Genomic DNA, 57671 nt, shown 5'->3' on the forward strand with positions numbered 1-57671 from the left:
CCCTGAAAAGTCTGTGTCATAAGTCAGCCGAAGGGCAAAACAGGCGCATCACGGTCAATCATCGGCTCAATGAGCTTCGGGCGCAGGCAAGAACATTACTTAACAGCCCCGAAGGCAAAGCCCACCGAAGTAAGCACCCCATAGAAGTAGAAGCCGTATTTGGTCAGTTGAAACGCAACAACGGTTTTACCCGATTCAGTATGCGGGGATTGGAAAAGGTGCGCCTGGAATTCCTGCTCATGGCACTTGGGCACAACCTGCGCAAAATGGTGGCAAAGGCCCGCCGTTTTTTTTATCATTTTTTAGCCCTATATCGCGCCTTGCGGAGGCTAACAACCCTGTTTTACAAGCCATGCTTGCCCATAAAGCACAACCAAACTCTGTTATTGGCTAGTACTTAATGAAAAAGGCCGCCCCTTTTCGGACGGCCTCTTTAAAATAACTGTTTTTCAATAATTTACATCACATGCCGCTTATACTTTTACATAATTACGACTAAGTCCGCGAGTATTACGCCAAGAGCACTGAGTGTTTTTATGATGAATCTTTTCTTTGTGTACACTGCGGTCAAACCTTTGCGCACTACACGGTAAAAAAGAACGTGTTAATCTGCTCACCTGCTTATTTCAGCATGTTGAAAAGCAGGGTCAGTTTGGTTTTGAGTTGCCTTCTGTCCACAATAAAATCAAGGAAGCCATGCTCTAACAGGAATTCGGCTGTTTGGAAGCCTTTGGGAAGGTCTTTACCGATTGTTTCGCGAATGACACGCGGCCCTGCAAAGCCAATTAATGCTCCCGGCTCGGCAATATTAAAGTCGCCCAGCATGGCAAAAGACGCAGAAACGCCGCCTGTGGTAGGGTCTGTCATCAGCGATACATAGGGCACACCCGCTTCGTGCAACAAGGCAAGTTTAGCGGAGGTTTTTGCCATTTGCATCAACGAAAATCCCGCTTCCATCATACGCGCACCGCCCGAACGGGAAATGACCACCAATGGCCACCTGTTTTCTAATGCCACATCGATGGCGCGGGCGATTTTTTCGCCTACTACCGAACCCATGGAGCCGCCAATGAATTCAAAATCCATACAGGCGACAACAATATTGACTCCGTTCATTTTGCCGTAGGCAGAGCGTGCGGCATCGTTAAGGCCGGTTTTGGCGCGGCTGTCTTGCAGACGTGAAACGTAGGACTTGGTGTCGGAGAAATTGAGCGGGTCGCCCGCAATCAGTTCCGGAGCAATTTCGGTGAACTCATTCCCGTCAAACAGGATTTCAAAATACTCACGCGAACCGATTTTAACATGATAACCGTCCTCGGGGCTGACATAACAGTTGTTTTTCAACTCTTTCATGTGGATAATTTTACCCGTAGGTGTTTTAAACCACAAACCGTTGGGCGCATCTTTCTTTTCTGCCGTAGGGGTTGTTATGTTTTTTTCGGAACGTTTAAACCAACTCATTTCTCTTCTCTGCTTGCTTTGTCTAAAAAATTAAATGGGGAATGGGATAAAAAACCTGTGGAGATGAAGCAACATCTCCACAGGCAAAATATTGTTAGGCAACAGTAATTTCAGGGGACAGATATACGTCCTGAACCGTATGCAACAGTTCCACACCTTCCGCAAACGGTCGCTGGAAGGCTTTGCGGCCCAAAATAAGCCCCATGCCGCCGGCGCGTTTGTTAATAACCGCCGTGCGTACAGATTCGGCCAAGTCGCTTGCACCGGCCGACTCGCCGCCGGAGTTAATCAAACCTGCACGACCCATGAAGCAGTTAGCCACCTGATAGCGACACAAGTCAATCGGATGGTCGGTGGTCAGCTCTGAGTACATTTTCGGATGCGATTTGCCGAAATTGAGCGCTTTAAAGCCGCCGTTATTCACAGGCAATTTTTGCTTGATGATGTCTGCCTGAATGGTAGCACCGATATGAGTAGCTTGCGAAGAAACGTCGGTGGCGTTATGATAATCCACGCCGTCTTTTTTGAATGCATTATTGCGAGTGTAGCACCACAAAATGGTAGCCATGCCGAGCTCATGAGCCATCTCGAAGGCTTCTGCCACTTCTACCAACTGACGGTTAGACTCTTCCGAGCCAAAATAGATGGTAGCGCCGACTGCCACAGCACCCAGATTCCATGCCTCTTTTACGCTGCCGAACATAATTTGGTCAAACTTATTAGGGTAGGTCAGTAATTCATTGTGATTAATTTTTACAATGAATGGGATTTTATGCGCATACTTGCGCGACATCATACCCAATACGCCAAAGGTTGTAGCCACACCGTTGCAACCCGCTTCAATTGCCAAGCGAATAATATTTTCGGGGTCAAAATAAATCGGGTTGGGGGCAAACGATGCACCGGCCGTATGCTCAATGCCTTGGTCTACCGGAAAGATGGAAAGGTAGCCGGTATTTGCCAATCGACCTGCGCCGAAAAGTTGGCCAAGGCTGCGCAAAACCTGCGGCGAACGGTTTGACTGACCAAAAACCTTATCTACAAACTGCGGATTAGGAAGTTGCAGATGTTCTTTGCTGATAGTTTTGCTTTCGTGGTTCAGCAATGAATCGGCTTCAGAGCCAAGCAGCGATACAAGTTTGTTGTAAGATGACATAGTTGATAGTGCGTGATGAAATCGTGCAAATTTATAGTTATTTTACACATATCCCGAAACTTTTGGACAAGTATTCACATCAACATTTTGCCGACAGCATAGATAGTAGTCGGATTTATCTGTACAAAAAGCCATATGAGCTTGCGGCTGTCAAAGGCACGGTTGGCGCCCATGTCGAGGATCACATAAGACCTGTCAAAAATTTTATTCAATTGGAAAAGTGCCTGTTTAATATCGCGATGATAGTAGCGGCGATGCGTTTCCAGAAAGTTATTGCCAATAACTGTTTTTGTTTTTGAATGTCGTATCAAAGAAGGGTTGGCATAAATCACCTCAAAAGTTTTTGACTGAATAATGGCAAAAAAATTTTCCGCATCATCAAAAAATGCGCGGATTTGCCAATCGTTTTCTTTGTTCACCTGCACCTCGCTGATGGCCAGCCAAAATGCGGCGTTCTTGCCTGCAACGGGTGGTAAAGGTCTGTAATAGCAGGCCACCGGCATCGGTTTGCCGTTGCGATGACTGAACATAATAAAATCCTTAACCTCCCGATTATCAAGCAGTTGTTGTTCGGTTGCTTTGTAGCGAAGCATCTGCGCCTCATAGGATATCCAACCTCTGTTTTGCCGCGATGCCATATTGAACTGTTCCATCGTATAACCCAAAGCAGCGGTAAAGGTAGGAGATACCCACTCCATAATGTAGTGCGTGCCGTGCATGTAACCTTTGCAGACAATAGTGGTCATAAAAACTTCCGTAATCTGATAGCGGGCTATCTCTTCGCTGAGTTTTTGTTGTGTGCGGATATAGGCCGTTACATCCCTGATAATGCCTATGCCGCCAACGATGCGGTCTTCTTCATCGTGTAATGGCCTGATATACAACTCGTTCCAATAATACTCTTTGTCGGGATAAATATATGTTTTGGCCGGAAACGAAAAGGAATCTCCTGCCAGAACGCGGTTTTTGTAAGAAGCATCGCGCTCAATATCAATCAAATGGGATATTTTATCAAAAATTTCGCTTGGCGTTTTGCCTATGCAAACATCCGCAGGAACGCCGGTGATTTGCTCCATCTTAGGATTCCATAAGATGTATTGCAGTTGTCTGTTAAATGCAAATATTCCATCCTGATGGCTGTCAATCAGGCTGCCCAACAGTAAATTTTTAATTGCCGGATGGCTGTTTTTGCTGCTGCCGTAGGCAATTGACAAAGGTTTTTGCGCATTATCGGGGCTTTCGGCAGCCTGCATTTGCAAACTTGCATTTTGCTCTTGGCGCAGTTCTGCCAATTTTTTTATTTTTTGCTGCAAGGCTGTATTTCTACCCCCGCGTTCGCCTTTTAAAACATGACGAACTTGCCTTTTGGTGCATCCGACAACATTTGCTATCATTTCAATATCTGATGCAGTAAGTTCTATCTGCATAAGCCATTCATTTGTTCCTATTTTGGGAACAAATAAAAAAAAGAAAAGGGGTTTAGAAAAATTTTTGCTCAAAATATTGCTCAAAATGTAAAATCATCTCAACTTAGTATCAAGAATGACGCTCATAAACCCCCAAATCCATGATTAATTTAGCAAACAACATCAAGTTCCTGAGAGACTTGAATAATTTGAGCCAATACGGCTTTGCCAAGTTGTTTAATCTGACAAGAGGTAAAGTTGCTTCTTACGAAGTCGGCACCGAACCTGCGTTGAAAACACTGGTGGCAATGGCTAAACATTTCAACCTAACTTTGGATGAGTTGATTACGGCAGACCTGAGCACAATGGCTCCGCGCCCAAGCGAAGCGCAACTCGCTCAGGAAAGACTGGCAGAAGAAACCAAGTGGGAACGTGTTACAGCCGAGCTCGAGTTGCTGCGCAAGGAAAATGCAGAACTCAAAAAAGACAAGGCGCATTTGCAGGCTTGGTTAGACCAAATTATGAAACGCGGTCTATAACCACTCCCAAGCACTTTTGTAGTAAGATTTCTCAATTGTAAAGTCAATTAACGACTGGTAGTAAGGATGATAGCTCAAAGTTGCGCTGTCGCCGATGATTACCAGTCGTTTTTTCGCGCGGGTGATGGCCACGTTGCTTCGCCTGAGGTCGTTTAAAAAGCCGATTTGCCCTTCGGCATTGGAGCGAACCAAGCTGATGTAAACCACCTCGCGCTCCTGCCCCTGAAAACTGTCAATTGTATTGACTTCTATGTTCGGATAATTGCTGCATTTATCGCGCAGCAGTTTTACCTGTGCCTGATACGGGCTGATAACCGCTACCGGACGCTGCAATAATTCTTGCTCCTGTAAAATAATTCTTAACAGCAAATCGGCTTCGGCTTCGTTGGATGTGCTGCCTGTGGCCTCATCGGTGTATTCCTCAAAACAGCAACCTGCCGTATCTATAAAAGTAAGCGGAGGCAGTTGCGGGTCTAACCACTCGCTGCCAATGCTATCGGCTGCCTGCAACTCGTTGTGATAGAACCAGCGCGAAGGGAACGCCATAATATCGGGATGCATACGGTATTGAACGGTAAGCATAACGCTCATCCGTTCCCCGTAATGACCGTTCATGCAGCGCTCCATCAGGCTGACAGCCAAGCCCTTACGCACAGCCTCTTCCGATTTGACGACTGCGGGCAGTTGGCAATGGTCGCCCGCCATCACTACGCGGTCGGCTTTGGCAATCGCTATCCATGCAGCGGGCTCGAGCGCCTGCGCGGCTTCGTCTATAAAAACTGTTTTAAAATGGTATTGCCTCAGCGAAGCGTGTGCAGCACCCGTAACCGTACTTACGACTGCCTGTGCTTTGGCAAATATGTCATTGATGATGTAATCCTCGGTTTTATTGGCCAGTTGCAAATAATCTTTGGCTTCGGCGCGCAGCAATTTGCGTTCTTCGCGAGCTTGCAGGTCAAAGTTGCGCTTAAATTTACCTGCCTGCAAAAACAGTTGCATAGCCGTGCGTCGCCATTGCAGCATCTGTTTATAGTCGGGGTGGCGTTCTATTTGCCCGTCGAGAGTAAGCGTCTGCAACTCCTCTCCTACCCTTGCAGGATTGCCTATCCGCACTACTCTCATGCCTTTGTGTGCCAATTTTTCTGCCAACAAGTCAGCGGCGGCATTGCTTGGCGCTGTTACCAACACGCGCTTTTCATGGGCAACGGTTTGGTGAATAATTTCTACCAGAGTGGTGGTTTTGCCCGTGCCCGGCGGCCCGTGCACAATGGCCACATCCTGCGCCCGATGTACTAACGCAAGCGCATCTAACTGCCGTTGGTTGAGCGACTGCGGTGCCGTTATGTGTTCGTTGGTTGTAAACGAAGGCGCGCTGTTACCTGCCAATATTTCGCGCAGCTCTGCCAAGCGGTTGCCGCGGGCTTCAATCACTGCCTGCAAGGCTTTTGTCATTTCCTGATATGTAGTTGCATCGTACATTAGGGTGATGCCCAACGATGTGCCCTCTGCCCATTCGGGGAGTTCCTCCTCGTCTAACACAACGGTTAGTTTATCCTGTGCGGCTTTGGTTACTACGCCGCGGGTGCGTTCGGTTATTTTGCCGTTTTCCCAAACGGCCAGTACTACCGCCGCATTGGGCTGAAATACCTGCGGCGCATCGGTAGCGGTGGTGCGGGCAACTTCTAACCGCAGGCGATTGCCCGTAGTTGTGTCGCTGCTTAGGATTTGCAGCGGATGCCATGTATAACCGCTTTTTCGCTGTTCGCCCAAGGGCACTTCCTCTATGCGCTGCTTAAATAATTGCTCTTCTGCCCTTTGCTCTAAGCCAATGAGGGCAAGCATCTGCTGCAAATGTGTCAGAGATTCGGACATACAGGGTGGAAATATTGTGCAATGTTACGCTTAATTCGGATGGAATTTAGCGCAAAATCATTTCCCGAGTTACCCATACCTGATTGATTGTAATTAATCGGTAACTTTGTAGTAAAATACGGTGCATCATGCCAACCATTCTTGATATAAAGCCTCTTTATCACAAAGCTGTTCAGGCGCTTTCCAATGTTGCCAACAGCACCTCACCTGATTTCAGGTTTGAGCAGGCAGAATACGACGAAAAGAAAAAGTTTTGGAAAATTGTTGTTTCATATTTGGAGCCAAATACAAATGTAAGCACTCAACCGCCGCACATGACTCCTTGGTACGATTTGCCCTATGAAAGAGTATATCGCGAGGTCTGGATAAATGACAAAGAAGAAATTGTCAAAGTTAAAATTTTCAATGCGCAGCGATGAAGTGGAAAATTCCTGATACCAATGCACTGGTTATCATGATAGTCGCTATGGTAGAACCTGGTTTAGTTAAATCGCACAAACGAACGGCATCGTATTTCCTTGAACAGGATGATGCTGAAAAACTAATTAAACGAGTAGAACTTGATAAACTTTTGCTTCTGCCCAATATTTTAACAGAGGTTGATAATCTTTTATGCGGCACATTCCATGACAAGTATCAACCAAAGTATTTGAGCATTTTGGAAATACTCACTCAAAAAGCAAAGGAAGAATACATTCCGTCTAAGCAGGCAGTCAAAGCCGGATGGGTATTTAGCAAACTTGGTATCACAGATACGCTTATTATCAATTTAGCCTTACACTATCGGAAGGGAAAACTGTTAGATTATGTGATTACAGGTGATTCAAAATTGTCAGATTATCTCAGAGGGTACAATATTCCCACTTACGATATTAAAGCAGAGCTCAACAAAAAGCTGTAAACAACGAAATATTTCATGCCAACACCACCACCCGATTTTGATAAAAGCAATGGCCTGCTGCCTGCAATTGTGCAAGATGCTGTAACGGGCAAAGTACTGATGCTGGGCTACATGAATGCCGAAGCCTACCAGAAAACAATCTCCGAACGAGTTGTAACTTTTTTCAGCCGTTCCAAAAATCGTCTTTGGACAAAAGGCGAAACTTCCGGTCATTTTTTACATGTTACCGATGTGCTGGTTGATTGCGACCGCGATACGGTGCTTGTCAAAGCACGTCCACAGGGGCCTACCTGCCATACAGGTGCAGATACCTGCTTTGACGAAAGCAACGCAAGCAACGTACTCTTTATTGAACACTTGAAGCAGGTGATCAAAAGTCGCAAAAACGCCTCGCCCGAAAGTTCTTATACGGCCAAACTTTTTGCCAAAGGAATTAACAAAATTGCGCAGAAAGTAGGCGAAGAGGCCGTAGAGTTAGTCATTGAAGCAAAAGACGATAACAAAGAACTGTTTTTAGGAGAAGCCGCTGACCTGCTGTTCCATTATTTAGTACTACTGGAAGCAAAATCTATTGACCTGAATGAGGTGATAGACGTACTCCGCCGGAGACACAAGTAACATTTGTGCGTTTTCATAGCAACCATTGTCCGCCGATGAACAGGCTCATCGGTGGATTTTTATTTTTAACCAATACAAAGTATTGAAAATCAATAACTTGCTAAACATGGCATCTCGTTGGCACAAGCAGAGGTATCAAGTTAATCATCGTATTTAAACTTAAACTTTGTTTCAGCCATGAAAAAATCGTTCATAAAATCCGCTTTTGTTGCGATTGCCGCAACTTTTGTTGCCACCGCCTCTTTTGCTGTCGAGCCTCCTTCGGTGAAGGCACTCGAAAAGTTTGCTTACAGTGCCTATGTGCCTCAGGGACAGAAAAAAATCCGCATGGCATTTGAAAACAGCACGGGTGAAGCCATCAGCGTGCGAATCTATGACCAAAGCAATCAATTGGTGTACTCCGAAAAACTGAAAAACATTCAGCAGATGCGCCGCGACTACGTCTTTGCGGATGACCTTGCCGCTGGGGTTTACCGCGTGGACTTGCGTGCAGGAGAATTTAGCGGCAGCAGTACGCTGGGGGTAGGCACAGCTGCCTATAAAAAGTTTTCGGCCTACGTATCACCGCAAATTATCAACGGCACGGTTAAGATTGCTTACGAAGGCAACAGCGAAGGCGTATATCTGAGCATTACCGATGCTAACAGCGCTGTGATTTATTCGGAACAAACAGGCAACCAAAGCAACTTTGCTCGTCGCTACAACCTGAGCCAATTGCCCAAAGGTAAGTACAAGTTGCTGGTTTTACACGGCAACGAAAGTATTGAGCAAACCTACGAAGTAAAGTAATCGGTATTTATAAGGGTAAAAATCAGCCGCTCGCTCCTCAACGGAAGAGCGGCTGTTGTATTTCCGCGACTACTATTTCTTTATTTCGGGTTTCAGGTCGCGGAAAGAGGATGTTACCAATTTGGCCAGTCCTTTGCCCTTTTCGCCAAATGCCACTACGCCACGGCTTTTTTCGGACGGAAAAACAACGTTGCTGATGGTATAACGCCCGTCTTGGGCAAACACCTCTACGGTATTGCGGTCAAACAATACGCGCAATTTGAGGTTTTCGCCGTTCGTATCAATCGCCACACTGTCCAAAACAGTAAACTTCGGGCTGAATGATACATCGCCCGACTTGCTGCGGTCTAAATAGAGCATCCTACGGGCTGCATCGTAGCGAATCACCGTTTCTTCCGTATCGCTTTTGAAAATTTTAAAACCGAAAACCGCATCGTTGGCAAATTCAAAAGTACCTTCAATGTCGTAGAGGTCTCCGCCTTTGTCCTGATTGCCGACTACCAACTCGCCTGCGCGTTGGAGTTCAATATTCAGATGGCGCGTGCTTGACTTGGCCATGTCATTAACCATTTCCACGGGTTGTTGCAGCAAACGGTAGCCTTCCGGTTCTTTGCGCAAATACAACATGCGCGGAATAGCCATTCCGTTACGCCAAGGGTGCGTAGGCACCTGATTGGCATATGCCCAGTTGCTTATCCAACCCAACAATACGCGGCGGTCGTTAGGTATATGGTTGAACGTAACGGCAGCAAAATAATCGCGGCCATAGTCTAAATACAGTGGCTTGTTGGCAGGGTTATCGTTCTTGAATCGCTTGCCGTCAAACTCACCGATGAAGTATTGCATCCCCTGAAAGCCGGGATAAGGCCCTTCGGCAGAAATAAGCAGTACCCATTTTTGCTTGCCGGGCTCGTTTTCCACAGGCAAAGAGAACAGGTCGGGGCACTCCCAAGGGATGGCCACATTCCCTTCCGGGCCAAACTCGCTCAGCAACTCCCAGTTTTTCAGGTTGGCAGAGCCGTAAAACTGCGTTTTGTGTTCATTGGGCAGATTGACCGCCATAATCCATTTTTTGCTTTCCTCGTGCCAGAAAACCTTGGGGTCGCGAAAATCTTTTTTGCCTAAATCTATGACAGGATTTTTGTCATACTTTGTCCATGTCCGCCCTTTGTCGGTGCTGTATGCCATGTGCTGCGTTTGCAGATACACATCGGGGTTTTTAGGGTCTAAAATGCGGTGAGCGGTGTAAAATGCCACAAAAGCATTTTCGCCAAATCCCGCAGTGTTGTTTTTATCTACAACGGCACTGCCGGAGAAAATCATGGCAGTATCCTCTGCAATTGCGATGGGCAGTTCTTCCCAATGCAGCAGATCGCGGCTGACGGCATGACCCCAGTGCATATGCCCCCATACTTTATCAAAAGGATTGTGCTGGAAGAAAAGATGAAATTCGCCGTCGTGGTACAATAGCCCGTTAGGGTCGTTTGTCCAGAATTTCCGCGGCGTAAAATGGAATTGCGGACGCAAATGCACCGTTATACTGTCAGTAAGTTGGCTGATTTGCTTCCCTTCTTTGGCGGCAGGATTGCAGGCTGCCACCGCTGCAAGGGTCAATAGGCCAAGCAAATGTGATTTTATCTTCATTGTGCAGTGGTTGAGTTAATTTTCGTGCGTAAAAGTACCCAATTGCCTACTTTTTTGCCTTGTTCGGCGCTTCGCTTGAGCGTGTTCCGGTAGTGAATCCCGCCGTACAGTCGGCTGATGGAGCACTCCTCGGCGGCCTGCCTGAATGAGCTGAAACTTCTTACCGAACGGCCATAAGGCACTTCCGTACTGTCATTGAAGGCAAAATTATCACCGTAAAGGGCGGTCATCACTTCGGCAGAGGCAGAGGAAATTACGCTGTGCCCGCTGGTATATTCGGGGAAAGGAGGGGTTTGCAAAAACGGCTCCCATGTTTCGTCTATGTATTTGTTGATGACGGCAATCGGGCGCGGCATATTGCTGTAAAACTTTTCTTCCCAGCAGGAAATAAAACCATCAAACAAAGCAATGCTGACCATGGCGAAACTTTGAGCAGTGCGGGCAGCATCGGCGTTGGTATTGCGGGCTATTTGCGAAGCAATCATCATCCAGTGCCCGCCGGGGGTCATTTTCTTGGAATTGAAAACTACATGCCCTTTGTGGTGCGATACAAAAGGGTTGTCATCCCAAAAGAAGGCAATTTCCTGCTGTTCTTTGGTCAGTTGCCTGTTCACATCAAATACATCCTGCACTTCTTTGAAGTACGGGCTGTCTTTTTTGTTGGAATAAGGAATCGGGCGCGGCGGTTTGAACTGTGCGGCAGAGTCCAGCGCCAACGTTGCAATGGTGCGCCAATAAGGCTCCAAAGCATCGGCGTAATCGGGCGGCGTAGGATTCCACACATCTTCCCGACGAGTTACATTGTATCGCTCATAGCCCCGCGACTCTTTGTAGTTGTCTTTGGCGGCGCGGGCAAGAACAGCTTTACCCACAGCCTCGCCAAATTCGGTCGCCTTTGCAATGGTTTCCTTGGGCATACCGCTTTTTTCTACAGCAGCCATCACTTCCTTTTCGCAGCGGTTGAGCGAATCGTGAGAAAACGTAACTTTTCTTGCCACGGTAAACATGGCTTTGAAACCTGCCAATGCTGCCGCCTTGCTGATGTCGGTTGAAGGAACGGGCATGGGGTCAAACCCGCGCAGACGGGCAGTAAGCGAAGGATATTTTGCCGTATCTGCCCAACGGGTGGCTTCATAGGCTGCCAGTGCGGTATAAGCATATATCCGACTGGCGACCGGCGGCGAAAAGATGTCGTAAATAACCACATCGGTAACTTCCTGCAAACCTTTGTGCAGTAACACGGGTGAATCGGCAGCAATGGGTTGCACATTGGCAGAGGATGCCTCCTGCGTGTCTTTCTGTGTGCTGCTACATGCTTGCAAACCTGCCAACAGCCCCGACAGGCTGCACAGGAGTAAACAGAAACGAAGAGAAATTGTCATTGTTGTTGCGGTAAAAAGTTGATTTTTTTCACAGATGCACCTTGCCACACAGAGCGGCTGCTTTGCGAAAGAAACGACGAGCCGATGTACAATTCATGGCGACGGGTTTTGCCGTTAGCAAGCGTCAGCAAAGCCGCATGGGCGCGGGCAGGCGGCACCTCCTTGCGGCGATTGACACGGCTGCGGAAGGTGAGCAGGGTATTGCGGTTGCGGCTTGCCACATACAGCGGCTGGCCGTTTGCCCCGCTGATTTGTACCAATGCCTTCGCATCTTCGGGAACGAACCAGCCGCTCTGCGCGAAATTGGCGGCTTCAAATTCCCCGTTGCCTTTGCCTTTCAACAGCAAGCCGTAAGAAGCATCCTGTCTGCCTGTCATCACCTCGGTGCCATAATCATTGCCTACAAGTAAAACATCCAAATTGCCGTCGTCGTCCACATCATCGGCTAATATGCCGAAAACAGGGCTGTACTGGGCTTCCAACGGCAGTTGCCTGGTTTCAAACTGCCCGTTGCCTTTATTTTCAACATAGGCCGATGCCAAAAAGTTGGCCGTATGTACGGTTGCCATTTTCAGCGTATCTGCACCCAACGACTCGGCCATGCCTGCCGAAGCAAAGGCTTTGTAGCTGGTAAATCGGGCTTTGATGGAAATCATTTGTTTCATCATGTCGTCTCGGCCAAAAAACGGAAACTCGCGAAGCACACCGGCATCGTCGGGAAAATAGGCGGTCGGAATGGCATCGTAGCTGCCGTTTTTGTCAAAATCGGCGGAGTAGAGCCGCACGGGGCGCTCGGCAGTAGGACGAAACAGGCTGTTCAACCCGAAATTACCCGCGATGTAGTCAATATCGCCGTCGTTGTCAAAGTCAGCACCTGCAAGACTGTTCCACCAGCCTGTGAGTTGGTCTAAGCCGTTGCCGCTTTGTCGGGTCAGTTTGCCCTTGTCGTTGCGGAACAGTGTCAGCGGCATCCACTCGCCCGCCAGCAACAAGTCATGGTCGCCGTCATTGTCAAAATCTGTCCACAGCGCATCGCAAATCATGCCTATGTCTATCAGTTCGGGGGCTGCTTGGGCAGTAACATCGGTGAATTTTACCACACCGCTTTGCGTGTCGTTGCGGAGCAAAAAACTGCTCACCGGTTTGGGATAAAACTGCGGGAAGTTGCGTCCGCCGACAAATAAGTCAAGGTCGCCGTCGCTGTCAAAATCAGCAGCCTTCACGCATGATTTGCTGACCAGCAATTCGGGAATGGCCTGTGGCTGCAAAATAAACCTGCCTTTTTCGTTCAGATAGAATCGGTCGCGGTAAGCACCTGTTCCCTGCGGTTGCTCATTGCTGCCGCTGGCGATGTAAAGGTCATCGTCGCCGTCGCTGTCGGCATCAAAAAAGAGTACGCCCATATCTTCGTAAATTTTAGCGCTGCTGTCCGCATCGGCAATCAGGTCTTGCATCTGAAATTTGCCGTCAGGTTTTTGTATAAAAAATCGTCCTTTGCGCTGATTACTGCCGCCAATGAAGAGGTCTTCCAAACCGTCGCCGTTTGCATCGGCAACTGCCAGTGCGGGGCCGTATTGCGACAACTTGTGCGGCAATAGTTTTTGCAAATTGAAGTCCACATAATCCAGTTCATCGTGGCGGTATTGGATGGCCTCATCGCCGCCGAGTGCCTGAAACAAGGGCTGTTCAACCGCTGTATCGGCAGGTGCAATCGGTGCACCTGCTTTGGCGTATTCTGCCATAATCACCTGATTAACAGATACATATTTCAAAATTTCGGTTTTGCCGTCCGGCCAGATGATGCGCACCTCATCCACCTTTTGCGCAGCCCCCAAACCGAAATGGGCCACATTTTCCATAGTAGAGAGATAGCCGCGATACAGGCTGTTTTCATGTATTTGCTTTTCGCCGTTGCCATAGCGCAACTCAACAATGGTTCCCACACCCATCGGATTTCTATCCGTGCCTTTAAAGCGGATGCGGAGATAATTGCGGTCGGTGCGTTTCTGCTCGGTCAGGTTATTGCGGTACACATGGGCAGAATCATCAATATTATTGACAATGTAATCCAAATCGCCGTCGTTGTCCAAGTCGGCATAGGCTGCACCGTTGGAAAAGCTCGGCTGCTCTATTCCCCACTCTTCCATCACTTTTTCAAACAGGCCGTTGCCTTTATTGCGGAAAGCATAGTTTTTCAGTTTCACGCGCGGAATTTCTTCCAGCAACATGTCTTTGGGCGCATAAATGGCCATTGCTGCGCGGTAGGCGGCAAAGTCGCGGTCGGTGATGTCTTTCGGGAAACCGTTGGTAACTATTAGGTCGCGGAGGCCGTCGCCGTCAAAATCTGCCACCAACGGCGTCCAACTCCAATCGGTTTCCGCAATGCCCGCCAGCATGGAGATATCAGAGAAAACGGGCAGCGAGGTACCCGGCCTGTTGCCGCGATTCAGTTGCAGCGTATTGCGCACAAACTGGTACTGATAGCCGAATTGGTCATTGTTGATGTAGTGATAATAATTGGCAGGCGCAAGCATCTGCTTTTTTCGCCGGTTGTCTTCGGGCAGCATATCCAGCGCAACAATATCGGCAAGACCGTCATTGTTCATGTCGGCCACTTCGTTGCCCATGGCCGAGTAGCAGGTGTGCATAAACATTTCGGGTGCATGGTCGGTAAACGTACCGTTGCGGTTGTTGATGTAAAAAATGTCGTTGGTCAGGTAGTCGTTGGTGATGTAAATATCCTTCCAGCCGTCGCGGTTGATGTCGCAAATATTGACACCCAAGCCAAAACCCTCAATGGTAATGCCTGCCTGTTTGGATACATCGGTGAAGCGGGCATGGCCGAGCGCACTGTCGTAGTCGTTGCGGTAGAGCCGGTCGGTAATAGCAGCGCTGCCGTCGGTAATTTTTTTGCGGTACTTGTTGGGGTAAGTGGTTTGCGACATCTCATTGACCAGAATATACAGGTCTAAATCACCATCGTTATCGTAATCAAAAAAAGCAGCGTTGGTAGTATGTGTGGTATCAGCAATACCATATTCGGCAGCCATTTCCCTGAAAACGGGTACGCCGTCTTTAATGCCTTGATTTACAAACAGTTGATTAGCTCTCTTGGCAGGTTCGGGGTGTGCGGTTGCGCATACGTACAAATCGGGCAGTCCATCGGTGTTGATATCTACCACAGCCACACCCGATGACCAGCGGTCGGCAGCCGCTACGCCCGCGCGGTCGGTGATGTCTTCAAACTGCCATTCGCCTTTGTTCAGGTACAACTGATTGGCCACCATATTGCCCGTAAAGTACACATCCTGCAAACCGTCGTTGTTGAAATCGGCAATGGCAACGCCGCCGCCGTTGTAGATGTATTCAAAGTCCAGGATGTTCATGGTGTCGGTTTCCGTAATTCGGTTGGAAAAACGGATGCCCGAATCTCCCGCAGGAACAGCCGTAAACTGTTTGTCGTAGCGGTTGCAAGCCGTCAATACCCATATAAGAGCGGCATAAGCCGACCATCTGTAAATCAGGTTCATAGGCAATCAAGTGTCTTCATTTGGCGGTAAAATAGAAAAATTTTTGTCATCTGCAAGAATGGCCGAAAGGAGTAAGGTTTTATACTGGCAGATAACCGGCCTTACTCAAAAACTTTCAGTCTTTCTTTCCGTGGAAATTAAAGTTAGTAATCCAAATGATTTGAGCAAGGTTTAAGAACCTGAGGTCTTTGTGGCGGTTTCGCACCAAAGTTTGCAACATGTAGCCCAATTCTATGCGCCCCATTTTACCTGTCTCATAGCCTAATCCTGCATAAGCCCAATCTTCACTGTACGCAGCAATTTTTGCCCCTGTCAGACTAAGAAAAAATTCATTGTATGCAATCAGATAAAATTCATGTTTATCCAAATTGCGCCCTTGCAGCGGCAAATTAAAGCCTATTTGGTATCTGGTACGAGTAGAAAAAGGATATAAGCCTGTCTGCTTGTCTTCTGTAAACCTCTCTTCTAATCGCAATCTATTGGTTATTCTGCTTTTTGAGGCAGGCAGAGAAAAAAATACTTGTTGCCAAAGCCGATGTTCATTCACAAAATTTTCATTGAAAGGATTATTGCGTTGATAGGTATAGCTTCCCGCAAGTTGTACGTTAGACGATAATAAGTAAACAATGCTCGGCTGTATATAGAGTTGTAAATCGGTAGCAGGATATTCAACACCACCTATATTTTCGTAAAAGGCATCAATTGTTGTTGAAGCAAAAAAATTGTAATTCCATTTTGGACATATCCTGCCTGTTTGGTTGATGGTAGGAAGAAAGCCATAGAAAGTAAGATTTTGAGCGTAGGCGATACGATACATTATCAGCAACCCAACTACCAATATCGTTCTGACTCTCATAGGAGATACACAAAGATTTTGCCTTACCAAACGTGCCGTTACATATTGGATAATACGACAAATGCGGGCAAAACGATATGTTAAAAAATGTTTGGCAGTTTTTTGAATAGTTACGTTGCGGATAAACAATTGAGCCAATAAAAATCGGCACGTATGATATTGATTGGCTACTTTCAAAACAAACGCCGACTCATAATTTTAAACCGACAACAAAAGAGAACAAAGGCAAGCTACTGAAAAGCCTGTTATCGCAGTTCATAATATCTCTTTCGCTTTAATTAGTCGGCTTTTTTGCTTTGTAGCATAGACATTATCTCAAAAATTCCGCAAAAAAACCCGTAATTAACAGCCGGATTGAAATGTTACACGCAAATGAAAACACTACATTACTACCTGAGGCTGCTCATGCTTCTGCTGATAGCAGGCGGCAGCTTGAATGTTTGGGCACAGCGCAGCAACCGTTCCGCAGAAGCGGCAACAACAGCCGCCGGCTACTCTCTGCCCGAAAAATTTGTTTACTGGCGCAGTATCGGGCCTTTTCGCGGTGGGCGCTCCTGCGCCGTAACGGGTGTAAACGGCCAGCCGAATTTGTTTTACATGGGTGCTACCGGCGGCGGCGTATGGAAAACCACTGACGGCGGCAACAGTTGGACAAACATTTCCGACGGATTTTTTGGCGGCTCTATCGGTGCTATTGCGGTGGCAGAATCTGACCCGAACGTGATTTACGTAGGCGGTGGCGAAAAAACCGTGCGCGGCAACGTATCTCACGGCTACGGCATGTGGAAAAGCATGGACGCAGGCAAAACATGGCAGTCCATCGGCTTGGAAGACAGCCGACACATCGGGCGAATCCGCGTACATCCTAAAAACCCCGATTTGGTGTATGTGGCAGTGATGGGGCATCTGTTCGGCCCGCATGAGCAGCGCGGCGTTTACCGCAGCAAAGACGGCGGCAAAACGTGGGAGCGCATCCTGTTTGCCAACAATCAGGCAGGCGCGGTGGACTTGATTTTAGACCCTAACAATCCGCGAGTGATTTACGCCAGCACATGGCGCGTAATCCGCACACCTTACAGCTTAGAAAGCGGCGGCGAAGGCTCTGCCCTCTGGAAAAGCACTGACGGCGGCGATACTTGGAAAAATATTTCGGGCAGTAAAGGCCTGCCCAAAGGCACACTGGGCATTATCGGGGTTACGGTTTCTCCGAAAAACTCCAACCGCGTATGGGCGCTCATAGAGGCAGCCGACGGTGGTGTTTTCCGCTCCGACGACGGCGGCGAAACATGGATGAAAACCAATGAAGACCGTGCCCTGCGCCAGCGTGCATGGTACTATACCCGCATTTATGCCGATACGCAAAACGAAGACATGGTATATGTGCTGAACGTGAGCTATCACCGCAGCAAAGACGGCGGACGCACCTTCCAATCGTTCAACGCTCCCCACGGCGACCACCACGACCTCTGGATTTCATCTGTCAATAACCAAAGCATGATTATTGGCGATGATGGCGGCGCACAGGTGAGCCAAGACGGCGGCACCAACTGGACGACCTACCACAACCAACCGACTGCACAGTTCTACCGCGTTGTAACCGATAACCACTTCCCTTACCGCATCTATGTTGCACAGCAGGACAACTCTACGCTGCGCATTGCGCATCGCAGCTTTGGCAACGGCGGCATCACCGAAAAAGACTGGGAAGAAACCGCAGGCGGCGAAAGCGGACACATTGCCGTTAATCCGCAAAACAATGACATCGTGTTTGGCGGCTCTTATGGCGGCTTTTTGGAGCGCTTAGACCACAGCACGGGCGAATCGCGCAATGTGAACGTGTACCCCGAAAACCCCATGGGCAGCGGCGCAGAAGGCATGAAATACCGCTTCCAGTGGAACTTCCCGATTTTCTACTCCCCGCATGACCCCAATACGCTCTATGCGGCAGGCAACCACCTGTTCAAAACCACTAACGAAGGTCAAAGTTGGCAGATGATTAGTCCTGACCTGACACGCAACGTAGCCGACCGAATGAAGGCATCAGGCGGGCCTATCACCAAAGACAACACAGGCGTAGAATACTACTGCACCATCTTTGCCGCCTGTGAGTCGCCTTATGAAAAAGACCTGCTCTGGGCAGGCAGCGACGACGGCCTGATTCACCTCAGCCGCGACGGTGGCAAAAACTGGGAAAACGTAACGCCCCCCGCCTCCATTATGCCCGAATGGATGATGATTAATAGCATTGAGCCGCACCCTTTTGTGAAAGGCGGTGCTTATGTGGCAGGCACGCGCTACAAAATGGATGACTTTCAGCCCTACCTGTTCGTAACCACCGACTACGGTAAAACCTGGAAAAAAATTACCAACGGCATCAAAAAAGACCACTTCACCCGCGTGCTGCGTGCCGACCCCGTGCGCAAGGGCTTGCTCTTTGCCGGAACGGAAAGCGGCATCTACATTTCTTTTGATGACGGCGCCAACTGGCAAAGTCTGCAATTCAACCTGCCCATCGTACCCATTACCGACCTGACCATCAAAGACGGCGACCTGATTGCAGCTACGCAAGGCCGCAGCCTCTGGCTCATTGACGACCTGACACCACTCCGCAACTGGCAACCTGCCACTGCCCAAAAATCGTTTGAGTTGTATCAGCCGCGCCCTGCCTACCGCGTAGGTGGCGGCAACGGCGGCAGAGACCCCAAACTGCACGGCGAAAACCTGAACAGCGGCGTCATGGTGCAGTTTTTCCTGAAAAATGCGCCCGATTCGGCCAATGTGGTAACGCTGGAATTTATGGACAAAGACCAAAAACTGATTAAGCGCTATGCAAGCAATGCCAAAGAACGCCGCGAGCAATTAGAGGCACAAGCAGGCGGCAACCGTTTCTTCTGGAACATGCGCTACCCCGATGCCGAAGGTTTTGACGGGCTGATTTTGTGGGGTGGCGGCTTGCAAGGGCCGCTGGCTGTCCCCGGCAACTACTTTGTCAAACTGAAAGTCGGTAAAGATTCTGCCGTGCAGGCGTTTGAAATCCGCAAAGACCCGCGCTCCAAAGCCACACAGGAAGATTTGCAGGCACAGTTTACTTTCCTCACCGAAGTGCGCGACAAACTGACCGAAACGCACAAAGCCATTAAGAACATCCGCGCCATGCGTGAGCAACTCAATGCCTACACCAAACGCTTAGACAGAACCAAAGACAAAGATTTGCTTGACCAAATCGGCCGCACACAGAAGCAAATGACCGAAATAGAGGAAGCTCTTTATCAAACCAAAAACCGCAGCGGACAAGACCCGCTCAACTTCCCGATTCGCCTCAATAACAAACTGAGCGATTTGGCAGGGGTAGTAGGTTCGGGCAACTTCCGCCCCACCGACCAAGCGATAACGGTTAAAAATGACATCACAGCCAAAATTGATGCGGAACTGGCAAAACTGAAAGCCATTTTCAGCAATGAGTTGCCTAAGCTCAATGAGGCCATCAAAGCGAAAAATCTGGATGCCATTGTGCTGCCGTAACAGGCACGCAGAAGAGAAGTACCCCCCCTGACAGGCTTTGAAAACTGTCAGGGGGTTTGTATATCAATTCATCCTATTCCCTACACATACTTGCGCACATCATCTGCCGTAATTTCTGTGCCGCTCATAATTACCAAGCGTTCAATCACGTTGCGCAATTCGCGGATGTTGCCCGTCCATTCGTAGCTTTTAAGAACTTCCATTGCTTCGGGAGTGATGGTCTTTTTGGCTGCGCCGTAGTCATCGGCGATGTCCTGCAAAAAGTGCTCGGCCAGCAAGGGGATGTCCTCCTTGCGGTCTTTCAGCGGCGGCACGTGAATCACAATTACGCTGAGGCGATGGTACAAGTCTTCACGGAAACGCCCCTGTTTAATTTCCTCTTTCAAATCTTTGTTGGTTGCGGCCAGCACCCGCACGTTCACTTTGATTTCCTTGTCGCCACCGACACGGGATATTTTGTTTTCCTGCAAAGCGCGCAGCACTTTTGCCTGTGCCGAAAGGCTCATATCGCCGATTTCGTCAAGGAACAGCGTGCCGCCGTTGGCCAATTCAAACTTGCCGATGCGTTGCTTCACGGCAGAAGTAAAAGAGCCTTTTTCGTGGCCAAACAACTCACTTTCAATCAGTTCTGATGGAATGGCGGCGCAGTTTACCTCTACCAGCGGGCCTTCGGCGCGGTTGCTGAGGGCATGTATGGCCTTTGCAACCAATTCTTTGCCCGAACCGTTGGAGCCTGTAATCAGTACGCGGGCATCGGTAGGTGCTACTTTGGCAATCATCTCTTTCACATGGCGCAGCGCCTCCGACTCTCCAATCATCTGGCTGCCTTTATTGATAATTTTTTTGCGCAATACGCGGGTTTCCTCTACCAGCGAAGATTTATCCAACGCATTGCGGAGCGTTACCAACAGACGGTTCAAATCGGGCGGTTTGGAAATAAAATCGTAAGCACCTTTTTTGGTAGCCTCCACGGCGGTTTCAATAGAGCCGTGTGCCGAAATCATGATAAATTGTGTATTCTTGCCTAATTCCATTGCTTTTTCCAGCACCTCAATACCATCCATTTTAGGCATTTTTATATCGCAAAGGCAGATGTCAAAATCTTGGGCTTTGAGCTTTTCCAGCCCTTCTTCACCGTCTTTGGCTTCATCTACCTCATATTTTTCATATTCCAGAATCTCCCGCAGCGAATAGCGGATGCTTTTTTCATCGTCAATAATCAGAACCTTTGGCATATCGGAGTGGTTGTTAGTGTACTTGCTGCATTAAAACAGAAATTTGCGGCGATTTTATGAATTTTGCAAACAAGCAACCGTTTGTTCTTATGGAGATAACAAGCCCTTCAAACGATATTATCATCAACCGCGTAGCCAACAGCGGCCTGATTACCATAGATTTAGAAGATTTCTACCACCCGGGCGAGCGCGTTGTATATGACCTAAAGCAGAATCTGTTTGAGGAGTTGCTGCTGCGCGAAAAAGACTTTCGCGAGTTCCTGAAAACGCACGACTGGACGCAATATGCGGGCAAAAATGTAGCCGTAACCTGTACGGCAGATGCCATCGTACCCTCGTGGGCTTACATGCTGCTGGCGGTACACTTGGCACCACATGCGCACATGGTGGTTTTTGGAACACTTGATGACTTAGAAGATGCGCTTTTCCGCGATGCACTGGCAGCCATCAACCCCGAGGACTACCGCGAGGCCAAAGTAGTGGTGAAAGGATGCAGCAAATATCCCGTGCCGCTTTCCGCCTATGTAGAAATTAGCCGCAAGTTGCAGCCCGTTGTTGCCTCATTGATGTACGGCGAACCATGCAGCACCGTGCCCATCTACAAACGCAAAAAATCGTAAAGTAAACACATCAGGGCGTCCCATCCGAAATGCAGGTTTTCGGGCTCACTTATCTCCCGCAGGATTTTCAGCCGAGCGGAAAATCAGCACATAGCCTTCGGGGTCGGTTATCACAAACTCCTGCGCACCGAAAAAAGTAACGGTTAAGTTGCTGATAACTTCTGCCCGCCCTTTTATCCGTTCGTAAAACCGATTGATGGCGGATGTTTCTATGATGAGCGCCGAACCTTTGCCGGCTTTCCACGCTTTGAGTTGCGGATATTTGTCTTTCAGGTAACTTTCCAACTGAAATGCCAGCAATACACTCCCCGATTTGAGCAAAACGTAGGAGAGCTCGTCGCTTTGCCGTACCGATTGCAGCACCTCAAATCCCAATACTCGGCTGTAAAAATCAACTGTTTGTGCCAAATTTTTGACCGTCAGTTGAGGTATCATACCGCTTGCCACAGGCGCGGGCGCATCGCAACAAACGCTTTTTTCCTGCCCCATTGCGTCAAAAAAAGTTAAAAAACACAGGATAAGTATGCTGATTGACTGCTTCATCGCTCTACATGCTTCATGTACAAGTGGCAATGTAGTAGATTTACCCTGAAATCAATCCTTCACACCATGAAAAACACAGTTGTATTTTTCTTTCTGTGCCTGCTGATGAGCTTTGCTGCTCAGGCACAAGACAAGCAACCTGCAAGCCCTGCGGCTTCGGTATCCGAAAAAGTCGGCAATGCAATAATTACGATTAATTATTCTCAGCCTTCCGTGAAAGGTCGCAAAATTTGGGGCGGACTCGTGCCATACGGGCAAGTGTGGCGCACGGGAGCCAACAAGGCCACAACCTTTGAAGTAAGCCAAGACGTTACCATTGAAGGTAAGAAATTAGCCAAAGGCAAGTATGCCCTGTTTACCATCCCCGGCGAAAATGAGTGGACAATCATTTTCAACAGCAAACACGACCAATGGGGTGCTTACGACTACAAAGAAGCCGAAGACGTGCTGCGCGTAAAAGTAAAACCTGCCACTGCCGATGAGCATTTTGAGGCCATGACTTTTGACATTAATAAAGACGGCGTTGTCAGCCTGTTGTGGGAAAAAATGCGGGTAAGTTTTCAGGTAAAATAAGCCTTTGCCGATTGCTTAAAAACGGGCACTGCCGATATGTTCGCAGTGTCCGTTTTAATTTTCAAGGGAATTGGTTGCATCAACAATTTTGTGGATAATTTTATCTAACTCTTGCGCCGCAACGTTCAGATAATTGACATACAGCCGTTTGTCTGCTTCTGTTTGATTGGGGTAGTTGTTCAGCAAGTCGCATAGCCCCAAAATATTGGCAACGGGGCGGCGCAAATCGTGCGACTGTTGCCAAGCGATGTCTTGCAGGATTTTGTTCTGTTGAATAATGGTATCCTGATGTTGTTTCTGCTCGGTTACGTCTTGTAAAATCACAATGGCATATCGCCGATTATTGGAGGTGAAAGAGTTCAGGCTTGCATCAATCACGATTTCTCGGCCGTCTTTGGTGAGCGCTGCCAAAAATCTGCCCATGCGGATGGATTTGCCGCCTTCTTCCATGTACCTCCTGTGCAACTGATTGTGGCCGCTCCTGAACCTTTCGGGAATCAGGAAATCAATGGCTCTGTCCAGCACTTCGTCTGCCTCGTAGCCGAAAACTTTTTCAAATTCGCTGTTTACATATTGGATAGTAATGTTTTCATCCACAATCAGCAGCGGATGAGGAATGGCCTCAATGGTTTTTTGCAGTTGTTGGCGACTTTCTGCCAAATTACACTCCCGTTCTTTCCGCTCGGTAACATCCTGTACGTTATGCGCAATGCCTATGACATGCCGTTGCTCATCATAAACAGGCAGCAGAGAAAATCGCCACCACTTAGGCCCGTCCGTTCGTTCCAGCACGATACTTTCGCCCTGCAATACGCGGTGGTAAAAGTTTTTGAACTCCTCTCTGTATTCGGGCAATACATAGTCCAGCGAATAATCACCTGCTTGGGCAGCTTTGCCGAAAACCTCTTGGGTAACTTGTTGTGCCACATGGTTATTGTAGCGAATCGTTAGTTCGGTATCAATAAAAGTACTTGCTTCGGTAGTGCTGTTGTAGATTGCCCGCAGCATAAACTCCTGCTGCTCCAATTGGCGAATGTTTTTCTTTTCCTGCGTAATATCCCTGAAAAATACGGTCAAACCTTCGGTAGAAGGGTAAACAATGGCACTGAACCACTTGTCTAAATCGGGACGGTAATCCTCAAAAGTGGTGCTGATACCGTCTTGCATGGCTTTGCGAAACTGTGTGGGATAGTTGTAATCGGGGGTATCGGGAAACAAATCCCACAAGCATTTGCCCAGTAACTTTTCGCGCGGTATGCCCAAGATTTTTTCAGCCACTTTGTTGATGCGTGTAAATCGCCATTGATTGTCTAACTGATAGAAGCCGTCCGTGATTTCTTCAATAATGGTATCTACTTTTTGTGCAAATGCTTTGGCCTGTCGGCTTGCTCTTTCGGTTTCGGTGATGTCATAGCCTAAACAGAGGATGCCTACGGGCACATTCTCTTTGTTTCTAAAAACGGAAAATTCCCACGATGTCCAATAAAAATCGGTCTGCGAAGTATCGGGCTTGCGCAAATCTACCTTGACAATTTTTTCGGGATTAGCCAAGCATTGCTCTACGGCTTTGGCACAAACAGCGTGGTCTTCGGGATAGATGGCAATAAAAGCAGGCTTCCCGATAAAATTTTCTGTGATAAACGAAAAACGCTTCCTGAAAACCTCGTTCACAAAAATATAATTCCCCTCTAAGTCTGTGATAATCAGGGAGTAAGTTTCCGAACTTTTCAAACAGTGCGGCAACAGTGCGGCTATATCATCCTCGCTCATGAGGCCAAAAAGTTAAGCAGGTTGTATAAGGGTTGATAGCTTCTGTTCAAATGTACTTATTTTCGGCAAAAAGAAACAACAGGCAATCGCATTTTTACTTGCGAAGACTGCCTGTTGTAATGGTTGAATCGGTGAGTGAGCAGATTTAAATACAAAAGCGCGTTGCACGAGCTGCGTATTATGGCGGATAACACGAATGAACGCCAATTTAGATATTTTTACAAGCAAAAATATACAAATTGCGTCATCCGTGCTCAAAAAAAACAACATCAAGTATTATTTACTTACAACACGCTGTCGCGCAGCAGCGGCATACTCATACAGTGCGAACCGCCGCGGGCGCGGGACAGCTCGGCCGAAGGCAGCATAATCAGCGTATCGGTGATGGTTTCGGGCGACAGTGTGCCGCTTTCAAATTGTTGCAACAAATCGGCAGCCTTGATGATGCGGAAACCGTGCTTGGCAAAGGCCTCGGCGGTTTTGTCGTTGCGGTCGTAGCCAATAACAACCCCGTCTTTCAGTGCCAGCAGGTTGCAGGAGTCTGTCCACTGCTCGCGCAGGCTGTACGGAAACTCATAATCGCCCGAATAGATAAATTGCGTAGGCTCGGTGGCGTGCAAATCGTTGCGGCTGATGTCGTCCAGCAGGTCTTCCATGTTGTCAAACTCATGCGGGTGTGTGCTGTCTTTTACGTACTGCACGATTTTCAGCTTATTTTCATCGCCTTTTTTGTAAAATTTTTCCAATAAATCCTTTTCTTCCAGATTCCGCTTGGAAAATTTGCCGTACAGCACCCACATGTTGCGTTTCACCTGCGTGAAAACCGTATCAATGTGCATAAAATCGCGTTTGGCAGGTATGCGAATAACAGTAACTTTCTGCAACACATTGCGACTGAACAGCGCCTGAATAATTTTATTGACAGCGTGTGCGCTTGTCCTCTCGCTGATACCGACCAGCAGATGGTTCGGGGCAACCATCATAATATCGCCGCCTTCCAGCGTAACCTGACGATTTTCGCGCTCTATGCCGTCCAGCAGGAAAAATTGCTCATCATCAGGGATTTCAATAATGTTTTTGCGGATGCTTTCAAATGCCGGATGGTAGTAAAACACATAGCGGGCAATGAACGACTCGCGGCGGCGGGCTTCTTTGGCCGGACGGTTCAGCAAAATATGGTTGTTAATGGTGATGCCGATATCGCGCGTGAAGATAAAATTAGGAACAGGCGCAAAAATCATTTTTTCGTTGGGCAACGCACCCGAAATAATGGTTTTTGCCAACAATCGCGGCTCTAATTGCAGCAGTTCGTTTTGCAAAGCAAAAGAACATTGTTCTAACGCGGCAATAGATGCGACCAACTCGCGTCGGATATCTGCATCCGCCAGAATATCGCCCAGCAGGTATTCAATGTCCATCACCTTGTCGGAGGCGTGAAAATGCGGGTCGTCGGGTTTATAAAATGCACGATGTTTACGCGGGTCGTCAATTTCAGCCAACTTGCCGCGCACCTTTTCGGGGTCTAAAAAGTACAACAGCGTTTTCACATAGTAGTCATACTCATCGCGGCGCATGGTTTTCAGGTGAACGATGTCTTCAAAAAGCCAATCCTGTGCTTTTGAAGGAACGACCTTTCCCAAACCACTGTCGGGGCTGTGGATAATGAGTCGGCGCAGTGTGCCGATTTCAGAGTTTACATGAATCATAAATCAAACATCTTCATTTCAGCGGCAATTTGGCAAATCACAACTAATATTTCTACATTTGCCGCACCAATTCCAATAAATCAACAGTTGTTATGGCTAATCAATCGCAGTACATAGAGCCTGCACCGATTAAGGACAAAGAGAATCCGTTTGAATCCATGATGTCCCGCTTCAACGATGCGGCCAACATTCTTGGGTTAGATGATGAAACGTATGAGGTTTTGAAACGTCCGCACCGTCAGGTAATTGTTTCATTGCCTGTAACGATGGACAACGGCAAAATAAAAGTTTTTGAAGGCTATCGCGTAATTCACTCCAATATCCTTGGCCCTGCCAAAGGCGGTATCCGCTACGATTTAGGGGTAAACTTAGACGAGGTAAAAGCCCTTGCCGCATGGATGACTTGGAAATGCGCCGTTGTGGATATTCCTTACGGCGGTGGTAAAGGCGGTATCATCTGCGACCCGCGCAGCATGTCGGCCGGCGAACTGGAACGCCTCACCCGTGCCTATACTTCTGCACTGGTAGATGTTTTCGGGCCTGATAAAGACATCCCTGCACCGGACATGGGCACAGGCCAGCGCGAAATGGCTTGGTTAATGGACGAATACTCTAAGGCACAAGGCAAAACCGAACCTGCCGTGGTAACAGGCAAACCCTTGGTTTTGGGCGGTTCGTTGGGACGCACCGAAGCTACGGGACGCGGCGTAATGGTAACAGCACTTGCTGCCATGGAAAAACTGAAACTGAACCCTGCCAAATCTACCTGTGCCGTGCAAGGCTTCGGTAACGTAGGCTCACACGCCGCCATTCTGATGGAAGAGCGCGGCTCAAAAATCTGTGGCATCAGCGACCACACAGCCGCTTACTGGAACGACAAAGGCATTGATATTCAAAAAGCCATTGAGTATAAAAACAAAAACAACGGCATCCTGCAAGGCTTTGACGGCGGCGACCTGATTACCAACGCCGAGTTGTTGGAAGCAAAAGTGGATGTACTGATTCCCGCCGCCAAGGAAGACGTTATCACACAGGAAAACGCGGCAAAAATCCGCGCAAAACTGATTGTAGAAGGCGCTAACGGCCCAACTTCTGCCAAAGCAGACAGCACCTTATACAACAACGATGTTTCCGTTGTGCCCGATATTTTGGCAAATGCCGGCGGTGTAACGGTTTCTTACTTTGAATGGGTACAAAACCGCATCGGTTACAAGTGGCCGCTTGACCGCATCAACCGCCGTACTGACCGTGCCATGAAAGACGCTTTTGAGCGCGTTTACAAAACCGCACAGAAGCACAATATTTCACTGCGTTTGGCAGCTTACGTGGTGGCTATTGCCAAAGTAGCCGAAACTTACAAATACCGCGGCGGTTATTAAGATGCTATGCAATAGTGGCACAGCCTTTTGCAGGCTGGCTAAAAAACCCTAAAAGCCTGAAAACTTTTAGGGTTTTTTCCGTTAATCAGCATATGCTCAACCCTTGTTGCCCAAAGCATTGAAAAAAATATTGCTCATAGAAGACGACTTTACGCTCAGCAGAAACATCAAGGATGCCCTTACCGATGCCGAATGGCAGGTAGAGGTAGCCTATCAGGGGGCTATTGCCGAAAAACTGCTGCAAAGGGAAATTTACGACTGTATCATATTAGACATCAACCTGCCCGATAAAAACGGCTACGACATCTGCCGAAATTTTCGGCGTTACAACCAGTCCACCCCCGTGCTGATGCTGACAGCCTTCGGCGAATTGGAAGACAAAGTGCAGGGCTTTGAATGCGGCGCCGATGACTACTTAACTAAACCGTTTTACATCCGGGAACTGCTCTTGCGGATACAATCGCTGTTGAAACGCAGTGAAAAAACACCGGCGTTTGCCAAAATACTGGCATCAGGCGATATTTTGATTGACCTTGCGGCAAAAACCGTGAGCAGGCAAGGCACAAGCATAGAGCTCACCCCCCGCGAATTTCAAATATTGGTTAAATTGGCTGAAAATCAGGGCGAAATCATCTCCAAAAAAGAACTCATTGAGGCAATTTGGGGGCACGCCGTAGATGTAAACACCAACACGGTGGAAGTCTATATCAACTTTTTGCGAAATAAAATTGACAAACCCTTTGGCAAAAACTCCATCCGCACCAAACCCGGCTACGGCTACTATTTAAGTAATTAATGTGTCAAATTAACACATTCCTTTTTACCGCAGAGTTCGCAAAGAAAATAATCGTCAGAAGAACGCCTAGCGCGCTTGGCATAATGCTTAGCAGTAAAAGATTTAAAAGCGCGTTTTAAATTAGACATGCAATGAACATCCGCAATAAAATACAGTTGTATGTTTCTTCTTCCGTTACCTTGCTTGCCGGGGCAGTGCTGTTTTTTATCTATCAACTTTTTGCCAACTATCGCGAAGAAGAGTTTCAGCAGCGACAAAAGGAACGAATAACCACTACCTTGCGCTTTATCACCGAAATAGAAAAAGCCGACAACGAACTTATTGAAACATTAGACCAACTCACCATTCACCAATTGTACGACGAAAAGTTGCTGATTTTCAACAAGAACAAAGAACTGATTTACACCAGCATTGACGATACGCCGATTCCGTACCCGGAAAGAATCTTGCAGCAGCTCTCCGCCGAGCAAACATGGGTAGAACAAAAAGACGGCAAATACGATGTCATCGGCATCTACATTGAAAAAGACAAAAAAGCCTATTACGGCATCAGCAAAGCCTACGACCGATTCGGTTATTCAAAGCTCAACTACCTGCGCAATGTGCTGATAAGTGCTTTTTTTGTCATTATTGCCGTTCTGTTGGCAACAACCTATTGGATTGCCCGCAGCATTACGCGCCCGCTGACTGCCATTACCCAACAGGTCGCCGCTTATTCCATTGGTCAGTCGGCGCCGGAACAATCTGCACTGCCGGGAAACGACGAAATCGCCATTTTAGCAAATAAGTTTGCACTTTTGATGCAGCGCACCAATGAGGCTTTTTTGTTTCAAAAGCACTTCATCCACCACCTTTCACACGAATTAAAAACGCCCATCAGCATTTTGGTTTCCAATTTTGAGCGGATGGAAAAAGAAACCTCCCCTGAAATGCTGCGCGCCATGCTGCAAGAGCAAAAGGAAAACACGAAGGTTTTGAGTGAAATCATAGATGCGTTGCTGGCTATCTCCAAGTCCGAAGCGGGGGGCAGTTTGCCTTCGGTAGAAACTTTGCGCATTGATGAGTTGCTTTTTGATGTTGCAGAAGAGGTCAAAGCCCTGTTTTCAAAGTTTTTGATGGCTGTAAACTATGCCCCCGACAGCGAAAACGTTTTGTCCGTTCGGGGAAGCAAGCGATTGTTGAGCATCGTTTTTCGCAACCTGCTCTACAACGCGGCACAGTACAGCCCCGAACAACAAGTAGGTGTAGAAATTGCCGCCGCCGACAGCAACCGCATTTCCCTCACCTTTCGGAATCAGGGGGCTGTCATTGCCGAAGGCGAGCAGCCTTTTTTGTTTCGGCATTTTTTCAGAGGTGCTAACAGTCGCGGCAAGCGCGGCTTGGGCTTGGGTTTGGTATTGGCACATAAAATCATCACCCTGCACGGCGGCACTATCAGCTATCGGATAGATGAGGCAGGCATGAACACGTTTCAGGTTTTGCTGCCTTTAAGCTAAACTTTAACGGCTTTAAGGCATTTTTAAGGTTTTTTGGATGTGCTTTGTAGGCATGAAGCACATCGGAAAAATCATTTTTTTGCTTGCGGTCGGCGGCTTGTCGGTTCGCTGTGCCTATGCCGCAGATACGCTTCGGGTCAGCCTCCGACAGGCTGACAGCATCTTTCAGGTGCGCAGCTATTACCTGTTGGCAGCCGCGCTCAATGTGGAAGCGCAACGGGCGCAGGTGTTGCAGGCAAGCCTTTACCCCAATCCCGTGTTTACGGCAGACCTCAACGCCTTTAACCCCGAACGCCGCCGATGGGCAGACATAGGTTCGGAAGGGCAAAAAGCCTTTCAGATAGAACAACTCATTTTGTTGGGCGGCAAGAAAAAAGCCGAAATACAACTGGCACGCACCAACGCCCTGATTGCCGAAACTGAACTGCAACGGCTAAGCCGCGAACTGAAATTTCGGCTGCATACCCAACTGTTTGCTTCCGGGCAACAGCGGATACTCCTTGCCAAATACAACAGCCAAATGGCACTGCTGGATACCCTGCTGAACACCTACGGCGAACAGGCAGCCAAAGGCAACATCCCGCTCAAAGAGGTAGTGCGCCTCAAAAGTGCTTATTTGAAGTTGGGCAACGACCGTGCAGCCCTCTATCAGGATTTTTACGAAACGCAAGCGCAATTGCAAACCCTGCTGCAAACCGATAAAATCATTCGGTTTGAGTTTGCCGAAAGCGAAATTACGGGCTACATCAAAGATGTTGCCTTGAGCCAACTCCAACAGGAAGCACTCAACTCACGCCCCGATTGGCTGATGATGCAACAACAAAAAACGTTTGCCGAACAATACTTGGCGTATCAGCAAAAATTAGCCGTTCCGAATGTCAATTTATTTGCCAACTACGACCAGCGCGGCGGTGCTTTTAACGACCAGCTCAACGTAGGGCTGAACATAGAGCTTCCCCTGTTCAACCGCAATCAGGGCAATATTCGCAGTGCCCGCTACAAGTTGCAGGAAACCGAACAGTTGGTAAAAGCCTTTGAAAATGAGATGATGAGTCGCCTGCGTACCGCCTACGACAGCTATCGGCAAACCATATCGGAATACAACAGGGCTTCGCGCCTCTACAACGCCGACTTTGAAATCATCCTGCAAGGCATGACCGATAACTTCCGCAAGCGGAACGTATCCATTATTGAGTTCATTGATTTTTTTGAGTCGTACAACGATGCGCTTTCCGAACTGATGCGCACCAAAATCCAATTAGTAACCTCTGCCGAACAACTCAATCTTCTTACCGGAAAAGACATTTATTGATATGCAACGTCCTTTTGTTGTCTCTGCCCTTAGCCTGCTGCTCATGGTAGCAGCGGGTTGCACCACACACAATCCGCCTGCTGAACCGGAACAAATCGCTTTTTCAATGAGCGATACGATGCTCAAAAAAGTAACTTTTCACCAAGCCGACAGCAGCGAAGTAAAAAACGAAATGCGCTTTTTCGGCAAAATAGCTGCCGACAACAACAAACTTGCACAAGTTTACCCGATTGTGAGCGGCGTGGTGAAATCCATTGCCGTAGAATTGGGCGACTACGTACAGCAAGGGCAGGTGCTGGCAAGCATAGAAAGCGGCGAAGTTGCCGAATTTCAGAAAGAAATGCTCAATGCGCTTAGCGAAGTTGCCATTGCCGAAAAAAATCTGGCGGTTGCCCGCGACCTGTTTGCAGGCAAATTGAATTCGGAAAAAGACATAGCCGTTGCCGAAAAAGAATTGGAAAAAGCCAAAGCCGAACTTACGCGAATTACGGAAGTCTATAAAATTTACAGCCTCAAAAACGGCTCTATCTACAACATCACCGCACCCATCAGCGGATTTATTGTGAGCAAAAAAATCAACCAAAACGAACAAATCCGTTCCGATATTTCCGAACCGCTGTTTTCCATTGCCGAAATTAACGAAGTGTGGGCACTTGCCAACATCACCGAAAGCGACATTGCCAAAGTGCAGGTAGGCTACGAAGCTGACGTGAGAACGCTTGCTTTCCCCGACTCTGTCTATCGCGGCAAAATTGACAAGATTTTCAACGCGATAGACCCCGAAACAAAATCTATGAAAGTGCGGGTGCGCATCCCGAACAAAAATTTGATGCTCAAACCCGAAATGAACTGCACCGTATCGGTTCGCTTTTCGGAAAAGAAAAAAATGATTAGCGTGCCTTCCGCCGCGGTCATCTTTGATAAAAACAAGTATTGGGTGATGGTATTTAAAGACCGCCACAACATAGAAACGCGCCAAGTAGAGCCATACAGGCAACTGCCCGATGTTACCTACCTTTCGGCAGGACTGAATGCAGGCGAAAACGTGATTGTTAAAAACGCGCTGCTGGTTTACGATGCCCTTAACGACTAAACCAAGCTCTTTATCCGTTTCCCGATAACAACCATGAACGCACTTATCAAAAATATCATCAGCTTTTCGCTAAAAAATCGGCTGTTTACTTTTCTGTGGGTAGTGCTGCTGCTGATTGCAGGCATTGTCAGCTTCATCCGAATACCCATAGAGGCATTCCCCGACGTTACCAATACGCAAATCATCATTGTAACCGAATGGCGCGGGCGCAGTGCAGAAGAAGTTGAACGCTTTGTTACCACGCCCATTGAAATTGCTTTGAACAGCGTGCAGCGTAAAACCAGCGTGCGCAGCATTACCATGTTCGGTTTAAGCGTTATCAAAGTCATTTTTGATGACGATGTGGAAGATTTTTTTGCCCGCCAACAGGTAAACAACCAACTGTTCAATGTGCAACTGCCCGACGGCGTAGAGCCGGAAGTACAACCGCCTTACGGACCTACGGGTGAAATTTTCCGCTACATTCTCCAAAGCCCGCAGCGCGACTCCCGCGAACTGCTCACGCTGCAAAACTGGACGATAGACCGCGAACTGCGCAGTGTACCGGGCGTAGCCGACGTGGTGGCATTCGGCGGGCAGGAAAAAATTTACGAAATCACCATTGACCCCGTCAAACTACAACGCTACAACCTTACCCCGCTGGAACTTTACGAAGCCGTCAGCAAAGCCAACCTCAACGTAGGCGGCGATGTGATTGAAAAAAACGGGCAAGCCTATGTGGTTCGCGGCATTGGGCTTTTAGACAGCCGCCGCGATATTGAAAACACCATTGTAGATATTTTTAACGATAACCCGCTGCTGGTAAAAGACGTGGCAACCGTGCAGGAAACAAGCGCACCGCGCGTGGGGCAAGCGGGCTTCAACGACCAAGACGACATTGTGGAAGGCATTGTGGTAATGCGAAAAGGCGAAAACCCAAGCGCAGTATTGGAACGGGTCAAGGCAAAAATTGAGGAACTCAACACCCAAATTTTGCCCTCCGATGTCAAAATGGTAACTTTTTATGACCGCGACAACCTGATGCAATACTGCACCGCAACGGTTATGCACAATTTGGTGGAAGGCATTGTGCTGGTTACGGTCATTGTGTTTTTGTTCATGGCAGACTGGCGCACCACCGTTATTGTTGCCGTTGTCATTCCGCTGTCGCTTTTGTTTGCATTTTTTATGCTCCAACTCAAAGGCATGAGCGCCAACCTGATTTCGCTGGGTGCTATTGACTTTGGCATTATCATAGACGGGGCGGTGGTGATGGTGGAAGGCATTTTCGTTGCCCTTGACCACAAAGCCCATCAGGTAGGGATGCAGCGGTTCAATCGCCTTGCCAAGTTGGGGCTGATTAAAAATACGGGCATCCAAATGGGCAAAGCCATTTTCTTCTCTAAACTGATTATTATTTCGGCATTGCTGCCCATTTTTTCGTTTGAAAAAGTAGAAGGCAAAATGTTTTCGCCGCTTGCATGGACTTTGGGATTTGCCCTGCTGGGCGCGCTCATCTTTACGCTGACCTTAGTACCCGTGCTTGCCTCACTGCTCTTAAAGCAAAACGTACAGGAAAAAGAGTACTTTTTTACCCGATGGATAAACCGCTCCGTTGAGCGTGCTTTTCGGTTCACGTTTGGCAACAAAACCCTTACGCTTGGCTTGGCAGCCGTCAGTTTTTCGCTCACCATGCTTTCCACGCGTTGGTTAGGTACAGAGTTTTTGCCGCAACTCAACGAAGGTGCACTTTGGGTAACCGCCGAACTGCCCATGAGCATGTCTTTAACCGAAAGTGTGGCACTCACCAACGAACTGCGCCAAAAATTGCGCACCTTCCCCGAAGTAAAAGACGTTTTGTCGCAAACAGGGCGCAGCAACGACGGCACCGACCCCAACGGCTTTTATTTTGTTCAGTTTCAGGTTGATTTGATACCCAAAGACCGTTGGCGCAAAGGCATCACCACCGACGACATTATCGCCGAAATGGATGCCGAACTGTCGCACTATCAGGGCATTCTCTACAACTACTCCCAACCGATTATAGACAACGTGGCAGAAGCCGCCGCGGGCATTAAAGCTGCCAATGCCATCAAAATCTATGGCAACAGCTTAGAGCAGTTAGACGAACTGGCTAATTTGGTGATGGATAAAATCAAAGACATACCGGGCATTAAAGATGTCGGCATTTTGCGCAACATCGGGCAGCCCGAAATGAGCGTCATACTTGATGAGGAAAAAATGGCGATGTACGGCGTTACCAAAGCCGATGCGCAAACCGTGATTGAAATGGCAGTCGGGGGTAAAACCGCCACCGTCAAATACGAAGGCGAACGCAAATTTGACATTCGCATCCGCTACCGAAAAGATTTCCGCAACAACGAAAACGACATTATGATGCTCATGATTCCCACCATCACGGGCAACAAAATACCCTTGAAGGAAATAGCAAGCATCAAACAGGTTACGGGTCCTGCATTCATTTACCGGGACAATACCAAACGTTTCATCGGCGTTAAGTTCTCCGTCCGCGAACGCGACTTAGGCAGTACCATTGCCGAAGCACAAGAGAAAGTAAAAGAAATAGAACTGCCCGAAGGCTATCGCATCAGTTGGACGGGTGAGTTTGAAAATCAGGTGCGGGCTACCCACCGCTTGGGGCAGGTTACGCCTATCAGCCTGTTGCTGATTTTCCTGCTGCTGTTCGTTATGTTCGGCAATGTGCGCGATGCCGCTTTTGTGCTGATTAACGTGCCTTTTGCCCTCATCGGCGGCATTTTGGCGCTGCACCTGACGGGCATCAACTTCGGAATTTCCGCAGGGGTCGGCTTTATTGCCCTTTTCGGTATTTGCGTGCAAAACGGCGTTATCTTGATTTCCGAATTTCAAAAGCAACACAAAGTTTTGAAAAATGCCGCAGAGGCAATTTTGCAATCGGTCAAAGTCAGAACGCGCCCCGTTGTGATGACGGCACTCATGGCAGCCATCGGGCTCTTGCCTGCCGCTACCAGCACGGGCATCGGTTCGGAAAGCCAAAAGCCGTTAGCCATTGTCATTATCGGCGGCTTGGTTACGGCTACTGTTTTTACTCTGTTGGTTTTCCCTATCATCTATCATCCCGTGTTGAAACGCCGCGATAAAAGAATGGCATAAGTATTAGCACATTTAAACGCATACATCGGCACACGGATATTTGCAGATTTCACGGATAAACGCTGATTTGCTGTTGATTTCTGCGTAAATCGGCGTTATCCGCTGCAATCCGCGTTCTTACAAAATCCGCTCTAACCGACCGCAAATTTTATTGCGCCCCCACAACCACTTTCAACTGTTCGCGTTTGATGTTGCCGTCCAGGTCAAAGAGTTCAATCATGAGCAAATAAGGTCCGATGCGGGCTTTTGCGCCGTTGTCGGTGGTGCCGTCCCACGAAAGAAACATGCCCGCCGCTACGGTTTGTTGATTGAGCAGGGTGCGCATCGGTCTGCCTGCGGCATCAAATACCTTGATGGTAGCCACTCCGCCCGTTGCCGCACAGTCCAAATGCAGCAGCATGAAGTCCTGAAAGCCGTCACCGTCGGGTGTAAACACCTGATTTTCAATACGAAAGCAATCTTTCAGCGTGCTTAATGCGCTTTGCCGTTCCGATTGGGAATTTAGGTAGGTAGGCGTACCGAAAAACGGCGCAGCGGCTGAAAACCAATTGTTGCGGTCTTGCGTGGGCGCATTGAACGAAATTCGCTCTAATGATACGCCTTCTTTGCGCTCCAAAAGCGGAAAATGCCAGCGTTCTTCATAGTCTAACCTGTCCATCAACGCGCCTTGCGGGGTGAGCAAGCGCACCGAACCGTCGCTGTCGTTGAAAGAAGGCAGGTTTACCGTTTGCACCAGCGAATCAATCGTGCGGCTGTACTGCTGTTTTAACTTGACCAAATCGGGTGTCAGCACCAAGTAGCTTTGCGGCGGCATGATGCGCATCTCCGTTGTGATAACGCGGTTCGTAGTCGCGTTGGCAATCACCCAATTTTGCAGGTTGATGAACTTGTCGGACTTGTTGTAAATTTCTACAAAGTCCACGCCGTTGGGCGGCGGATTGAAGAGTATTTCGTTGATAATCAGGTCGCCTAAGGCTGCCTCTTGCGGCACAACAAACGGCACGACAGGCGAATTGAACAGCGTATTGCCCGCACAATCGCGCAGGGTGCGGATTTGCAGGGTAGCCCGTTCGCCCGGGGCAAGCATTTGCGGCAAGGTGAGCAGCACCTCATCGGGCTGGGCATAGCGGAAAGTAATCGTGCTGACAGTCAGCGAATTATTGAGCAGATAAACCGCCTGCACTGCTGCCAAACTGTCAACGGCTTCGCTGAAAACTACGCGCACGGTGCGCCCGTCTGCCGTTTCTACGCGCTGAATTTGCGGCGGTTGGCTGTCGGTCAGTGTACTGCGGATGCTGTTCGGGGCGGCAGGCGTACCCCCCGACGGATGTTCGGAAGCCTCCCAGTTCGCACTCCCCGCACAAGGGTTGTTGGTATCGCGCATTTCCAAGCTCCAACCGCCGTCGCGTTTTTGTGCATCGCTTATCCAAGTGGCGCGGTAGGCAACCTGATGCAAGAGCAAACCTTGTGCATTGCGCAATTGCATCACGTCGGACGTGTTGCTCAAAGCTGCCCAGCGGTTCGGGGCAACTACGCGGTCTTCGGGCAAAAAGGCACGGAAAGCCGCCGCCGAGCTGCTCGGACATACCAGCATGTAGCTTTGCGGCAAGATGTTCACATCGGGCAGCACGCCCGTTGTACCGTTGGCATTGCTCAAACGCACACCGTTGAGGCTCAGCACTTTATTGCTTGCGTTGAAAATTTCCACGTATTCCGATTCGGGCAACCCCACTACGGGCGAAGGGTCGGGCATGAGCTCGGTTATCAACAGCTCAAACTTTTGCGGCGTTGCACCCAAACCGAAGTTAAAGCCTGCCTGCACAATCGCATTGCCGGAACAGTCGCGCACCTCGCGGATGGTGAGGCGATTCAGTGCGCCGCGCTCCACAGGGCGAAACAGTTGCAGCACGACGGTTTGCTCGTTCAATACCTGTACGGAATCCGTAAGCAAGCCGTTGGTAAACAGGTAGTTAGCTCGCGGCAACAGGCTTGCGCTGTCCATCGGCTCGTTGAAGGTGATGCGCAACAACCGTTCGTTGAGCATGCGTACTTCCTGCACCTGTGGCGGCGTTCGGTCGGGGTTCGGGCGGCGCACGCTGTTGGCACTGCCGGGCGTGCCGCCTCGGGCATCAACGGATGATGTCCAATTGGTTGCCTGTTGGCAAGGTTGGTCGGTGTCAATCATTTCCAAGCTCCAACCGCCGTCGCGTTTGGCTGCCTCGTGCCAACCGACTTGATAGTTGATGCCGTGAATCAGGTTGCCTAAATGCCTGATTTCCAAGAGTTCGCCGCTGTTGGAAAGGGCGGGAAAATTTGCCACACCTACTACCCGCGCCGAAGGAACGGCGGCGGCAATTTGCGCGGCGGCACTCGTATTTGCCAGCACAATATAGCCGCGGGCGGCAATGACTATCGGCGGCAGTCGCAAACTGAAATTGCTCTCGGGTTTGGTGAAAGACACGCCCGCCAGACTGATGAGCGCATCGGTGTTGTTGTAAAGCTCAATGTACTCACGGTCAGGCAGTTGAACGGGCGGCGAAGGGTCGGACATGATTTCCGTGATGAGCAACTCGTGGCGAACAGGCGCACGACCGATGCCGAAAGTGGTTCGTAAACTACTCGCACTCAACGGGTTGCCTGCGCAATCGCGCAGATTTTCCGAAAGGATGACTTCATACAAACGTCCCGCTTGCGGGGCTTCCGCCAAAGTCAGTTGCACAATGCGGTTATTTTGCAGTTCCAAACCGCGAATGGCAATGGCGGGTTCTATGCGATAATGGGCAAGCGTAGCCAGCGCGGTACTGTCCATTATTTCGCTGAAAGTCAGCGTCAGGTTGCTGCCTGTTAATTGTACGTTTACAAGTTCGGGCGATGTGCGGTCGGGATTGGAAGCCGCCACCGAATTGGGCTGCCCGGGCGTTCCTCCGCTCGGATGCACCGATGCCGTCCAGTTTTCCGATTCGCTGCAAAGGTTCCCGGTATCAATCATTTCCAAGCTCCAACCGCCATTGCGCTTCATGGGGTCGGTGTACCAATCTGCCCGATAATTGACTTCGTGCAGCACTAACCCATTGACAGACAGCGCCAAACGTTCACCCGTATTGCTGAGCGAAGGAAAACTCGTAACGCCGATGACGCGCTGCGGCTCAGGGCGATGCAACAGGAAACTATCCACTCGTGAAGTGGCACACAGTACGGCATATTGCCGCGGCGACAAAAACACATTCGGCAAGCGGACGGTTGTATTGTCATCGCTCAATTGTACATTTTGAAGACTAATGAGGTCGTCGGAATTGTTGTAAATCTCAATAAATTCCGCCAACGGCAAGCCGACTTTGGGCGTTTCGTCTGCCAAAATTTCGGTGATGAGCAGTTCGCCGCGCCGGGGATTGCGCCCGATGCCTAAGTTTTGGGCAAAAGGCGTGAGCAAATTGCCTGCACAATCGCGCAAGTTGCTGATTTGCAAGCGATAAGTCAGTGCGGGGTTCAGCGGCTGCGCCAACAGCAAACGCACCTGACGGCGGTTTACAACCTGTATCTCGCGGATTTGCGCGCCTTGCGTAAGCGTGTAGGAAGCCGTTTGACGGATGGTTTCCGCCGTAATCAGTTCGGAAAACTGCACTTCAATTTCACGCTCGTTGCGCAGCGTTGCCGATGTTACACGGGGCGGCGTGTTGTCTTGCACCGTGCCGCGTACCGAATTGGGCGCACCGGGCGTGCCTCCGCTCGGATGCACCGAAGCCCGCCAATTTTGCTCCTCGGCGCAAAAGTTGGTCAGGTCAATCATTTCCAAGCTCCAACCGCCGCGTTGCTTGTCTGCATCGCCGTACCAAGCCGAAGAATAGCGCACCGCGTCAATTTCAAAGCCCGCCGTATCGGTCAGGGAAAGTTGCGCGCCGCCGTCGGCTAAAACGGGAAAGCTCGTAATGCCTACGCCGCGACTGCCGAAATTGGCGGCGCGGGTTGTGCTTGTCAGCACCAGCGATTCGCGGGGTGCGATGCTGCGGCTTGGCAGCGGAAACAGGCGCGTTTCATAGCCTAACTGAATGGTATTCAGACGGATAAGGTCGCCCGTGAGGTTGGTAATTTCTATGTATTCGCCGCGATTGACCGTAACCGGGCTGCCCGCAGGCGGAACAGGGTTCGCCATAATTTCGCTGATGCGCAAATCGCGGGGACGCACTCTTCTGCCAATGCCAATGCGTGCCGTATCGGGCGCAACATTGCCGATGCAGTCAGCTATGTTGTTGATAATCAGCAGATAAAGCCTTGCACTGTCCAAAGATGCGGAAAGACGCAGGCGCACGTTCAAGGTATCGGAAGGGGTAGCCGTTTGGATGTTGGGCGCACCTTCGCCCGTCAGGCGATAGTTGGCAGTGCGGGACAAAATCGTGCGGCTCACAGGCTCACTCATGCGGATTTGCAGGGTTTGCGCATCGGCAACCGTGAAAGAAGCAATTCGCGGCGGGGTCTTGTCGGGATGGTTGCCAAACAGGGAATTTCGCTCGCCGGGCGTGCCGCCGCGTTCATCGGTTGAGGCATACCAATTGTTGGCAGGCTCGCAGTTATTTTCCTGTAAATCAACTCGTTCCAATGTCCATCCGCCGTTGCGTTTCACTGCGTCGCGGTACCATGTATCGCTGTAACGCAGCGAATCAATCACTTTGTCGTCCATGTCCAACAGGCGGATGCTTTCGCCCGAATTGGTCAGCGAACGCCACGGATTTAGCCCGATGACACGCCCAAAGGGCTCAAAAGATGCAACCGCGTTGGCAGGGCAAAGGATGATGTACTCGCCCGGCGCAATGATGCCTTCGCCCAGTGCCGTTGCACCCGACTCATCGGCGAACTTGATGCCTAACAAATCAAAGGGCGTAGCGGAAGCATTGTAAATTTCTATGAACTCGCTTTCGGGCAGTGCCACAACAGGCGTAGGGTCTGCCATAATTTCGGTGATAATCAACTCGTTGCGGCGCGGTTGCGGCGGTCGGCGGAAGGTCAGCGTAGCGGCAGGCATGGTATTTCGCAGCACATCCTGCACATTTTGTACCGTCAGTGTGTAGCTGATGCCGTCTTGCAAGCGACTGCCAAGTGTCAGTTCCACTTCCAAGCCTCGCATAACAGCCCGTGTTGGTCTGCCGATGCCGCCCGAAACGTCGTAATGGTTCAAGGCTTCGGCAGTGGCGCGGTCTAAGGCTTTATTGAAAACAACCAAAATGCGGTCGGGGGCAAGTACGCGCACGGCGGTAGCCTGCGGCGGTCGGCGGTCTAAACTGAACTCATGTACCGACTGCGGCACATAGCGGCGACAAACCGCCTCAAATCCGCCCAACGTAACGGTATAGCTCTGATTTTCAACAAAATCATCGGCAAAAAACAGCGTTACGACGGCGGGGTTTTGCGTATTACGCACGGCAGAAACGGGCTTCCGATTCGTATCGCCATTGAGGAAATAGAGGTTTTCATCCTGTACCGCAGCGGCGGGCATTTCTTCGGAAAATACAATTTCCAACAACTTGGAAGTACGCGGAAAAACCTGCGTAACGTAAGTCGCGAAAGTCAGGTTTTGCGCGGCAGGCTGCATGGTGTTGCCGTTCAAATCCGCCACATTGCGCACGGTCAGGGTATAGTTTTGCCCCTGTGTCATCGGGTTGGGGTAGGTAAGCCGCACCACTTCGGGGGAAACCGCCTGCACCAAAGGCGCACCGCTGATGCCCGAAAGCACGTAACTGCTTGCCAATGAAGCAGTTGCCGCCTGCACGGGTTCGGTAAATCGCACCTCAATTTCGCGACTGTTGAGAATAAAGGCTTCGCCGACTTTGGGGGCAACGGTGTTGAAGGTGCGTGATTGAACCGCTACCCGATTACCGCCCAAATCGGCTATGTTGCTGATTTGCAGGCTGAAATTTTTATCATCGGGCAGCGGTGCGGTGGTTGTCAGGTAAACTACCGTCGGGTTAACGGGGCAAATCGTTGCCGATGCAAGGCTAATCACCTGATTATCGGTTGTATTGGTCAGTTCAAAATTGGCAGGAACGATGCTTGCCGCGCCTAAGGCTTCGCTGAACCGCAACTCTAAAACGGTTGATGAGCGATGCAAAAGCTGCTGCCATTCGGGCGCGTCGGGGTCGTACCGAACGGCTATGTTGTTGGTACTCATCGTATTACCCGCCAAATCGCGCACGCCTGCAATGCGCAACGTCAGCGGCGTATTGGCAGGCACGGGTTGGGCAAAAGTGATGACCACAATGTTGGTATTAACAGGGTTGCGCTCTGCCCGCAACGGAAAACCGATGCCGTTGCTCAAAGAATAGTTATTGACCAATTGCGCCGTAATCGGCTCTACGGGTTCGGAAAAGGTGATTTCAATTTGCGTAGCCGAAAGAAACCGCCAGCCGGTCAGGTCATTGACCGTCGGGGCGCGGGTGTCGCGCTGAAAGATGATGCTTGCACTGCTCATCGCATTGCCCAACAGGTCGCGCACACCGTTGATTATCAGCGTCTGATTGCTGTTTTCGGGAAAGTTGATATTAAAAAGCAAATGTACCAGCGCGGGATTGGCAGCATCGCGAACGGCTGCCCGCGGCGGGTTGCCGTTCCATGAGTAATTAGCTAAGGTGGTGGCACTTGCCTGTTCTACGGGTTCATCAAACAACACATCCAGCGACTGCGGCGCCACTACGGTTGCCTGTAAGACTTTGGGGGCTAAATTATCGGCGAAGGTAAAGGCAAAGTCGGGAATACTTGCCGATACGTTGCCGTAAATATCGGTGAGGTTTTGGCTTTGCAGCGTATAGCTGTCGCCTGCCGCAAAGTCAAACGGGAAACTCACATATACGGAAAATTCGTCTTCGGCAGGCAACACTTGCATAGCCGCAACCCCGCCGATGGAAAACACAGCCGACTGCCGCAGCGCGCCGATGTCCATCAGCTCATTAAACCGCACCCGAATTTGGCGCATGTTTGAGCCGTTGATGGCGGTTATGGTTGTAGGAATGGTATTCACATACGCCTGAATCGCCAAATTATCCACCTGAAACATGGCATTGCGCCCTGCCGCACTGTATCGGTGATGAAAGCCGAAAAATTGCGTAGCAGTATGGGTATCGTCGGTTGTGCTGCCTTGGTAAATATCATTGACAAAAACCAACCAACGCCCGCCCACCAAACGAATCACCTGCACCCGAATCGGTTGCGGAAGCGTGCTTAGGTTGGTCAGTGTGCCGCCCGATATATTCAAATTGCTGTTTGCAGATGTGCCGCTTCGCCACAGCTCAATATTATCCAACAGGCGCAAGTGATAACCGTTGAGCGCACCGTCTATATCAGCCGCATTACTCACCAAAAACACGCGTCCGTGGTTATCGGCATTCACGTTGGTACTGTTCCACGCCACGCCGTTGTACCAAAAATCAAAACGCCACTCCAGAGGCTGCGCGTTGAGGTTGCCTATGTTGAGCGGCGTTTGTGCATAAATGCGACGTGTGCCCGTGCCCGTAGTCGGACCGTTTGCCCGCAGTACACGGTTGCTGCCCGACAGTATCGGCGTTGTGAAAAACGGCGGCGTTCCCGTAGCAGGGTTTACCGTAACCGTTGTCCACGCGGGGGCAGGGTTGCCCGATGTATAGCCGTCAAAATTATCGCTGAAAGGAATTTGGGCATAAGCCGCAGCGGACAAAGCAGCAATCATTACCACAACTAACCGCAGGGCTTTTTTCAGGGTAGCAGTTAATACCATGTTTGATTGAATTGAGACTTAAAAATACGCCATTTGGCGCAAGTCGGCAACCCAAAAGCGGGACCTGATTGTTTATCTTTGCAAAGAAGCCTTTCCGAACCATGCAACAACTGCAACCGCTTTCTACCGGACAACAGGAATTTTCCGTTATCAGAACACAAGGACGCGTATATGTGGATAAAACAATGTTTATCCATAAACTCTTGCTGCAAAGCAGCATTTTCTTCTTCCTTTCCCGCGCACGCAGATTTGGCAAGTCTCTGTTTATCAATACGTTGAAAGAACTTTTCTTGGGCAAAAAAGAACTCTTTGAGGGGCTGTACATCTACGATAAAATCCAATGGGAAACCTTTCCCGTCCTGCACTTTGATTTCAGCAACATGGGCTTCAAAGACATCGGGCTGACACAGGCAATAGATAACCGCCTCAACGACATTGCCGCAAGCTACGGCGTTGTGTTGCAAAAACAGGGCATCGGCTTGAAATTCGCCGAACTGATGGCAATGCTGCACGAAAAGACGGGCAAACAGGCGGTCATTCTCATTGACGAATACGACAAACCCATTACCGACGTGCTGGAAGTGGGCAATAACGCCAAAGCGCACGAACACCGAAGCATCCTGCGCGGCTTTTACGGCGTGGTCAAAGGCTCTTCGGCGCATATTCGGCTGTTTTTTATGACCGGCATTTCGCGCTTTTCCAAACTCTCGCTCTTTTCCGACCTGAACAACCTGACCGACCTGACCTATTTTTCCGATTTCCACGACATCTGCGGCTACACGCAAGAAGAACTTGAAACCAACTTTGCCCCGCATCTGCAAAATGTCGCTGATTATCAGGGAATTTCTTTGGAAGAACTGCTGCAACAGGTCAAACGCTGGTACAATGGCTATTCATGGAACGGCAGGTCAAGGGTTTACAATCCTTATTCCGTGTTGCGTTTTTTGGATGCCAAAGAGTTCCGCAACTACTGGTTTGACAGCGGCACGCCCAAGTTCTTGATTGAAATGCTCAAAAGCCGCATGGTGTACGATATTTCCGAAACGCAGGTAACCATGGCGGAAGCCGATAATTTTGATATTGACAATTTGAGTCTGGAAACCCTGCTCTTCCAAACAGGCTACCTGACCGTTAAGGAAATTGACGAATTCAAGATTTATACCCTTGCCTACCCCAATTTGGAAGTGGAAGAATCCATGACGCAGTACATTCTGGCGGCTTATGCAAATCGGCACGGCAGCGCCGCCACAGCCATCAACATTGCACGGGCGGTAAAGAAAAACGACATGGCGATGGTCATTCAGGCGGTTAACTCATTGTTTGCTTCCATTCCCTACCAACTTTTTGACCAACACCGCGAACGGTATTTCCATGCCATCATTTTCCTTGCCTTCAAACTGTGCGGGTTTTATATCCAATCGGAAGTCAGCGTGGCGGCGGGGCGCATTGACGCGGTGATGCACTACGAAAACCGCATCTACGTGTTTGAGTTCAAGCTCAACGATTCGGCGGAAAACGCCCTGCAACAGATTCGCCAAAAGGGCTATTACAACGCTTATCGGAATCAGGGCAAAGAAATTTACCTGCTCGGCATCGGTTTTGACGGACAAACCCGAACCGTCGCCGATTGGAAAATGGAACAAATAGGATAACATGAAAGCCTTCGCCGAACTTTTTGCCGAATTGGACACCACCAACAAGACCAACGCCAAATTAGACATTTTGAAAAAATATTTGGCAGAAGCGCCCGATGAGGATAAACTCTGGTTGCTGGCATTGTTTGGCGGCAAGCGTCCACGCAGGCAGGTAACAACCACGCAATTGCGCCAATGGGCGGCAGAGGCGGCAGGTATTCCCGATTGGCTGTTTGAGGAAAGCTATCACATCACGGGCGACTTGGCAGAAACCCTTTCACTGATTCTTCCCCCGCCCGTAAGAACTCACAATCAGACACTTAGCCAATGGATCGACTTTCTGCAATCTTTGGGCGAATTAGATGAGGAAAGCAAAAAAGCCAACTTGATGGAAGCCTTTGAACAGCTTTCCGAACGGGAACGCTTTGTGTTCATCAAACTGATAACGGGTGGTTTTCGCATCGGCATTTCGCAGCAGCTCATCACTCGCGCCGTTGCCGAAGTCTGTCAATTGGACAAGGCAGAGGTAGCCCACCGCCTCACGGGCGATTGGCATCCGCAGCAAATCACATTCCGCCAACTGATTTTTGGCGAAAATATTACCGAATCTGCCTCTAAACCCTATCCTTTTTGTCTGGCGCACCCACTGGATGAAGAAAAAATCAGCGAATTGGGCGCACCCGACGAATGGCTGGCAGAGTGGAAATGGGACGGCATCCGCGGACAAGTCATTGTACGCCAAAGTCAAATTTTCATCTGGACGCGGGGCGAAGAACTTGTTACCGACAAATACCCTGAACTTACGCCACTTGCCGCCATGCCCGTTCCCTGCGTGCTGGACGGTGAACTGATGGCATGGCAGAACAATGCCCCCCTACCCTTCGCCGAACTGCAAAAGCGCATCGGCAGGAAAACCGTCAGCAAAAAACTGCTCTCGGAAGTGCCCGTCGTGTTTCTGGCTTACGACCTGTTGGAATACGAAGGCAGCGACATCCGCAACCGACCGCTGGCAGAACGGCGGCAACTGTTGGAACAACTCATTGCTCAAAGCGCGCATCCCGCGTTGCGCATTTCGCCGACCGTCGGTTTTCGGTCGTGGGATGAATTGGCAGCCATGCGCCGAACCGCCCGCGAACATGCCGCCGAAGGGTTGATGCTGAAAAAATTGTCAAGCACCTACCAAACGGGGCGCGTGCGCGGGCATTGGTGGAAATGGAAAGTGCAGCCGCTCAGCATAGACGGCGTGCTGATTTACGCCCAAAAAGGACACGGCAGGCGTGCCACACTCTACACCGACTACACCTTTGGCGTTTGGGACGGCGATAAACTCGTTACTTTTGCCAAAGCCTATTCGGGCTTGACCGACCAAGAAATCGCCCAAGTGGATGCTTTTGTCAAAAAAAACACTTTGGAAAAGTTCGGTCCCGTGCGAACCGTTAAGCCCGAACTTGTATTTGAAATCGGATTTGAGGGCATTCAGTCGTCCAACCGCCACAAGAGCGGCGTAGCCTTGCGTTTTCCGCGCATTTTGCGCTGGCGCACCGACAAAAAGCCCGAAGATGCCAACACGCTGGCAGACTTGCAGGCGCTGGCGGCTGCGTTTAAGTGATGGAACATAAGAACACGGATTGCAGGCAGATATACACAAACCTGACAGGTTTTAAATAACCGTTTTTCAATAATTTACACAGACATTTTTCGCAAACAACTTGCGATTTTGTATAACACAGATTTACGCGGAATAAAAATGAAAAAATCGGCGTTTATCTGCTGATATCCGCGTGCTTGTACAATCACCCTTGCCCTTCTTCCACTGCAAACCGCATAATTTCCATGCGTTGGATGGTATCGCCTGCGCGGAGACGGCTCATCACCGTGCCGCCTGCCGTAATTTTGGCAAAAGCGGGGCACGAACCTTCCAAATAGGCGGCATTGCGCCTGCTCAAGCAGATAAAAAATTGAGAACCAATCAGATGCGGGGCAGTGTGCGGCATGGCAAGTACGCCGTCATCCAGTGGGATATTGCAGGACTCTTGGCTGATATGCCCAATGCCCGGGGCTGTTCCCATGCCGTTGTTATAGGGGCAACCTGCCTGTATGAGCACTTCGGGAATATGCCGAAAAAATTGCAAACCGTTGTAGAACTCACTCTGCACCAATCGTATAAAATGTGCCGTTGTAACAGGCATGTCATCGGTCAGCAAATCGGCTTCCATCATCCCTTTGGAGGTATAAATACGCACAACGGTGCGCATTTCGCCGCTACCGTCTGATTCTTCTTTTTTGAACAGTCCGAACATGGGTTTTGCAAAATTTTATCGGATGAATGGTAAAACTCATACCCTGCATAGCAAAGGGGCTGCGAATCCTTCGCCATGCATTCATGCAAATTTGAACATATAATCTCAACTTTTCAGACAGGCTTTTCGGGCGACCGCCGTAATTTTGCCGCCCAATCCCGATTTATCATGCTGTTTTTGCTGCTTTCCGCGCTTTGTTCCGCTGCTCTAATGCTGGTTTTCAAGGCTTTTGAAAAATGGGGCGTAAACGTTTGGCAGGGCGTTACTTTTAACTACATCGTCTGCGTACTGACGGGCAGCCTTGTATTTATGACGCAATTCGGAGAGCCTGCGGCAGTTTTGAGCAACTCTTGGCAGTGGTTCTATCCGGCAGGCGTGTTGGGCGTACTTTTCTTTACAGGCTTCTCATTATCAGGCTTTTCTACGCAAAAAGCAGGCGTAACCGTTACTACGCTGGCAGCCAAAATGTCATTGATTGTGCCCGTTCTTTTCAACGTGCTGTTTGTGCCGGGCAACCAACTTACGCCTTTGGCTTATGCAGGCATTGTATTGACTTTTCCTGCCTTGTGGCTGGCAAGTGCCAAAAAAGAAGAGGCGCGCTCAAAAAATTTACAACCAAGAGGCATAGCAGCCGTTATATTGCCCGTGCTGGTGTTTATTTCGGGCGGAGTTGTAGATACGACCATCAATTGGTCTAACGGAGGGCTGCAAGGCGAAGCACAACAGGCATTATTTTCTATCGCATCTTTTGGCGCGGCAGCCGTATCGGGGCTTATCGTGCTGATTTTCAGAATCATCAAAACAGGTGAGCGCATTCATTGGCGCAACGTAGTCGGTGGAATTGCGCTGGGCGTACCCAATTACTTTTCCGTTTACCTGCTTTTGCAGGCGCTTTCTGCCTTCGGCAACAACGGAGCTTGGCTCTTTCCTCTGTACAACATTCTCATCATCCTGACAGCCTCCGCTGCCTCTGCCCGCCTGTTTGGCGAAAAACTGACACGCACGAACCTCATCGGAATGGCATTGGCAATGATTGCCCTGACACTTTTGGCAGTGTGAAACGAAATCTGTCAGACAAAAGTTTCCAAAATCTGAAAAAATGTCAGGTTTTTGGGGTAAAAATTTGAGTGGCATTAAAACTGATAAATAAGAGCGTGGATAGCAATTCGGACAGCCCGCTATCCGACCGTTAATTTCGTTTTTGTTATCACTCAAATATTTAAAACTATGGCAGAAATTAAAATCAGACCTCTGGCAGACCGCGTGCTGGTAGAACCTGCACCGGCAGAAGAGAAAACCGCTTCAGGTATCATTATCCCTGACACTGCAAAAGAGAAGCCTCAGCGCGGCTCTGTAGTGGCAGTAGGTACAGGCAAAAAAGATGAGCCGATGACCGTAAAAGTTGGTGATTCTGTATTGTACGGAAAATATGCCGGCACCGAAATCACCGTAGACGGCAAAGAGTACCTCATCATGCGTGAGTCTGATATTTTTGCAATCCTCTAATCTTTAAACAACAGTTTTTCAATTTCATTGAAGTTGAACCTTAAAAACTAATCACAAAACAATTATGGCTAAGAAAATTTTGTTCGATACCGATGCTCGCGACCGTTTGAAAAGAGGTGTGGATGCGTTGGCTGATGCAGTAAAAGTTACTTTGGGTCCGAAAGGTCGCAACGTTATTCTGGACAAGAAATTTGGTTCTCCCACCGTTACCAAAGACGGTGTAACTGTTGCAAAAGATATTGAGCTGAAGGATGCCGTAGAAAACATGGGCGCTCAATTGGTGAAAGAAGTAGCTTCCAAAACTGCTGACAGCGCAGGTGACGGTACAACAACAGCCACCGTTTTGGCACAGGCTATCTTCTCAAGCGGTATCCGCAACGTAGCTGCCGGCGCCAACCCAATGGATTTGAAGCGCGGTATTGATAAGGCTGTTGCCAAAGTAGTTGAGCACCTGAAATCTCAATCTAAAACCATCACTACTTCTGCCGAAATCGCTCAAGTAGCTACTATTTCTGCTAACAACGACGAAGAAATCGGTAAAATGATTGCCAACGCTATGGACAAAGTTGGCAAAGACGGTGTAATTACGGTTGAAGAAGCCAAAGGCACTGAAACCGAAGTGAAAACTGTAGAAGGTATGCAGTTTGACCGTGGTTATCTGTCTCCTTACTTCGTAACCAACACCGAAAAAATGGAAGCAGAATTGGACAATGCGCTGATTCTGATTTACGACAAGAAAGTTTCTTCCATGAAAGAACTGCTGCCTATTCTGGAGCAGTCTGCACAATCAGGTCGTCCGCTGTTAATCATCGCCGAAGATGTAGAAGGCGAAGCACTGGCTACCTTGGTAGTAAACAAAATCCGTGGTGCGCTGCGCGTAGCTGCCGTTAAAGCTCCGGGCTTCGGCGACCGTCGTAAGGCTATGTTGGAAGATATTGCCATCCTGACAGGCGGTACCGTGATTTCCGAAGAGCGCGGCTACAAACTGGAAAATGCTACTTTGGACTACCTCGGTCGTGCCGAAAAAGTTATCATTGACAAAGATAACACCACTATCGTAAACGGCGCAGGCAGAAAAGAAGACATCCAAGCCCGCGTGAACCAAATCAAGGCGCAAATTGAAGTTACTACTTCTGACTACGACAAGGAAAAACTGCAAGAGCGTTTGGCTAAATTGTCAGGCGGCGTAGCTATCCTGTACGTAGGTGCTGCTACCGAAGTAGAAATGAAAGAGAAGAAAGACCGCATCGACGATGCCCTGCATGCAACCCGTGCTGCTGTTCAGGAAGGTGTTGTAGCAGGTGGCGGCGTAGCCTTGATTCGCGCCATTGAAGCATTAGACAAAGTAGAGGTTGCTAACGAAGACCAAGCTACCGGTGTGAACATCATCCGTCAGGCATTGGAAGCTCCGTTGCGTACCATTGTAGCTAATGCAGGCGGCGAAGGTTCTGTTGTAGTACAGAAAGTAAAAGAAGGCAAAGCTGACTTTGGTTACAACGCCCGCGAAGACCGCTATGAGTCTATGTTTGCCGCAGGTGTGATTGACCCAACCAAAGTAACTCGCTTGGCCTTGGAAAACGCTGCTTCTATCTCTTCTCTGCTGCTCACTACCGAGTGTGTAGTAGCCGATGAGCCTGAAGAAGCTCCTGCCGGTGCACAAGGCGGTATGCCGGGTGGCATGGGCGGCATGATGTAAGCCGTAAAGCAACAATAAATAATAGCAAAAAGCCATCCTGTTTTGGGGTGGCTTTTTTATTTGCAATTGCCAAAGTGTCAAGCAGTTTTTCGTGCTTCAATACTTTGGCAATTGCGCAGCTATTCCATTGAAAATCAATAATTTTCGGAATGGCGGGAGACAATCTGTCAGGCCAATGCTTTCACGGCTGTTTCTATGCGGCGAATCGTTTCTTCGCGACCGCAAATGGTGAGTATGTCCATCAGGTCGGGGCCGCCGCCGCTGCCTGTCATTGCCAGCCGCAGCGCAGGCATTACAGGCCCGGGCTTCATACCCAATTGCGCCAGCAGGTCATTCAGGGAAGTTTTAACGGCTGCCGGAGTAAACTCTCCTTGCCAGCCTTTCAGCAACTCTGCAAAAGCAGTGAGCGCTTTTGCCGCATCGGCAGTCCATTTTTTGGCAACGGTTTCCGCATCGTAGGCAACAGGTGCCTCGAAGAAAAAGCGCCCTGCACTTACCAACTCATGGATAAAAGTAATCCGCTCTTTCATCGCACGGGCTACCAGCACAGCTTTTTCATTGGAGCACATAAGCCCTTGTTTGTCAAGCTCTTGCAATAAAAATCCCGCCAGTTGCTCATCGCTCATCTCTTTGATGTATTGCTGATTGTACCACTTAGCTTTGTTGATATCGAACTTGGCACCGGACTTATTCACGCGCTCCAGCGAGAAGGCAGCAATGAGTTCTTCCATGCTGAATATTTCCTGTTCCGTACCCGGATTCCAGCCCAAAAGTGCAAGAAAGTTCACCAATGCCTCAGGCAAGTAGCCGTCTTCGCGGAAACCTCGCGAGCTTTCGCCTGTTTCGGGGTTGTTCCATTGCAGCGGAAATACGGCAAAACCGTGCTTGTCGCCGTCGCGTTTGCTGAGCTTGCCTTCACCTTCGGGTTTGAGCAGCAGCGGCAGGTGCGCAAATTGGGGCATGGTGCTTTCCCAACCGAAAGCGCGGTAAAGCAGCACGTGCAACGGTGCAGAGGGCAACCACTCTTCGCCGCGAATGACGTGCGAAATCTCCATCAGGTGGTCATCTACTACGTTGGCCAAATGGTAAGTCGGCATACCGTCCGATTTCATCAGCACCTTATCATCTATCGTGCTCGATTGCACAACCACATGCCCGCGAATAAGGTCTGTAAAGCGAATCTCCTCTTTTAAAGGCACTTTCAGGCGAATTACGTAAGGTTCGCCCGACGCAATGCGCCGCTGAACTTCATCGGCCGAAAGCGTAAGAGAGTTTTTCATCTGCATACGCATCACACCATTGTACTGAAAATCAACCTTTTCGGCTTTGAGGCGTTCGCGCATGGCTTCTAACTCTTCGGGGGTGTCAAAAGCGTAATAGGCATTTCCGCTGTCGAGCAACTGCTGTGCATATTGCATGTACAGCGCTTTGCGCTCACTCTGCCGATAGGGCGCATGAGCACCGCCGTGCCATGGGCTTTCGTCTAACTGAATGCCGCACCACTCCAACGAGCGACGGATGTAATCTTCCGCACCGGGAACAAAACGGGTTTGGTCGGTATCTTCTATCCGCAAAATCATCGTGCCGCCTGTATGGCGTGCCAGCAGATAGTTGTAAAGAGCGGTGCGTACACCGCCAATATGCAAAGGCCCCGTCGGACTGGGGGCAAAACGGACTCTTACCGGACGGTCTGTCATAGGATGAACCAATCAAAATTGAGGGGCAAATTTAGGGTGAAAAGTTGTTATATGCTGAGTCTTCGTCTGCGTGCCGTTATTTCCCAAACAGCGGTCATTTGCCCATTCTCAATACAATAGGCTTCATCATACAGATTTACCGTCGGGCATACGTGATAGGGCACACCGTACAATACATCACCAACCTTCCATTTTTCCCAATCGGCTACGCGAACAACGCCGTGTTCTTCGCTTTGGCTGATGAGTTCATAGTCGGAAAGATTCAAAAATCGGATGCGCCTGTCCATCGGATTTTCGGCAGCAATGGCCTTATGCCCCATATCCACAGACAACAGGCCGGGAGCGGGTTTGGAGATAATGCGGGTCAGTACTAATGCCGCATACTGAAAAGGCTGTTCGGTGAGTGTATCGCCATAGCCCCAATCCCAAAGTACGCAGGTGCCCGGGCTGCAATACACATCCTCGCGCAGGCGATGTGCGGTGTAGGCAGGTGTTCCTCCTGCAATCAGTATCGGTACTTTTTCGCCTGTCTGTTCTAATCGGCGGATAATTTCTTCCACCGACAAAAAAACGCTGTCAATTTTTTCTTTCCTTGTTTGAAAGTCTGCATCGCGGATGTGGCCGTCGTAGGCATGAATGCCTTCACAGCAGATGCCTGCGGTACGGTTAATTTGCCGATAAAGCTCAACAGCCTCATTATCAGGTAAATGCCCCGAGCGATTCATGCCGTTGTTAATGTCCAGCAGGGTGCATGCGGTTTTGCCTGCCGCGCTGAATATCTGCGCCAATTCCTGTGCGGTCGGGAAGTTATCAACCAATGAATAAAACACCGTGTCGGGAAATTTTTCCGTGAGTTGCAAAAGTCGCTGCCTTTTCGGGCCGACCAATTGGTGTGCAATAACGATTTGCCGACCGCCATTTGCCGCTGTCATTTCAGCTTCGGCAATGGTAGCGCATTTGAATGAGGTAATACCCTTTGCAACCATCATTTGCACAACGGCAGGCATTTTATTGGTTTTTACATGGACAAAAAGTCGCTCAGGACTGCCTGCCAGCGCAATCATCTGCGCGATGTTGTGCTGCACCCGCTCTTTGTAAATCAGCAGCGAGGGGCTGTCCAATGCGGAAGTATCCGCTATTTCAAACCATTGGGGCATAAGTAAATCGGTTTTATTGACATGGTAATCGGTTTAGGCCGTGATGCAGGGATTCCGTGCTTCCGATTAGCCGCAGCACCGAATCAGGCCTCATAAAATGATTCCATTTTTCAAGGTCGTGAGCCGCGCAGTCTTTATGGATAGAGTCGTGATTGCACAATTGAACTTTGGAAATCTGTAAAAAATATCGGCGATGGCCTTACTCTACTGCCTTTGTCCAGTTCATGGTGCGCTTTACTGCTTCCTGCCAACCCATGTAGCGCTTGTCGGCTTCGTAGCTGTTGAGTTGCGGGCGGAAATTGCGTTCTACCTTCCACAGGGCAGCGATTTGTTCTTTTGTCCACAAGCCAATGCCGATACCTGCCAGAAAGGCTGCACCGCGCGCCGCACTTTCAATAACATCGGGGCGCTGCACTTCTACCCCCAACACGTCGGCCTGAAACTGCATCAGCAAGTTATTGGCAGAAGCGCCGCCATCTACGCGGAGGGCTTTCAGCGAAACTTTGTCGTCCTTGGTCATAGCGTCCAGCACGTCGCGGGTCTGATAGGCCAGCGATTCCAGCGTGGCACGCACAATATGCGATTTGGTAGTGCCGCGGGTCAGCCCGAAAATGGCACCGCGTGCATACATATCCCAGTAGGGCGTACCCAAGCCCGCAAAGGCCGGCACTACATACACGCCGTCGGAATGGGGGACTTTGGCTGCAAAGTGTTCGGAATCAGCGGCTTCATCAATCAGTTTGAGGCCGTCGCGCAGCCATTGAATGGCCGCCCCCGCTATGAAAATGCTGCCTTCCAGTGCGTATTCTACCTGATTATCAATACCCCATGCAATGGTGGTAATCAACCCGTGTTTTGATTTGACGGGTTGCTTGCCTGTATTTTTCAGCAGGAAGCAGCCTGTTCCGTAGGTGTTTTTTGCCATGCCGGGCTGGAAACAGGCATGACCGAAAAGCGCTGCCTGCTGGTCGCCTGCTACGCCCGTAATTGGTATTTCGGCACCATCAAACAGCGATTTGTCCGTTGTGTCAAAGCTGCCTGCCGATGGGCGCACCTCGGGCAGCATCGCACGGGGAATGTTCAAATGGTCTAACAGGGTTTGATCCCAGTCTAAGTTGCGGATGTTGTACAACATCGTGCGCGAAGCATTGGAGTAGTCGGTGGCATGCACCCAGCCCTTGGTCAAGTTCCAGATGAGCCAAGTGTCTATGGTGCCGAAAAGAATTTCTCCTGCTTCTGCTTTTTGCCTGAGTTCGGGGTAGGTATCCAGAATCCAAGCGAGTTTGGTGGCAGAAAAGTACGCATCGGCAACCAATCCGGTGTTTTCGCGGATGTAAGGCTCCATGCCTTCGTTTTTGAGGCGGTCGCAAAGTTCTGCGGTGCGGCGGTCTTGCCAAACGATGGCGTTGTAAACAGGCTCGCCGGTTGCTTTATTCCACACAACAGTGGTTTCTCGCTGGTTGGTGATGCCAATGGCGCTGATGTCGGAAAATTGCAGCATTGACTGTTGCACTGCGTCTTTCATGGTCTGCAACTGGGTGTTCCAGATTTCAATGGGGTCGTGTTCTACCCATCCCGGGCGGGGGTAAATCTGGCGGAACTCTTTCTGCCCGATGCCAACCATACGCCCGTTTTCATCAAAAATGATGCTTCGGCAACTGGTTGTACCTTGGTCAATGCTGAGGATGTACTTCATATTACAAGCGGCGAATCATTTCTTTTTTATCCAGAACGATGCTCCACATACCGATAAATTTGCCTTGGTGGCGTACCGGCGAGGTGTACAGCAACTGTTCGTTGCCTAATTTCTGAATATTTTCCGCAATTGCAATATTTTGCTGCACATTGTAGTTGTATGCCCTCCAAATTTCCTGTGCCTTTGGATGCAGGTCGGGCGTTTCGCGGCAGACAAAGCGGTACTCTGCTACTACTTCGTTGGTTAAAGCGCCGTTGATGCGGATACTGTCGCAATTGCCGCTTGCCGGTATTACCAGCAGCGGTTGCAACTGCGAAACGGCGCGAATGCCTTCTTCGGCGGCCAGCCCCATAATTTGCGCCTCGGTAACGCGTTTGAGTTTGCGTCCACGCATTTCTCGGGCAAGCGCATTGCGGTCTGTGCGGTCTTCTCTTTCACCGCAGGCAACTAAAAAAATAAGGATAAGCCATGCAAACTTGCAGGCATCAGACAATAGGCGCGGCATTGACTGCTATAACAGATTTAATTTCGGGCACATCTTTGATAATCGCCTGTTCTACACCCGCTTTGAGTGTCATCATAGACATCGGGCAGGAACTGCACGAGCCGAGCAGTTCCAGAATAACGGTATTTTCAGAAGTGATTTCCAAAATTTTGACATTGCCGCCGTCTGCTTCCAAATAGGGGCGAATGGAGTCCAGCGCTTTGTCCACCCTTTCCAGTAAGTCTGTATTTGCTGATGTTTCCATAATTGAAAAGTTATGCTTTTGCCAGTTCCATCTGTGCGTTGCGCATGGCTACGTGTCTTGCCAGACTTTCTGCCAGTTCTTTAAACGATGCAGCCATAATATCGTTGCTCATAACTACCGGCCTGCCGTTGTCGCCTGCTTCGCGGATGCTTTGCACCAATGGTATTTCGCCAAGGAAGGGCACTTCGTTGCGTTTGGCAAGCATTTTACCGCCGTCTTTGCCAAACAGGTAATACTTATTTTCGGGCAATTCTTCCGGAGTGAAATAGGCCATGTTTTCAATTACGCCCAAAATAGGTACGTTAATCATTTTTTGGCGGAACATGGCAAGCCCTTTTTGCGCATCGGCAAGCGCCACTTTTTGGGGGGTAGTAACAATTACCGCACCTGTTACGGGTACGGTTTGTACCAGCGTGAGGTGAATATCGCTTGTGCCCGGAGGCAGGTCTACCAACAAGTAGTCCAAATCGCCCCAGTCGGCATCGCTGATGAATTGGCGCAGTGCCGAACTCGCCATCGGGCCGCGCCATACAACGGCGTCTTCGGGCGGCGCCAGAAAACCGATGGAAAGCAATTTAACGCCGTATTGCTCAATTGGGACAATCAGATTGCGCTCATTTTTTTTGATGACACCCGGGCGTGCACTTTCGCAGTTGAACATGGTAGGCATGGAAGGGCCAAAAATATCGGCATCTATAATGCCCACTTTGGCACCGCTTTGTGCCAGTGCAATAGCAAGGTTAGCGGTTGTGGTAGATTTGCCCACCCCGCCTTTGCCCGATGCAATGGCGATAATGTTTTTCACGCCGGGTAGCAGTTGCTCGTTGCCGCGAAGGCTGGTAACATCTGCCGTCATGTGGATTTGCACCGAAAGGTCGGGTGATACGTGCTCGGCAATTGCTTTTTCGCAGTTCTGACGAATCAACTCTTTCAGCGGGCAGGCCGGAGTAGTCAGCACCACGGTGAAACTCACGCGGTTGCCTGAAACCTGCACGTCGCGAATCATGTTCAGCGATACCAAATCGCGCTTCAAATCAGGCTCTTCCACATGCGAAAGTGCCCGTAAAATATCTTCATTTGTATAGGCCATACATTGACAAGGTTCAAAAAGTGTTGCAATTTACGCCCAAATTGCCTTAGCTTAACGTTTTGACGAAACGATTGGTTTACACCACAGGTACAAGTGTCCGATTGTGAACACCTGCCTGTTCGTTAGAAGTACAATATCGGGAAACAAATTTTTGCAACATACTCATTTTGAGTAAGTTGCTAAATGGTACTAAATTAGCTTGGAGAATGGACGTATGAACCCTATTATTCGCACGGTAAATCTGACAAAGGTATATGCCAGCGGCAACGTGGACACGGTTGCCCTGCGGGATATTAATTTGACCGTGCGGGAGGGTGAGTTTATCAGCATTATGGGGCCTTCGGGTTGCGGCAAATCATCGCTGCTCAACCTGCTCTCGCTGATGGATAAGCCGACTTCGGGAGAGTTGTATTTCATGGACAAGCCAACCTCTCAACTCAGCGACAGACAGCGGGCAGAGTTGCGTCGTTATCACATCGGCTTTGTTTTTCAGAGTTTTAACTTGATTGAAGAATTGACGGTAGCGGAAAATATAGCACTGCCGTTGATTTATCAACGAGTTCCTGAGGCAGAGAGGATGCATCGCGTCAATCAGGTAATGGAGCAGTTGGATGTTTTGCACAAAGGCCATTTTTATCCGATGCAATTGTCCGGCGGGCATCAGCAGCGCGTGGCAGTGGCGCGCGCAATTGTAAGCCGCCCCCGAATCCTGTTTGCCGACGAACCCACGGGCAACTTAGATTCGCAGCATGGACAGGAAGTCATGGAAATCCTTTCCGACCTCAACGACAAGGGCACTACCATTGTAATGGTAACTCACTCACCTCAATATGCGGAGTTCAGCCAACGCACCATCCACCTGTTCGACGGGCAGGTAGTCAGCGGTGCGATTAGTCAATTTCGTTAAAATTCAATCCGTGAAGGCAAGTGCTGAAAGACTGGTTTAAACTTTCCCTGAGTAATTTGTTGAAAAACAGGCTCTATACGTTTCTGAACGTACTGGGTCTGTCCATCGGGGTTGCGGCCTTTACAGTGCTGTTTTTGTTGTTCATCCACGAAACGCAATACGATAATTTT

42 protein-coding genes (1 of these 42 running past the window's edge) are annotated in these 57671 nt (G+C 49.4%); 22 read left to right on the forward strand and 20 right to left on the reverse strand.

Going from position 1 to position 57671, the window contains the following annotated elements; all coding sequences use genetic code 11:
- The coding region (locus NDK19_RS07695) for a transposase (RefSeq protein ID WP_250631289.1) at window positions 1-401 on the forward strand (401 nt) is incomplete at its 5' end.
- Window positions 402-621: 220 nt separating this feature from the next.
- On the opposite strand, the gene accD is transcribed toward NDK19_RS07695, so the two are convergent.
- From accD to NDK19_RS07710, 3 genes are all read right to left on the reverse strand, one after another.
- The gene (gene accD, locus NDK19_RS07700) at window positions 622-1461 is read right to left on the reverse strand and encodes an acetyl-CoA carboxylase, carboxyltransferase subunit beta (RefSeq protein WP_250631290.1); all 840 of its coding nucleotides are present in this window, start codon (window positions 1459-1461) and stop codon (window positions 622-624) included.
- 94 nt (window positions 1462-1555) lie between these two features.
- Entirely contained in the window at window positions 1556-2617 is a 1062-nt protein-coding gene (locus NDK19_RS07705; RefSeq protein WP_250631291.1) for a class I fructose-bisphosphate aldolase, read from the reverse strand.
- A gap of 74 nt (window positions 2618-2691) precedes the next feature.
- Window positions 2692-4044 carry a PAS domain-containing protein gene (locus NDK19_RS07710; protein ID WP_250631292.1) on the reverse strand — a complete coding sequence of 451 codons (1353 nt, stop codon included), beginning with the start codon at window positions 4042-4044 and terminating at the stop codon, window positions 2692-2694.
- Between the two features lie 140 nt (window positions 4045-4184).
- On the opposite strand from NDK19_RS07710, the gene NDK19_RS07715 reads away from it, so the two are divergent.
- Window positions 4185-4562 (forward strand): helix-turn-helix domain-containing protein, encoded by a 378-nt coding sequence (locus NDK19_RS07715; RefSeq protein ID WP_250631293.1) that lies wholly within the window; start codon window positions 4185-4187, stop codon window positions 4560-4562.
- Here the strand turns inward: NDK19_RS07715 and NDK19_RS07720 are convergent.
- Complete coding sequence (locus tag NDK19_RS07720; protein ID WP_250631294.1) at window positions 4557-6434, reverse strand: AAA domain-containing protein; 1878 nt, start codon at window positions 6432-6434, stop codon at window positions 4557-4559. The two genes, NDK19_RS07715 and NDK19_RS07720, sit on opposite strands and share 6 nt — an antisense overlap.
- A gap of 128 nt (window positions 6435-6562) precedes the next feature.
- Between NDK19_RS07720 and NDK19_RS07725 the strand changes: the two genes are divergently transcribed.
- The 4 genes from NDK19_RS07725 (at window position 6563) to NDK19_RS07740 (ending at window position 8742) form a co-directional block, all read left to right on the forward strand.
- A complete protein-coding gene (locus tag NDK19_RS07725; protein WP_250631295.1) occupies window positions 6563-6853 on the forward strand; it encodes a hypothetical protein in 291 nt (96 codons plus the stop codon).
- Window positions 6850-7335 (forward strand): PIN domain-containing protein, encoded by a 486-nt coding sequence (locus NDK19_RS07730; protein ID WP_250631296.1) that lies wholly within the window; start codon window positions 6850-6852, stop codon window positions 7333-7335. The genes NDK19_RS07725 and NDK19_RS07730 overlap by 4 nt, the downstream gene beginning before the upstream one ends.
- Window positions 7336-7350: 15 nt before the next feature.
- Entirely contained in the window at window positions 7351-7953 is a 603-nt protein-coding gene (hisIE, locus tag NDK19_RS07735) for a bifunctional phosphoribosyl-AMP cyclohydrolase/phosphoribosyl-ATP diphosphatase HisIE (protein WP_250631297.1), read from the forward strand.
- Between the two features lie 177 nt (window positions 7954-8130).
- Entirely contained in the window at window positions 8131-8742 is a 612-nt protein-coding gene (locus tag NDK19_RS07740; protein ID WP_250631298.1) for a hypothetical protein, read from the forward strand.
- Window positions 8743-8814: 72 nt separating this feature from the next.
- On the opposite strand, the gene NDK19_RS07745 is transcribed toward NDK19_RS07740, so the two are convergent.
- From NDK19_RS07745 to NDK19_RS07760, 4 genes are all read right to left on the reverse strand, one after another.
- Complete coding sequence (locus NDK19_RS07745) at window positions 8815-10386, reverse strand: glycoside hydrolase family 32 protein (protein WP_250631299.1); 1572 nt, start codon at window positions 10384-10386, stop codon at window positions 8815-8817.
- Window positions 10383-11768, reverse strand: coding sequence for a vanadium-dependent haloperoxidase (locus NDK19_RS07750; RefSeq protein ID WP_250631300.1), 1386 nt, complete (start codon window positions 11766-11768; stop codon window positions 10383-10385). Before NDK19_RS07750 ends, NDK19_RS07745 begins: the two co-directional genes overlap by 4 nt.
- Window positions 11765-15298 (reverse strand): VCBS repeat-containing protein, encoded by a 3534-nt coding sequence (locus NDK19_RS07755; RefSeq protein ID WP_250631301.1) that lies wholly within the window; start codon window positions 15296-15298, stop codon window positions 11765-11767. Before NDK19_RS07755 ends, NDK19_RS07750 begins: the two co-directional genes overlap by 4 nt.
- Window positions 15299-15413: 115 nt before the next feature.
- Entirely contained in the window at window positions 15414-16154 is a 741-nt protein-coding gene (locus NDK19_RS07760; RefSeq protein WP_250631302.1) for a DUF2490 domain-containing protein, read from the reverse strand.
- A gap of 372 nt (window positions 16155-16526) precedes the next feature.
- Between NDK19_RS07760 and NDK19_RS07765 the strand changes: the two genes are divergently transcribed.
- A complete protein-coding gene (locus NDK19_RS07765) occupies window positions 16527-19676 on the forward strand; it encodes a WD40/YVTN/BNR-like repeat-containing protein (protein ID WP_250631303.1) in 3150 nt (1049 codons plus the stop codon).
- A gap of 80 nt (window positions 19677-19756) precedes the next feature.
- Here the strand turns inward: NDK19_RS07765 and NDK19_RS07770 are convergent, their stop codons facing one another.
- Entirely contained in the window at window positions 19757-20911 is a 1155-nt protein-coding gene (locus tag NDK19_RS07770; protein WP_250631304.1) for a sigma-54-dependent transcriptional regulator, read from the reverse strand.
- An 89-nt stretch (window positions 20912-21000) separates the two neighbouring features.
- Here NDK19_RS07770 and NDK19_RS07775 point away from each other — a divergent pair, with 89 nt between their 5' ends.
- Window positions 21001-21531, forward strand: coding sequence for a DUF2480 family protein (locus tag NDK19_RS07775; RefSeq protein WP_250631305.1), 531 nt, complete (start codon window positions 21001-21003; stop codon window positions 21529-21531).
- A 45-nt stretch (window positions 21532-21576) separates the two neighbouring features.
- Here NDK19_RS07775 and NDK19_RS07780 read toward each other — a convergent pair whose 3' ends face one another.
- Entirely contained in the window at window positions 21577-22074 is a 498-nt protein-coding gene (locus NDK19_RS07780; RefSeq protein WP_250631306.1) for a VOC family protein, read from the reverse strand.
- A 66-nt stretch (window positions 22075-22140) separates the two neighbouring features.
- Between NDK19_RS07780 and NDK19_RS07785 the strand changes: the two genes are divergently transcribed.
- Window positions 22141-22647, forward strand: a complete 507-nt coding sequence (locus NDK19_RS07785) for a DUF2911 domain-containing protein (RefSeq protein ID WP_250631307.1) — start codon at window positions 22141-22143, stop codon at window positions 22645-22647.
- 54 nt (window positions 22648-22701) lie between these two features.
- On the opposite strand, the gene NDK19_RS07790 is transcribed toward NDK19_RS07785, so the two are convergent.
- Both NDK19_RS07790 and NDK19_RS07795 read right to left on the reverse strand, forming a co-directional pair.
- Complete coding sequence (locus tag NDK19_RS07790) at window positions 22702-24417, reverse strand: PAS domain-containing protein (protein ID WP_250631308.1); 1716 nt, start codon at window positions 24415-24417, stop codon at window positions 22702-22704.
- 284 nt (window positions 24418-24701) lie between these two features.
- Window positions 24702-26123, reverse strand: coding sequence for an arginine deiminase family protein (locus tag NDK19_RS07795; protein ID WP_250631309.1), 1422 nt, complete (start codon window positions 26121-26123; stop codon window positions 24702-24704).
- Between the two features lie 92 nt (window positions 26124-26215).
- Between NDK19_RS07795 and NDK19_RS07800 the strand changes: the two genes are divergently transcribed.
- From NDK19_RS07800 to NDK19_RS07825, 6 genes are all read left to right on the forward strand, one after another.
- Window positions 26216-27502 carry a Glu/Leu/Phe/Val family dehydrogenase gene (locus NDK19_RS07800; protein WP_250631310.1) on the forward strand — a complete coding sequence of 429 codons (1287 nt, stop codon included), beginning with the start codon at window positions 26216-26218 and terminating at the stop codon, window positions 27500-27502.
- 118 nt (window positions 27503-27620) lie between these two features.
- Window positions 27621-28298: a response regulator transcription factor gene (locus NDK19_RS07805; RefSeq protein ID WP_250631311.1), complete on the forward strand. Its 678-nt coding sequence runs from the start codon at window positions 27621-27623 to the stop codon at window positions 28296-28298.
- A gap of 131 nt (window positions 28299-28429) precedes the next feature.
- On the forward strand, window positions 28430-29794 hold the full coding sequence (locus NDK19_RS07810; RefSeq protein WP_250631312.1) for a sensor histidine kinase: 1365 nt from the start codon (window positions 28430-28432) through the stop codon (window positions 29792-29794).
- A gap of 52 nt (window positions 29795-29846) precedes the next feature.
- Window positions 29847-31106, forward strand: a complete 1260-nt coding sequence (locus NDK19_RS07815; RefSeq protein ID WP_250631313.1) for a TolC family protein — start codon at window positions 29847-29849, stop codon at window positions 31104-31106.
- A 1-nt stretch (window position 31107) separates the two neighbouring features.
- The gene (locus NDK19_RS07820) at window positions 31108-32199 is read left to right on the forward strand and encodes an efflux RND transporter periplasmic adaptor subunit (protein ID WP_250631314.1); all 1092 of its coding nucleotides are present in this window, start codon (window positions 31108-31110) and stop codon (window positions 32197-32199) included.
- Between the two features lie 33 nt (window positions 32200-32232).
- The gene (locus tag NDK19_RS07825; protein ID WP_250631315.1) at window positions 32233-35331 is read left to right on the forward strand and encodes an efflux RND transporter permease subunit; all 3099 of its coding nucleotides are present in this window, start codon (window positions 32233-32235) and stop codon (window positions 35329-35331) included.
- Between the two features lie 148 nt (window positions 35332-35479).
- Here NDK19_RS07825 and NDK19_RS07830 read toward each other — a convergent pair whose 3' ends face one another.
- On the reverse strand, window positions 35480-43069 hold the full coding sequence (locus tag NDK19_RS07830) for a lamin tail domain-containing protein (RefSeq protein ID WP_250631316.1): 7590 nt from the start codon (window positions 43067-43069) through the stop codon (window positions 35480-35482).
- Window positions 43070-43170: 101 nt separating this feature from the next.
- Between NDK19_RS07830 and NDK19_RS07835 the strand changes: the two genes are divergently transcribed.
- The gene (locus NDK19_RS07835; RefSeq protein WP_250631317.1) at window positions 43171-44721 is read left to right on the forward strand and encodes an ATP-binding protein; all 1551 of its coding nucleotides are present in this window, start codon (window positions 43171-43173) and stop codon (window positions 44719-44721) included.
- A gap of 1 nt (window position 44722) precedes the next feature.
- Window positions 44723-46312, forward strand: coding sequence for an ATP-dependent DNA ligase (locus tag NDK19_RS07840; protein ID WP_250631318.1), 1590 nt, complete (start codon window positions 44723-44725; stop codon window positions 46310-46312).
- Window positions 46313-46496: 184 nt separating this feature from the next.
- Here the strand turns inward: NDK19_RS07840 and NDK19_RS07845 are convergent, their stop codons facing one another.
- On the reverse strand, window positions 46497-47003 hold the full coding sequence (locus tag NDK19_RS07845) for a peptidylprolyl isomerase (RefSeq protein ID WP_250631319.1): 507 nt from the start codon (window positions 47001-47003) through the stop codon (window positions 46497-46499).
- A gap of 75 nt (window positions 47004-47078) precedes the next feature.
- On the opposite strand from NDK19_RS07845, the gene NDK19_RS07850 reads away from it, so the two are divergent.
- The 3 genes from NDK19_RS07850 to groL all read left to right on the forward strand — a co-directional run bounded on the left by NDK19_RS07850 (window position 47079) and on the right by groL (window position 50205).
- Window positions 47079-48062, forward strand: a complete 984-nt coding sequence (locus NDK19_RS07850; protein ID WP_250631320.1) for a hypothetical protein — start codon at window positions 47079-47081, stop codon at window positions 48060-48062.
- 168 nt (window positions 48063-48230) lie between these two features.
- The gene (locus tag NDK19_RS07855) at window positions 48231-48509 is read left to right on the forward strand and encodes a co-chaperone GroES (protein ID WP_250631321.1); all 279 of its coding nucleotides are present in this window, start codon (window positions 48231-48233) and stop codon (window positions 48507-48509) included.
- Between the two features lie 64 nt (window positions 48510-48573).
- Entirely contained in the window at window positions 48574-50205 is a 1632-nt protein-coding gene (gene groL, locus NDK19_RS07860) for a chaperonin GroEL (protein ID WP_250631322.1), read from the forward strand.
- 167 nt (window positions 50206-50372) lie between these two features.
- Here the strand turns inward: groL and gltX are convergent, their stop codons facing one another.
- From gltX to NDK19_RS07890, 6 genes are all read right to left on the reverse strand, one after another.
- Window positions 50373-51902, reverse strand: a complete 1530-nt coding sequence (gene gltX / locus NDK19_RS07865) for a glutamate--tRNA ligase (RefSeq protein WP_250631323.1) — start codon at window positions 51900-51902, stop codon at window positions 50373-50375.
- Window positions 51903-51949: 47 nt separating this feature from the next.
- On the reverse strand, window positions 51950-53059 hold the full coding sequence (locus NDK19_RS07870) for a D-TA family PLP-dependent enzyme (protein ID WP_250631324.1): 1110 nt from the start codon (window positions 53057-53059) through the stop codon (window positions 51950-51952).
- Between the two features lie 199 nt (window positions 53060-53258).
- On the reverse strand, window positions 53259-54755 hold the full coding sequence (gene glpK, locus NDK19_RS07875) for a glycerol kinase GlpK (protein WP_250631325.1): 1497 nt from the start codon (window positions 54753-54755) through the stop codon (window positions 53259-53261).
- Window position 54756: 1 nt separating this feature from the next.
- Window positions 54757-55260 (reverse strand): hypothetical protein, encoded by a 504-nt coding sequence (locus NDK19_RS07880; RefSeq protein ID WP_250631326.1) that lies wholly within the window; start codon window positions 55258-55260, stop codon window positions 54757-54759.
- A complete protein-coding gene (locus NDK19_RS07885) occupies window positions 55241-55504 on the reverse strand; it encodes a NifU family protein (protein WP_250631327.1) in 264 nt (87 codons plus the stop codon). The genes NDK19_RS07880 and NDK19_RS07885 overlap by 20 nt, the downstream gene beginning before the upstream one ends.
- Window positions 55505-55514: 10 nt before the next feature.
- A complete protein-coding gene (locus tag NDK19_RS07890; RefSeq protein WP_250631328.1) occupies window positions 55515-56594 on the reverse strand; it encodes an Mrp/NBP35 family ATP-binding protein in 1080 nt (359 codons plus the stop codon).
- Window positions 56595-56808: 214 nt separating this feature from the next.
- Here NDK19_RS07890 and NDK19_RS07895 point away from each other — a divergent pair, with 214 nt between their 5' ends.
- Complete coding sequence (locus NDK19_RS07895) at window positions 56809-57501, forward strand: ABC transporter ATP-binding protein (protein ID WP_250631329.1); 693 nt, start codon at window positions 56809-56811, stop codon at window positions 57499-57501.
- 59 nt (window positions 57502-57560) lie between these two features.
- On the forward strand, window positions 57561-57671 hold the beginning of the coding sequence (locus tag NDK19_RS07900) for an ABC transporter permease (RefSeq protein ID WP_250631330.1). The gene runs 2313 nt beyond the window's last position; only the first 111 of its 2424 coding nucleotides appear in the window; the start codon lies at window positions 57561-57563; its stop codon lies beyond the right edge, outside the window.

Source organism: Rhodoflexus caldus (genome assembly GCF_021206925.1).
GTDB classification, from domain to species: domain Bacteria; phylum Bacteroidota; class Bacteroidia; order Cytophagales; family Thermoflexibacteraceae; genus Rhodoflexus; species Rhodoflexus caldus.

Excerpts from the sequence above, each read along its gene's own strand:
- accD (WP_250631290.1), bottom strand. The coding sequence starts at position 1,461 with ATGAGTTGGTTTAAACGTTCCGAAAAAAACATAACAACCCCTACGGCA.
- NDK19_RS07705 (WP_250631291.1), bottom strand. The coding sequence starts at position 2,617 with ATGTCATCTTACAACAAACTTGTATCGCTGCTTGGCTCTGAAGCCGAT.
- NDK19_RS07710 (WP_250631292.1), bottom strand. The coding sequence starts at position 4,044 with ATGCAGATAGAACTTACTGCATCAGATATTGAAATGATAGCAAATGTT.
- NDK19_RS07715 (WP_250631293.1), top strand. The coding sequence starts at position 4,185 with ATGATTAATTTAGCAAACAACATCAAGTTCCTGAGAGACTTGAATAAT.
- NDK19_RS07720 (WP_250631294.1), bottom strand. The coding sequence starts at position 6,434 with ATGTCCGAATCTCTGACACATTTGCAGCAGATGCTTGCCCTCATTGGC.
- NDK19_RS07725 (WP_250631295.1), top strand. The coding sequence starts at position 6,563 with ATGCCAACCATTCTTGATATAAAGCCTCTTTATCACAAAGCTGTTCAG.
- NDK19_RS07730 (WP_250631296.1), top strand. The coding sequence starts at position 6,850 with ATGAAGTGGAAAATTCCTGATACCAATGCACTGGTTATCATGATAGTC.
- hisIE (WP_250631297.1), top strand. The coding sequence starts at position 7,351 with ATGCCAACACCACCACCCGATTTTGATAAAAGCAATGGCCTGCTGCCT.
- NDK19_RS07740 (WP_250631298.1), top strand. The coding sequence starts at position 8,131 with ATGAAAAAATCGTTCATAAAATCCGCTTTTGTTGCGATTGCCGCAACT.
- NDK19_RS07745 (WP_250631299.1), bottom strand. The coding sequence starts at position 10,386 with ATGAAGATAAAATCACATTTGCTTGGCCTATTGACCCTTGCAGCGGTG.
- NDK19_RS07750 (WP_250631300.1), bottom strand. The coding sequence starts at position 11,768 with ATGACAATTTCTCTTCGTTTCTGTTTACTCCTGTGCAGCCTGTCGGGG.
- NDK19_RS07755 (WP_250631301.1), bottom strand. The coding sequence starts at position 15,298 with ATGAACCTGATTTACAGATGGTCGGCTTATGCCGCTCTTATATGGGTA.
- NDK19_RS07760 (WP_250631302.1), bottom strand. The coding sequence starts at position 16,154 with ATGAGAGTCAGAACGATATTGGTAGTTGGGTTGCTGATAATGTATCGT.
- NDK19_RS07765 (WP_250631303.1), top strand. The coding sequence starts at position 16,527 with ATGAAAACACTACATTACTACCTGAGGCTGCTCATGCTTCTGCTGATA.
- NDK19_RS07770 (WP_250631304.1), bottom strand. The coding sequence starts at position 20,911 with ATGCCAAAGGTTCTGATTATTGACGATGAAAAAAGCATCCGCTATTCG.
- NDK19_RS07775 (WP_250631305.1), top strand. The coding sequence starts at position 21,001 with ATGGAGATAACAAGCCCTTCAAACGATATTATCATCAACCGCGTAGCC.
- NDK19_RS07780 (WP_250631306.1), bottom strand. The coding sequence starts at position 22,074 with ATGAAGCAGTCAATCAGCATACTTATCCTGTGTTTTTTAACTTTTTTT.
- NDK19_RS07785 (WP_250631307.1), top strand. The coding sequence starts at position 22,141 with ATGAAAAACACAGTTGTATTTTTCTTTCTGTGCCTGCTGATGAGCTTT.
- NDK19_RS07790 (WP_250631308.1), bottom strand. The coding sequence starts at position 24,417 with ATGAGCGAGGATGATATAGCCGCACTGTTGCCGCACTGTTTGAAAAGT.
- NDK19_RS07795 (WP_250631309.1), bottom strand. The coding sequence starts at position 26,123 with ATGATTCATGTAAACTCTGAAATCGGCACACTGCGCCGACTCATTATC.
- NDK19_RS07800 (WP_250631310.1), top strand. The coding sequence starts at position 26,216 with ATGGCTAATCAATCGCAGTACATAGAGCCTGCACCGATTAAGGACAAA.
- NDK19_RS07810 (WP_250631312.1), top strand. The coding sequence starts at position 28,430 with ATGAACATCCGCAATAAAATACAGTTGTATGTTTCTTCTTCCGTTACC.
- NDK19_RS07815 (WP_250631313.1), top strand. The coding sequence starts at position 29,847 with ATGAAGCACATCGGAAAAATCATTTTTTTGCTTGCGGTCGGCGGCTTG.
- NDK19_RS07820 (WP_250631314.1), top strand. The coding sequence starts at position 31,108 with ATGCAACGTCCTTTTGTTGTCTCTGCCCTTAGCCTGCTGCTCATGGTA.
- NDK19_RS07825 (WP_250631315.1), top strand. The coding sequence starts at position 32,233 with ATGAACGCACTTATCAAAAATATCATCAGCTTTTCGCTAAAAAATCGG.
- NDK19_RS07830 (WP_250631316.1), bottom strand. The coding sequence starts at position 43,069 with ATGGTATTAACTGCTACCCTGAAAAAAGCCCTGCGGTTAGTTGTGGTA.
- NDK19_RS07835 (WP_250631317.1), top strand. The coding sequence starts at position 43,171 with ATGCAACAACTGCAACCGCTTTCTACCGGACAACAGGAATTTTCCGTT.
- NDK19_RS07840 (WP_250631318.1), top strand. The coding sequence starts at position 44,723 with ATGAAAGCCTTCGCCGAACTTTTTGCCGAATTGGACACCACCAACAAG.
- NDK19_RS07845 (WP_250631319.1), bottom strand. The coding sequence starts at position 47,003 with ATGTTCGGACTGTTCAAAAAAGAAGAATCAGACGGTAGCGGCGAAATG.
- NDK19_RS07850 (WP_250631320.1), top strand. The coding sequence starts at position 47,079 with ATGCATTCATGCAAATTTGAACATATAATCTCAACTTTTCAGACAGGC.
- NDK19_RS07855 (WP_250631321.1), top strand. The coding sequence starts at position 48,231 with ATGGCAGAAATTAAAATCAGACCTCTGGCAGACCGCGTGCTGGTAGAA.
- groL (WP_250631322.1), top strand. The coding sequence starts at position 48,574 with ATGGCTAAGAAAATTTTGTTCGATACCGATGCTCGCGACCGTTTGAAA.
- gltX (WP_250631323.1), bottom strand. The coding sequence starts at position 51,902 with ATGACAGACCGTCCGGTAAGAGTCCGTTTTGCCCCCAGTCCGACGGGG.
- NDK19_RS07870 (WP_250631324.1), bottom strand. The coding sequence starts at position 53,059 with ATGCCCCAATGGTTTGAAATAGCGGATACTTCCGCATTGGACAGCCCC.
- glpK (WP_250631325.1), bottom strand. The coding sequence starts at position 54,755 with ATGAAGTACATCCTCAGCATTGACCAAGGTACAACCAGTTGCCGAAGC.
- NDK19_RS07880 (WP_250631326.1), bottom strand. The coding sequence starts at position 55,260 with ATGCCGCGCCTATTGTCTGATGCCTGCAAGTTTGCATGGCTTATCCTT.
- NDK19_RS07885 (WP_250631327.1), bottom strand. The coding sequence starts at position 55,504 with ATGGAAACATCAGCAAATACAGACTTACTGGAAAGGGTGGACAAAGCG.
- NDK19_RS07890 (WP_250631328.1), bottom strand. The coding sequence starts at position 56,594 with ATGGCCTATACAAATGAAGATATTTTACGGGCACTTTCGCATGTGGAA.
- NDK19_RS07895 (WP_250631329.1), top strand. The coding sequence starts at position 56,809 with ATGAACCCTATTATTCGCACGGTAAATCTGACAAAGGTATATGCCAGC.